The organism is Streptomyces sp. NPDC031274 (genome assembly GCF_055570235.1).
In genome coordinates, this window is sequence record NZ_JBVIHP010000030.1 from 1 (window position 1) to 57,671 (window position 57,671).

Genomic DNA, 57,671 nt, shown 5'->3' on the forward strand with positions numbered 1-57,671 from the left:
CCATCGAAGCCGCCTGCCGCATCGTCATCCTCGAAGACCAACTCCAAGAAGCCCAGCGCATCAACACCGAACACCACCACACCACCCAATCAGCGAACCCGACGCACCCGACGCCTGCCCCCTGAACGAGAGGGCTGAGAGCTGTTTGATCGCCTCGCACGCGTCACCCTGGACCCTCCGGGGATTTCGCGACCGACAGTCGACACTCACCCTTCGCGCCCGCTGCGGCCACTGGTCAAGGATGCGCCGGCCGGCAAATATAATCTTCCCCATGTCCAAGACTGACGAACTGCTCGTTGACGTCGCTGCCCTGGTGGAGTCCGGGCAGAGTAACCAGATGCCCTTGACGGTGGTCACCGGTGGGGCCGTCATCACCGGTCGGCTGGCTCCCGAAGCAGTGTGGCGGCAGAGGGTGTCGGACGTGCTGAAGGACTCTGCCCGCCTGGGTGAGTTCTCCGCCGTCTTCGATGCCCCCGCGAAGAACGGCGGGCGGCCCACACATCTGCACTTCCATGTCGCCCGGATCCTGCAGGGCACAGTGGGAATCCCGGAGACTGGCGGGATGTACCGCGTTGCGATCGATGACGTCAGCGCCTGGACCATGGGCGACTTCAGCTATTCCGACCACTGAGCATCCACTGCGGCAGTAACCCGTTGCAAGCACTGTGGGCCCGACCGGCGTGTACCGGTCGGGCCCACAGTGTTGTCCAGGTGTCGGTTGTGCCCGTTTCCCGATGAGCGGAAACGGCTACCGCGCCTTCCTGTGTCGGCACCGCCATTCCGGGCGCGGGAAGACACGGTCGTTCGTACCTTCCTCGACGCGGCACATATCAAGGAATTTCCGCAAGTGATGAGCAGACGGAATGACAAGTATGGATCGATGTCAAAGAACATCCGGTCGACGGGAATCCGCGGCGCGCAAACGCTGAAATAGGTGATGCGGCGGAGGACATGACGTCCCGGGCATCGAAGTGCGGTGCGGCTCTCAGGATGCGCTGCATCCTGAAGGAGTGAAGGAGGACCCGCGCGCGACTGCGGATAGCTCCGACGCGTCCCGCAGGTGAAAGCACTGCGGGAAACGCAAGCAGCTGGGGCCCGCACCCCGAGGGATGCGGGCCCCAGCTGCAAGATGCGTCAGGCCGGAACGATGTTCTCGGCCGTCGGGCCCTTCTGGCCCTGCGCGATGTCGAAGGTGACCTTCTGGCCTTCGAGCAGCTCACGGAAGCCCTGGGCGGCGATGTTCGAGTAGTGGGCGAACACGTCAGCGCCGCCACCGTCCTGCTCGATGAAGCCGAATCCCTTTTCCGAGTTGAACCACTTCACGGTACCAGCAGCCATGTCATATCTCCTTTGGGGCAGTGCATCGGCGTCCGCACCGTGCGAACACCGTGTCGCCGCAATGATTACCCCGTCCGGAAAATGACCGGAAATGCAAAATGCTCCCACCCGACAGAAACGGAGTGGGGGCACTTGGAGCTTTGGGAACCACAACTGCAACTGAGATCGACAGTAGCACGCCGCAACGGCCCGCGTCGGTTAGCCAATTCCGCTCCGCTCATTGCGGCGCAAACTCTCACTGCACCGCTCGGCAAACCCTCACCTCCCGAGCACAGATATTGATGCGCTCTCAGTGCAACGTTCCGAAATTGCGGCGAAGTCGTCAGCCGCTATCAGGGCCCGCGGCGGGAACCAGATCAGCACAGGTCCGCCTTGTGTCGTCGGCCGCACCCAGGCACGGATGCCGCACACGTCCGGAGCCCCTCCGGAGTCTGTACATGCCTCGATTACGCGGCGCATACCGGGGAAAGGGGGGAACCGTACAAGCGGGCGAGGCCACCGGCTTCGGTCATCACGAGTGAGGAGACAGGTCTGTGAGCAATATGTGGATGTACACACAGGACAGTTGCTACACGTCCCAGCAGTCGCTGGTGGGCTTCACCGTGGAGGCCGCTGACGGGGTCATCGGGCACGTGGACCGCCAGCAGGATCAGCCCGGCATGCAGCACCTGGTCGTCGACACCGGCGTGTGGAAATTCGGCAGAAGCGTACTGATCCCGGCCGGCGCCGTCACGGCCATCGACACCGAAGCGCGGACGGTGAAGGTCACACCGCTCCGGGAGGAGATCAAGTCCGCTCCTCGTTTCACCACCGACAGCGAGACAGCCGACCACGACTACCTGTCCGCAGTCGGCGACTACTACCTCTCCCTCCGCTTCACACCCCTTCCCTGAGCCGACCCAGCGCTTGGCGCCGGGCCTCCGTCACCTGGGTGGCGGGGGAGCACGCCTCGCGGAACGCGCAACCGAGTCGGTCCGACCCAAGGCAGGCATGTGTTCCGCATGCCGCTCCCGCCGCGGCGCTTTGGCTCTGTATGCCGTCTCGGCCGCCCGCGCCCGCAGTGTGCCAGCAGCACCAGCCACCGCCGACTGCACCACTGATACCACTACCCGCGCAGTAGGGAGACTGCCGTCTCGGCTCAGCGCGCCCTGATCGCGTTCCGGGAGGAATGCGGAGCCGCAATTGTGGACGACTACCGCCACCACGTCGGCCTCGCCCGTGATGGCGGCTTGACCACCCTGCGCTCGTACCTTGATTTCTGTGACGAAGTGGGCCTGCCCGTCCGGGAGGTGGCCGGGTTGCGTCCGCCGAAGCGCGGTCGGAGCGGGACCTTCTCGTCCTCGGCGGCGAACGCGGTCCAGTCGTGGGGACCAGCGGTGGACGGCTCTCGCCAGATGGGTCATGGGTCGGACATAGCGCGAGGCCCGGCAGGCGCCGGGCTCAGACCTGCGGCAGGGAGAAGGGGACGTGTCCGACGGCGCGGCCGGTGGCGTCGAGGAGTCGGCCCATCCGTTTGCGGGAGTGGAGGAAAACGGTGCGGTCGCTGACCTTCAGGTGCGGGAAGCGTTCCGCGAGGTGCGCTTCGAAGGGGTCGATGGCGTGCAGGCCGCGCAGCCAGACCATGACGAGGAGATTGTCGGAGCCGCTGACGGACACGGCCAGGCGCACCTCTTCCCTTCGGGCCAGCGCGTTGCCCGTGGCCTTGAGGTGGGTGTGCGGGACCGCGGTGCGGTAGAGCACGACCGTCGAGAGCCCGGCGAGGGGATGGGCGAGGTCGCAGCGGAAGGTGATGTCCCGGTCCCGGGTCATCCGCTGGAGCCTGCGCCGGGCGGTGTGTTCGCTCATGCCGGTCAGGGCGCCCAGGTCGGTATAGCCGAGACGCCCGTCCCGGCCGAGGGCGTCCAGGAGGGCCTGGTCATCGGGCGGCGGCCGGTGGTGCATGTGGGCGCTGTAGGGAGTCGGGTGTGAGGTGCGCGGGGCGGAGAGTTCCGCGTCGCCGGACGGTTCCATGGCCCGCATGCGCCAGTCGCCGCCCTCGCTGTACAGGGTGATGCCGAGGTGCGTGCGGGTGGACCGCACGCCTTTCAGGCCGCCGATCAGACCGTGCACGGAGCGGCCGAGGGCGGGCAGGTCGGCCGCGACGACCGAGGCCAGGAGGTCGAAGTCGCCGGCCGTCTCGTCGACGCTGAACACCCAGGGCATGTCGGCCAGGGCGTCGCCGACGGATTCCACGGCCCGGGGCCGACACCGGACCTCGACGTAGGCGACGGTCGCCGCCTTCGCGGAGTCGTACGCGCTGACCCAGGCCAGACCGCCCGCGCGCAGTCGTTCCCAGCGGCGGGCCGCCGTGGTCGCGTCCACGCCGAGTGCCCGGCCGATCCGGGACCACGGCGCCCGGGGGACTGCCTGGAGCGCGTCGACGAGGGCCAGGTCCAGCTCGGAGAAGTGGGCGCCCTCGTCCATGCTGCGGGAATCGGGGGACGTAGCTCCTCCTGAGATGTTTTCCTGCAATTCTCCAGGGGTTCCTGTCACAGACCGGATCGTAGGGGCACTTCCGGCCGATGCCCAGTCCCGGCTTCGGCCGCCCGGAGTCGAAGGAGTGCCGCGTGTCTGCCCCGCCCGCGAAGTCCACCCGCAGAACCGTCCGGATCACGATCGTGCTGCTGTTCACCGCCTGGCTGGTCGACTACGCCGACCGGCTCGTCATCAACCTGGCCCTGCCCTCCATCGGGGACGAGTTCGACGTGGGCCGAGGGGAACAGGGCCTGATCGTCTCGGCGTTCTTCCTCGCCTACGCCCTGTGCCAGATACCCGGCGGCCTGCTCGCCGACCGGCACGGTGCTCAGCGGGTCATGCTCTGGGCCCTGCTGTCCTGGTCCGTGTTCACCGCGCTGACCGGCTTCGCCTGGTCGTTCGCCGTCCTGCTGCTGATGCGGTTCGCGTTCGGCGCCGCCGAAGGAATCTTCCCGCCCGCCTCGATGAAGGTCCTCGTCGAGCGGACCACGTCGGCCGAGCGCATGGGCGCCAACGGCGTGATCATGAGCTCGAACGCCCTCGCCGGGGTCCTCACCCCGCTCCTCGTCGCGCCTCTGATCGCCGCTTTCGGCTGGCGCTCGGCGTTCTTCTCGACGGCGGCCCTCGGCGTCTTCGTCCTGGTGGCGATACGGGTGTGGCTCCCCGCGCCCCTGCCGCTGGCGCAGCAGCCGGAGCCCCGCGTCGACCGGGGGCGCGCCGGGGGCGTCCTGCGCAAGGGCGTGATCTGGCGCTTCAGCGCGATGATGTTCGGCTACAGCGTGATCGTCTGGGGTCTCAGTACCTGGATCCCGACCTATGTCAGCGAGGAGTACGACGTCTCGCTCGCCTCGACCGGGGCCCTTGTGGCGATTCCCGGCCTTGCCGCGACCGGCGCGATCGTCGTCGGCGGGCGGCTCGCGGACCGTCTCGGCGGCCACCACCGCAGGGTGATCGTGCCCGGCATGGCGGTGGCCGCAGTCACGCTGCTGTTCATGGTCTTCTCGCCGTCGCTCATAGGTTTCATCGTCTTCGGCACGCTCGCCACGACCGCCGTCTCCCTCTGCTACATGCCGATCCTCGCCGTGCCGCTGGGCGGCCTCGCGCCCGAGGACGTCGGCGTGGGCAGTGGAGCGATCATCTTCGGCGGCCAGGTGGCCGGCATGGTCGCCCCGCCCGTCATCGGCGTGCTCGCTGACGCCTTCTCCTTCAAGGTGGCCTTCGCCTCCCTGGTGCTCGGCGCGGCCGTCGCCGCCGTGATGGCACTCCTCACCCCGCAGGACGCCGCCTCTTTCCGGGCCGCCACCCGCGCGCCCGAACTCCCCACGCCCGCAAAGGAGCACTCATGACCGCCGCCCCCGTCGCGCGCCTGCTGTCCGGCTTCCCGGAGCGGCTGCCCGGCCTGCTCGCCCTCTACGAAGACCTCCACGCCCACCCGGAGTTGTCCTTCCAGGAGTTCCGTACGGCCGCGGTCGTGGCCGAACGGCTGCGCGAGCAGGGCTGGGAGACCACCGAGGGCGTCGGTGGGACCGGCGTCGTCGGGGTCCTGGCCAACGGCGAGGGGCCGGTGGTCCTGCTCCGCGCCGACATGGACGGGCTCCCGGTCGAGGAGCGGACGGGACTGCCGTATGCCTCCCGGGAGACGGCCGTCGACGGCGAGGGCACAAGGGTCCCCGTCATGCACGCGTGCGGCCACGACATGCACGTCACCTGTCTGCTCGGCGCGACCGCCCAACTCGCCGCCGCCCGTGGGAAATGGCGCGGCACCGTCGTCGCCGTGTTCCAGCCCGCGGAGGAGGTCGGCGGGGCACCAGCCATGATCGAGGACGGCTTCCTGGAGCGCTTCCCGCGCGCCGACGTCTGCCTCGGTCAGCATGTGTCCCCGGCTCCCGTCGGCCTGGTCGGCACCCGCCCCGGGCCGGTGATGGCGGCCTCCGACAGCCTGCGTGTCCGCCTCTTCGGCCGCGGCGGACACGGGTCCACGCCCGAGTCCACCGTCGATCCGATCGTCATGGCCGCCGCGGTCGTCATGCGGCTGCAGACGGTCGTCTCCCGGGAGGTGGGGGCGGCGCAGACCGCTGTGGTGACCGTCGGTTCGCTGCACGCGGGCACCAAGGAGAACATCATTCCCGACACCGCGGACCTGCGGATCAACATCCGCTCCACGACACCCGCCGTACGGGACCAGGTCCTGGCGGCCGTCGAACGGATCATCCGCGCTGAGGCCGCCGCCTCCGGCGCCCCCAAGGAACCCGAGATCACCGGTCTCAACTCCTTCCCCGTCACGGTCAACGACACCGCGGCCACCGGAACCGTACTGACGGCGATTGCCGAAGTCATCGGCGAGGAACGGGTGTTCACCCTGCCCCAGCCCCTCACCGGCAGCGAGGACTTCGGCATCTTCGGCACGGCCCTCGACGTCCCCTCGGTCTTCTGGCACTTCGGGGGCGGCGACCCGGCCCTCTTTCAGGACGTCGACCCCGACACCCTGCTGACGGACGGCCTGCCCGAGACGATCCCGGCCAACCACTCCCCGCACTTCGCCCCGGTACCCGAACCCACGATCCACACCGGTGTGACGGCGCTGCTCGCGGCGGCCGCCCACTGGCTGTGCCCCGAGGGCGAGCGTGCCCGCGACCGGCAGGAGGATTGACATGCCCCTGGATTCGGACATCGCGGCCTTCCTGCGAAGCCTCCAGCAACTCGACGCCCCTGAACCGGGGGAAAACGCTGTTGCGCGAGCCAGAGCCCGGCTGCGGGCGCTGACCGTCGACCAACTGGATCAGGCCACAAAGCCCGAGGTCGCAGCGGTGGCTTCCATGGCGCTGGCGGGCTCCGTCCCGGCCCGCGTCTACCGGCCGCACACCGCGACGCCCGTGCCGACGGTGATCTACCTGCACGGCGGCGGCTGGGTGGCCGGCGACATCGACACCCACGACGTGCACGCCCGGACGCTCTGCCGCGACCTCGACGCCGTCGTGGTGAGCGTCGACTACCGGCTCGCGCCCGAGCACCGCTTCCCCGCCGCGGTCGACGACGCGTACACCGCCCTGACCTGGGTCGCACGCTACGTGGACGTGTTCGGCGGCGACCCTTCCCGGCTGGTCGTCGGAGGCGACAGCGCGGGGGCGACGCTGTCCGCCGTGTGCGCACAACAGGCCCACGCCGACGGGCTGTCGCTGGCCGCCCAACTGCTGGTCTACCCGAGCACGGACATGTCCGGCGCGTACGCGTCGCGGGCCGAGAACGGTGAAGGCTACTTCCTCACCACCACGGAGCTGTACTGGTTCTTCGAGCAGTACCTCGGTGTCAGCGGCTCCGATCCCGCCTCCGTCACATTCGGCGCCGACCCGCGGGTCGCACCCCTTCGGGCGAAGGATCTTGCCGGGCTCGCTCCGGCCGTCGTGGCCACCGCGGAGTACGACCCGTTGCGCGACGAAGGGGACGCATACGCCGAAGCGCTGCGGGGCGCCGGCGTACGCGTCGAACACCGGCGGTTCGACGCCCTCGTCCACGGCTTCTACGGCATGAATCACATCAGCCCCGCCGCAGGGGAGGCGACGGCCTGGATCAACACCGCGCTCAGACGGCTGATCGGCTGACACCCCCCTTACCACTCTCATCCGTAAAGGACGTCCGCATGAACTCGAACACCCCCAGCACCGATCTTGATCTCGTCTACCTCAGTGCCACCGAGGCGCGACGGCTCTTCGACGCCCGCGAACTCTCCCCGGTGGAGCTGATGCGTGCCGTCATCGACCGCGCGGACCAGACCGAACCGGTGATCAACGCCTTCACCGAGCAGCTCTTCGACGAGGCACTCGACCAGGCCAGGCACGCCGAGGACCGTTTCCTCGGCAAGGGCGGCCTGACACCGCGCCCGCTGGAAGGCATCCCGGTCGCCACCAAGGAGAAGCACGCCATCGCCGGGCGCTCCCTCACCGAGGGCTCCCTCGTCAACGTCGGCAACACCGCGACCGAGAACGCCCCGGTGATCGACCGGATCCTGGACGCCGGCGGCATCATCCACGCCCGCACCACCACCCCCGAGTTCTCCATCGCCACCTTCACCCACAGCCGCCTGTGGGGCGTCACCCGCAATCCGTGGAACCCCGACTTCACCCCCGGCGGCTCCTCAGGCGGCGCGGGCGCCTCCCTCGCGGCCGGTACGGCGCTGCTCGCCTCCGCGTCCGACATCGGCGGCTCGACCCGTATCCCCGCCGCCTTCACCGGCACCGTCGGCTACAAGGCCCCCTACGGCCGGATCCCCGGCGTGGCACCGTTGTCCGCCGACCACTATCGCGGCGACGGCCCCATGGCGCGCACCGTCGACGACTGCGTCACCTTCGCCAACGTCCTGTCAGGACCCGACCCGCGCGACCACGTGTCGCTGCGCCCCAAACTCGTCCTGCCGACCGAGTACGACGCGGTCGCGGGGATGCGCATCGCCCTGTGCCTGCGCCTGGGCGCCTACGACGTCCACCCGGAGATCGAGGCCAACACCCGCGCCGTCGCCCGCGCCCTCACCGACGCGGGCGCGATCGTCGAGGAGATCGAACTCCCGTGGACCAAGGACGACCTCCTCATCAGCGGCGCGGGACACTTCTCGACCATCTTCGGCGCCCTGGTCCGCGAGATCGAAGCCGAGCACCGCGGCCGGATGTCGCCGTACGCGGCAGTCTTCGCCGACACCATGGCCGTCGCCCGTGAGCAGGTGACCTACCTCGACGGCCTGCGCGTCGAGACCCGGCTGCAGCGAGAACTGGCGGAGGCGATGGCCCCCTTCGACGCCCTGATCTGCCCGACCACGGCCGTCCCGGGACTGCCCGCCGGGGACGATCTCCTGGGCCGCCTGGTGGTGAACGGTGAGGATCATGGCGAGCCGCTGTGGGCGGCCATGACGCTGCCCTTCAACATCAGCAACCGCTGTCCCGTCCTCAACGTGCCCAGCGGTACATCCAGTTGGGGCCTGCCGACGGGCGTCCAGATCGTCGGCCACACCTACGACGACCCGAGCGTCTTCCGGGTCGGCAAGGCCTTGGAGCAACTCCGCCCCTGGGCCTACACCCCGAACCACCGGCCAACCGTCCAGCCCACGCCTCTCGTACAGTCAGCCGCCGGTTGATCGTCGCCCTGACCAGGCGCTTGGTGGTGGCCATGAAGGATGTGGAACCACCCGGCAGCCCGACGGCGCGGTGCCGCTGCCGACGGGGCAGTAGGGCTGGGCTCTGTCCACCCACACGGGCCGGTTGACGATGGCTCCCGTCAACTCGTGCGAATGTCAGTGGTGTTGGCTACTATGTACGCGGTGGAAAAGACCCTTGAAAGGCAAGGTGCATCGGTGCGGATTGCCGACTATCACGGCGCGGCGGCAGAGTTCCTATAGGGGCGCCTGGCCGGCGCTCTCCTATGGCGACGCCCATTGGGCGGCGACGTCGTACCTCAGATCCGGCGGCGGGTTGACTCCTGTCCTGGTTCCGTGACGGCGCTCTCACGATGCCTGGGAGGGTCTTTCTTGTCCGCAACCACTTCTACCTGCGACCACCGCGTGTACCACGTAGTCGTTGTCGCCTTGATCTCCCTGGTTGTTGGGTTTACCACCGGGATCGGCTTTGCCGCTCTCGGCCAGTCACCCCTCGCCGCAGTTGCTTCCGGCGGGGCTGTCGTGCCGTTCGTCTTCTCTGGCGGCATGACCGCAGTCGCGTATGTGAAGCGGCAGGATCAGTAGGCGACCCCGTGGGGGTGGCTCCATCATGTGCCTCACTGCGGTTCGGCTCGACGGCCAGCTCGTTGGAGCCCTGCCCCGTGGCGCCCACGGCCGTGCAGAGGCCGAACCGGTCGTGACGCGGACTGAATGAAGATGTCGGGCCTGTGCGCCGGGTAACGATCAGCCGGAGCCGGAGCCGGAGCCGGAGCCGGAGCCGGAGCCGGAGCCGGAGTGCCCGGGACCTGGGACTGGGCATGCTCGGTATTTTGGATGGGGGGGGCTGTGACGGACGGGAGCGTGGGTGAGTGCTGTCCCGGGCCCGGGGAGTGCTGTCCCGGGCCCGGGGCCTGACTCACGACTCGCATGACCGAAGTGCCCATTCACACAGTGCCGACCGTTGGGCGGGGACGGTGCGTTGCTTGGCGCCGACCAGTGCCCGGCAATCGCGGCGGGATTCCGCGATCTGCTGAAGTGAGCCAGGAAGTGTTGAGCCGTGAGGCGGTCCGAGAGGTCGTCCACCTGGCCGTACAGTTACGGCCAGGACCCCGCTCATAGGGGCTGTTGTACCGGATGAGCTGGCCGCGCTGGACGGACTCTTCACCTATCCGAGGTCAAGCAGCGGTACTGCGCCGTCGAGGCCGCCGTCCTCCTGGGGTAAGGCGATGCTCGCCTCGCCACCGCCGCTGAGGAAGCCGTTCGGGGGTTCAGCAATTCCTCCGACCCGAGCCGGGCCTTCGGAGACCAGGCCGGAGCCCGGTGCAACCTTGCTCTCGTACGCCTCTACGGAGACGACCTGGACGAGCTCTGCGCCCGCAGCGTCGGCCTGACCCTGATGCGGTAACACCCGCAGGGAATCCACGCGGTGGTCATCGACGGCGTGGCGCTGCTTGCAGGCCTCCCGGTCGAGCCGGCAGGAACGCCCTCTCAGGGGTGGAGGGCCTTGCGCAGGGTGCGTACCTGGTCGGTGAGGTTGTGTTCGCTGATGAGGGCCTGGGGGAAGAGGAGGTCGAAGCCGTGGACGGCGCCGGGAACCTGGACGAGTTCGGTGGTGACGCCGGCGGCGGACAGGCGTGCGGCGTAGTCGCGGCCCTCGTCGCGCAGCGGGTCGATCTCGGCCACGGCGATGTAGGTGGGCGGCAGGCCGCTGAGATCGGTGGCGCGGATCGGGAAGGCGTAGGGGTCGGCGTGGCCGTCCTTCGCGTAGTACTGCACGGCCAGTTCCAGCGCGCCCCGGTTGAAGACCGGGGTATCGGTGAATTCCCGTGCCGAGGCGGTGGTGAGACTGCCGTCCACGCTGGGGTAGGTCAGGGACTGGAAGAGCAGGTGGGGGCCCGCCTGGTCGCGGGCGCGGAGCACGGTGGAGGCGGCGATGTTCCCGCCGGCGCTGCCGCCGGCCACCGCGATGCGTGTGCGGTCTCCGCCGAGTTCGGCGGGGTTGTCGGCGATCCAGGTCAGGGCGGCGTATGCGTCGTCGGCTGCGGCCGGGTAGGGGTGTTCGGGGGCGAGGCGGTAGTCGACGGAGACGACGACGGCGTGGGCGTCGCGGGCGTAGCGCAGGGAGCGTCCCTCTTCGGCCTCGGGGGATCCGTAGGTGAAGGCGCCGCCGTGGATGTAGAGGATCATCGGCAGGTCTTCGGTGGTGTCGGGGCGGTAGACGCGCAGTCGCAGTTGTCCTGCGGGGCCGGGGATGTACAGGTCTCGCACCTTGACCTGGTCGTCGACGGGGGTGTCGGGGTGTGCGCGCAGCAGTGCGTAGCGCTGGGGGTCGGCGAGGACGGCGTCCAGGCCGTGGACGGGGAAGACGCCGGTGTCGGCGGTGTCGAGCAGGGTCTGGATCTCGGGATCGACAGGGGGAACAGTCATGGCTGGATGGGCACCTTCCGGGTGTTCGACCGAGTGCTGCCCGGTCTGTTGTGCGGAACTGATCTCAGTCTGTGCCGATCACGAGCGGCACAGAAGTGGCTCAAGAGCCACTATGTGCAACTATTGGGCCATGACTGTTGCGACACCGCACCATGTGGCCGTCCTGGCCCTCGCACCGGTGGTGGCCTTCGACCTGAGCATCCCGGCCCAGATGCTCGCCTCGGTCGAAACCAGCGCGGGTACCGCGGCCTACGAGGTACGCACTCTCACCCCGGACGGCTCCCCGGTACCGACGGTGAACGGGTATGGCGTCACGCCGCAGGGCGACCTGTCCCTGCTGGAGCACGCCGACACGGTGATCGTCGCCGGCACCCGCTGCCCGGAGGTACTGGACGCCGGTGCGGTGGACGCCTCCGTCGCCGAAGCGCTGCGCCGTGCGGCCCGGCGCCGCGCCCGGGTGGTGTCCCTGTGCACCGGCTCGTTCGTACTCGCGGCCGCCGGCCTGCTGGAAAGCCGCCGGGCCGCGACCCATTGGCGCTACGCGCAGCAGTTCAGGCGGCTCTTTCCCGCAGTCGACCTCGACACCGACCCGCTCTACATCGCCGATCGCGGGATCCTGACGTCAGCCGGCGGCGCGGCCGCCATCGACCTGTGCCTGCACCTGGTCCGGGAGGACCACGGCAGTTCCGTGGCGAACCGGGTGGCGCGGTACAACGTCGTCGCGCCCATGAGAGACGGAGGGCAGGCACAGTACATCGAGCACCCGGTCCGGGAGGACGCGGGCACCTCGACGGCCGGGGCGCGGACGCTGATGACGGAACACTTGGATCGGCGGCTGTCCCTCATAGACCTCGCGGCCCACTGCCACATGAGCGTACGGACCTTCACCAGGCGCTTCCGACAGGAGACGGGACTCTCCCCGGCCGAATGGCTCGCCTCGGCCCGCTTGGCACACGTACGCCATCTGCTGGAGTCGACCGAACTGCCTGTTGACGACATCGCCGCCAGGGCAGGCCTGGGCAGCGGCACCAACCTGCGGCAGCATATGCGCACCGCCCTGGACATCACCCCGTCCGCCTACCGGAGGGCATTCCGCTCGGCCACCACTGCCTTCGCACCGCCCCTCTCCGAGGACCAGCAGGTCCGGTCGTCCGCAGGCACGTGACGCCGTTCGGCGCGGGTTGCGCCGGGAACACGACCGCTTGCACGGGGAGTCGGCCGCGCCGAGAGGCCGCGGGGCACGGGCGGTGCGCCGGCGTTCCGGTCAGCGCGCGTGGCGCAGCGACGCTATCTTGGTAGTGAGGTGGGATCAGTCAGTCGTTGGTCTGGGTGTGCCGTTGACTGATGCGCAGTGGGCGCGGACCGAGCCGTTGCTCCCGGACCGGACGCCGAAGCGAGGTGGTCGTCGGTGGGATCACCGCGAGGTGACCGACGCGATCGCCTACAAGTTCCAGACCGGGACCCAGTGGGTGCACCTGCCGGAGAAGTACGGCAACTGGCGGGGCGTCTGCAACCGGTTGCGGATCTGGGCCGTTGACGGCACCTGGGAGCGGGTGTTCACCACCCTGGTGGCACAAGCCGCTGCGGACGAGGACCTGGCGTGGTCCGTCTCGGTGGACTCCACGATCGTGCGGCGACCGGACTTCAGCGAGGGCGGCATAGGACCGCCGCCCAACATCTTGTGCTGAATGCTGGATCGAACCGCCTGACGACGTGATCGCAGTGGCATCCACCTCCGAAGGAGCAGCCCCATGGCTCTCACCCGTGAAGAGCGCGAGCAATTCCTCGCCGAGCCGCACATCGCGGCCCTGGCCGTCGACGCAGGCGAAGGGAGGGCGCCGCTGACCGTGCCGATCTGGTATCAGTACGCGCCCGGCGGCGACATCTGGATCCACACCGCCAAGGGCTCACGCAAGCATGAACTCATCGAGAAGGCGGGCCGGTTCACGCTCATGGCGGACTGCCTCGAGCCGACCGTCCGTTACGTGTCCGTCGAGGGCCCGGTGATCTCCACGGTCCCCGGCACACGCACGCACCTGACCGAGATGACCTCGCGCTACCTTCCGCCCGAGAAGGTCGACGGCTACATCGAGTTCGCCGAGGCGAACCACGGCGAAGCAGTCGTCATCACGATCCGCCCTGAGCACTGGATCTCCTCCGACCTCGGCAACGTCTGACGGGCCGCGGCCGCCTGAGCGGGTTGTCCGGGGATGAGCAAAACCCCCGGACATCCCGACGTCAGGCTCTAGATGAACCCAAGTTTCTTCGGGCTGTTAGAAACAACAAAGTCCGTTGCTCTCCTTGCCAGTCGTGCTCGTCATCGCACCTGCTCAGGATCTTGGTGCGGCGCTTGCGGTGGTGGTCGGCAAACCCCTGCGATTGACGATTTGTCAGGCGATGGTGTGTGGCAGCGGCTTATGCCTCCGGGTGAGGCGGACATCGCTCCGGGAGAGAGCGCCGCTGGCTCGTTCGTGGACGGGAGCGGGTGCCTGGAGGTCCTAGAGTGGGGGCGGTCTTGAAACAGCAAGGAAATGGGGATCAAGTGGTCGACATGGCAGCCGCGGCGCGGAAGGTCTTCGAGCGGTACGACGTCGACGGGGACGGGCAGTTGACTGCCGAGGAGTACCGGCAGGTCGTCGTGGAGCTCGGCGACACGGGTATCACCGCGGAGGCCGCGCAAGACCTCATCGACACCATCGACAGCGACGGTGACCGGAAGGTCTCGTTCGACGAGTTCCGGGCCTCCATGGGGCTCTGAACACGACGCCGTCCCCTGTGCCCCCGGATCCGCTGATCCGGGGGCACAGGCATGTGTGTCTCAGCGGGCGCCGGGCACCTGCTCGACGGCGTCGATTCAGTAGCGGCCTTCGGTACCCAGCTCGATCCATGGCTGCTGGGCCGGCGCGGAGGCGACGTGGCTACGTGAGCATGTCTCCGCAGCGCCTTCCAGCCAAGATCGTTGAATGGGCGGCGATTTCGGGCAATTGCGGTCCACCGGCGGTCCGTTGCGCTGTCTCCTCGCCTCCTGGGAAGTGATGCGTGCGTATGGGCCGCATGCGAACGAGATGTCGAAGGTGGTGTCCACCACGCGCGAGATCGAGATCAAGCCTGTGCCCGTCCAGCGGGAAGAGCGCCGCACCGGTGCTTTCCTTCACAAGTGACCCGGGGGAAGGGGCGAGCTGGCGCGGTATCTGCCGGTGCCGGCCCGCGCCCTTGGGTAGGCCAGGGTTCAGTCTCGTGAGCAGGGGAGTGGATGTGCGGCTGTGGCTGCGGCGGCTGAGAGGCGTGACGCGCTACTGGCACCGGGGGGACTTCGTCGCCCATGCCTACCGGGGGCACGCGGCCGGTCGCTCTGCACCCCACCCCCAACGTGCCCGCGAACACAGCCTGGAGCTGCTGCGCGAAGGCTTCATCCACACCGAAGCACGCCCTGCGCGGACAGCAGCACCAGCTGGGCCCGACGCCATGTCACCACCGACCCGCTGCCCCGGCGGATGATCCGCAGCAGGCGCTGCCCCTCGTCATCATCGATCTCGCGGACGCGTACTCGCTCAGCCACCAGCACAGCTTCCCTGCCGCGCGCTGCCAGCGAGTGTCATTCCGTCGGCGTGCCGATCCGAAGCCGGTTGCCGTCAGGGTCGCACAGCTCAATCTCACGCGCCCACGGAGCGTCCTTCGCCTGCACACCGAACTCGGAGGCGATGGCCTCGACATCACGAATACGGAGGTAGACCAACGTGTCGGGGCGGGCGTCGCCCTTGTGCTCCGACAAGAACAACCGCACCCCGCCTCGGGCGACCTCTACGAACGCGGGAAATCCCGGTTCAAAGCGGTGTTCCCACTGCTTGGCAAAGCCCAGTCGCTCGTACCACGCGACTGACGCCGCAGCGTCTTCGACGCGAAGAATGGGAATGACTTCCTCGTCCATGGAGCCATCGTCTCAGACCGCCCAGGGCGAACGTTGCCTGAGCGCGGCACTAGCACTGCGCTCAGGTGCTGGGCACGGTGGTGGTCATCCAGTGGGTGAAGGCGGCGTAGCGTTCGGCGGATTCGGCGGCCCCGTTGGCGTGCTCGACCGCGGCGGAGTGCTCGCGCACCTGCTCGAACCGGGAGCGGCGGGCGCTCTCGTAGCGGGCGAGGGCAGCGGCTGTGTCGGACTCGCTCGCCAGTTCGGCGCGCAGCACTCCGGCGTCCTCGATGCCCAGGGTGCCGCCCGCCGCGATGTGCGGGGACAGGCCATGCGCGGCGTCCCCGATCAGCGCGACCCGGTCGGTGGTCCAGCGTGGCAGCTCGGGGACGAGCATGATCTGATTCTCCAGGATGGACTCCTCCGGCGTCGCGGCGATCATCTCCAGAAGCTCGTCATGCCAACCGGACTCGGCCACGTTGCGGGCCCGCCGCAGGGCCCGGTCCCTCTTGTCGCCGACTAGTTCACCGGCGTCGAACTGGCCGACCCACCACATGGTCTGGCCCTGCGCGACCCGCGTGTAGCCGCCTCGGGTCCGCGCGGGGCCGATCGTGACGAACGTGCCCTCCGGTCGTTCGTCCCCGGAGGGCACCACGGCTCGCCAGGCGTAGTTGCCGGCATGCGCGACCGCCGCGCTGCCGGGAACCAGGGTGGCGCGCACGTCGGAGTACACACCGTCCGCTCCGATCAGCAGATCCGCCCGCAGTGGCGCACCGTCGGCGATGTGCACTTCTACGTGTGTGTCGTGTTCGGTGAAGCCGGTGACGTGTGTTCCCAGGCGGACCCTGTCCCTGCCGAAGGTGTCGACGAGGAGGTTGTTCAGGTCCGGCCTCGGCACCATCAGGAACTGGTGGGCGGCCGGATCGTAGCCGGCCGCGCGCATCGGGTGTCCGGCGGCGTCAAAGAACCAGGCGTCGACGGTCTTGCCCATGCGTCGGACGTCGTCACCGACGCCGAGGGTGTCCAACTCCCGCAGCGCGTTGGGCCACAGACCGATCCCGGCCCCGGCAGCCCGCACTTGCGGCGCGTGTTCCAGCACGATGACCTCATGCCCGATCTGCCGCAGCGAAGCCGCGGCGGTGAGCCCCACCAGACCCGCTCCCACGATCACAGTGCGCATCGTTCCTCCTCTTGCCGTCCGGTGTGGTGGTGGGACCAGCCGACGACGGGAGACGGCGAACCCGGCGCCGGACCGTCGGACTCGGCGAGCCTCGCCCTCTTCATGCGGGAACCGTAACACTAACGGTTAGTGTTTAATAACGGGTATGTTTTCCTATCGGTTAGGGCTGCGCTCGGTGCAGTTCGAGCGTGAGGAGCGACCCAAGGTTCTCCAGCCATGTCTGGGTCATGAGCACATGCGCTGTCCGCGCGTCCGGCGTTCCCCGGGCAGTGATTCGTGCGTGGTCGCGTACGTCCGTTCAGGACATGCGGTCGCGTTGACTGTGGTGCGGGATAAGGCCGAGGAAGGCGTGCAGCCAGCGCCCGCGTCGGCGCCTGCCCCACCTGCCACCGCGACGTACCCACCCCGATACGAACCTGACCAGGCCCTACTAGGGCCGGAGCGATGCGAGGGGTCGACCATTGTCCTGATGGTGTTGACCGCCCCGGCAGGCAGTGCTGGAGTCGGCACGTGGACAGCATCCCCGCCAACCGGCGGCTCTGGAACCAGATCAGCAGCGCCTACCAGCACGAGCACGATCCGCAAATCGGCGCCACACCCCGGCTGTGGGGCATGTACTCCATCCCCGACGCGCACCTGCACGCCCTGGGCGACGTCACCGGCAAGCGCGTCCTCGAACTCGGCTGCGGCGCCGGCCAGTGGTCCAGGGCGCTCGCCGCCGAGGGCGCCACCGTGGTCGGGCTCGACCTGTCCGAAGCCCAACTCGCCGCAGCGGCCCGCGCGATGGGAGCGGACCGCTACCCGCTAGTGCAAGGCGCCGCCGAACAACTCCCCTTCGCCGCCGACAGCTTCGACCTGGTGTTCTGCGACTTCGGTGGGCTTAGCTGGGCGCCCCCGCACCTGGCCGTCCCGCAGGCCGCACGCGTCTTGGACCGAGGCGGGCGCCTGGTGTTCAACGTCGCCAGCCCATGGTTCGAAGCTTGCTACGACGAAGCCGCCAGCCGCGTGACCACGACGCTGCGGCAGGACTACTTCGGGCTGAACACCATCGCCGAAGGCGACGGCGCGATCAGCTATCAACTCACCTACGGCGACTGGGTCAAGATCCTGCGCGGCGCGGGTCTCATCATCGACGACCTCATCGAGCCGCGGCCCGAACTCGGAACACCCAACGGCTACAACGAAACCGACCCACCCGACTGGGCACACCGCTGGCCGGCGGAACTGCTCTGGGTAACCCACAAACCGTAAGTTCCGCCGCGCCGAGACGTGAAGGCATCACCTCGCGGGACAGGCCCTGGATGCCGCGTTCGCCAAGCGGCGCGAGGCTAGGTTCCCCAAGGGCCGTCAAGAAGATCGTCGATACGAGACCGAGCCGCTGGTGTTCTACGACTTACCGGTCGGGCGCTGGATCCACCTGCGGACCACGAATCCGATCGAGTCGGCCTTCGCGGCCTTCGCGACCGTCCGACTGCGGACCAAGGCCACCCAATGAAATGGGTCGGCTCCCGCGCAGCCGCCCTGGCGATGGTGTTCAAGCTCGTCGAGTCCGCCCAGGCCCGCTGGCGAGCCGTGAACGTACCCCACCTCGTCGCCCTCGTCCGTGCCGGAGCCCGCTTCGCGCGCGGCCATCTCGTCGAACGTCCCGAGAGACGTGCAGCCTGAACGACCTGGATTCATGGATTCATCCACAGATGTTGTCTGCGACACCTCCGCCCGCGCCGCCCTGGACAGCAGGCCGATGCGTCGGGCCGATGAGTTTGCAGGTTGCCTCAAGTCTTCCTCGTGACATGACCGCCCCGCCGGCGGGTCAGGAAGCGGCGGGCCCGGTGTCATGGAGGAGAGAGGGAGGCCAAGATGCACAATCCGATTCGGCTGTACATGTCGATGTCGCTCGACGGCTACATCGCCGGGCCGGACGATCGGCCGGGTCAGGAGCTCGGACGCGACGGCGGACGGCTTTTCAACTGGCTCGACGATCGGGAGTCCGACGGCCCGAGCGGCCAGGTCTACCGTGAAGCGCTGGCGACCGGCGCGGTTATTTCCGGCCGACGGACCTTCGAACTCGCCGGGCGCTGGCAGGGTGACCACCACGACGGCGTGCCGATCCTCGTCCTCACCCACCAGGTGGATGACGGGGACGTGCCACCCGGCCACGCGCGTTTCGTCACCGACGTCGAAGAATGCGCCCGTCAGGCTCGCGCCGCCGCCGGGGACCGGCCGGTCATGGTCCATGGGGCGGGGGCGGCCCAAGCGCTTCTCCGGGCCGGGCAGATGGACGAGATGGAGATCCACCTGGTGCAGGTCCTCCTCGGGGACGGCCGACGGCTGTTCGACCACCTCGGTGGTGATCACATCGAACTCGACCTCGTCCGACGGCTCGAGGATCGAGACGTCACGCACCTCCGCTACCAGGTGCGCTGACCCGGGGAGGCCGCATGAGAACGCTCTTCGTCTCCTACCGCGTCACCGACCTGGACCGCTCGCTCTTTTTCTACACTGCCTTGGGCTACGTCGAGCCGGGCAGGTTCGAGGCGGGCATGGGTCAAGAGTGTGTGGCGATCCCGAAGACACGGCGGAGCTGTGCCATGTCGTGGCGATCGCGTTCCGATGGTTCGTATCCCTGGTGGAAGTGGAGCGGCTGCTGGGCGGACAAGCACGGGGCAGGCGCCCCCTGGACGGTGCCTGTCACGAAGCACGCGGAGGGGGAGACGAAAGGACGCTGCGGATCGGGCTACGCCTGCACTGCTGAACCGTCGTCGGAGAAGATCAGCGGATGAAGGTCCATCTCTTGCCCGTCCGGAGCCGTCAGAACGCATCGGGTGGACCTCCGGTCCAGGCTCTCCGCAGAGTGACCCAACTCAGCGCAGGGCGCCGCACTCCCGGTGTCGACGGGGCGGTCGTGGTCGATGAACGGCAACGAGGTCCTCTTCCGCCACTACGCCAAGTTCCTGGACGGCGTTCGGGACCAGGCCAACCGCCTCATCGAGCAGTTCATGGAGGAACGGGACCGCGTCAGCCAGGGCGGGGGCCTGCGGGGTGAGCCGCGGCTTGCGTCTGCTGCTGGGCCGAGTTGGTCCGCACCTGGTCCGGATCTCGGGGCGTGGTTTGGGGCGCTGAGGTGCGAGTCCTGTGGTGCGACGTGGCACAGGTAGGCGGAGCCGTCTTTTGGCGTCCACGTGGTCCGAAACGATATCGTTTGCCGTAGGCGGATTCTTGTGGTCCTGGAGCGTCTACGGGGTTGGTGTCACGCCGGTGACACCTGAGGCGCTTCTGGCGGCTTGGGTCGGCCGGGCGGCGGGCAAATGTGGGGGCGGCGGGGGAGGCCTGTCGCTCCGGGCGTGATCGGACCATCCCGGCGCCGCCGTGGCCAGGTCAGTCCATCGCGTCGGGCGTCGTGAACCTGGACTTTGAACGCGCCGATTGTTGCGCGCGCTGTTGCGGTCGTCCTGTCTCTCGGCCGCGTTGCGGTCAAGGCATGGAGATCTCCGAGCAGGTCGTCATCCCCGCCGATTCCGATCGCACCTGGCGCTTGGTCATCGACCCGCAGCATGTCCGGCAGTGCTACGCATTCGGGGGCGCTGAGATCGAGCGTGAGTGGACATTGTGCATGGAGGAGAGCGGTGCTATCGGTTCGTCGGGCGGACCACTCACGGAGCTGTCCCGGGGACGCAGAGACGTACGCGTACAGCGTGATGTCCACTGATGGCATCGAGTTCTTTCAGTACGGGCGTGACGGCGCGTGCCGCGAGAACTTTGGACCCGGCGTGGAGTAGTACACCCGGCCTGAACTCACCACACCTTGGTGGAACCGGCTTGATGCGGCGCCGCCGCGTGCGACGGCGAGGGCGCTGGGATGGCATCCGCGTTGGCCGCCCTGTTCGACAGCATCGGCATCACCCTGGATGACGCCACCTTCGTCAGGTCCCGGCCGGGCTTGACGCTCACCGAGGACGACACGCAACCGGTGCCACTGGGCGCCATCTGCGTGGGCGAGGGACCAGTTCATGAGGCCAGCGGATCCGTCCCGTTGGGGGGATCACCCCACCCCGTGGGTGTAGGTGGCTCCCTGGGGGATCGGGGTGCGGGCTGTAGTGAGTAGGGGCGGCTCTGACTCTAGCGTCTGACGGTGTGACACATACACACCTCAGAGCAGAGAAATCCCCCATCAGAACAGCCCGGCCGAACCGGTACGCGGTGGCTTTGGCCGCGGCATCGGCTGTGTTGGCGGTCGCCGTTCCCAGCGCGAACGCCTCGAACGCTTCTATCGCCTCGGCTGCGGCGCCCGGGCCCAGCGAGCCCGCCGGGTGCGACGTGGCGGCGCGTGGAGCGCTCACCGCGTCCCTGGACACCCTCGTCACCCGGCACGGGATCGCGGGTGCGGCCGCCGAGGTGGCCGACCCCGAGTGCGGCCGCTGGAAGGCCGCGCGGGGCGTCGCCGACCGGGACACAGGGCGCCCGATGAACGCCGACGACCGGCTGCGCATCGGCAGTGTCACCAAGACGTTCACCGTGACGGTGGTGGTGCAACTGGCCGCCGAGGGCCGGATCGAGCTGGACGCTCCGGTCGAGCGGTATCTGCCGGGGCTGATCCGGGGCAACGGCTACGACGGGCGGAAGATCACCGTACGGCAGCTGCTCCAGCACACCAGTGGCCTTCCCGACTACGTCGAGGCCATCGCCGACAGACCCGTGAACGAGTGGCGCTACCGCCACTTCGAGCCGCGTGAGCTGATCGCGACCGCGCTCACGATGGAGCGCCCTGCCAAGAAGTGGCACTACGCGACCACCAACACCCTCGTCGCCGGGCTCATCGTCGAGAAGGTGAGCGGGCGCGGCATCGAGGCGGAGGTCTCGCGGCGGATCCTGGGGCCGCTGGGCCTGCGCGACACGTACTGGCCGGGCGATGCCACTCGCGTCCGGGGCGCGCACTCGCGCAGCTACTTCCCCGACCCGGGCGGCTCGGGCCGGCAGGTCGACGGTACCGAGTGGAACGTGACCTTCGGCGGTGCGGGCGGTGCCCTGGTCTCCACGCCTGCCGATGTGAACCGGTTCTACCAGGGGCTGTTCGGCGGGAAGCTGGTGCCCGCGCGCTGGCTCGCCGAGATGAAGCGCACCGTGCCCGCCGACCCCGACCGGCTGTGGCCCGGCGCCCGCTACGGTCTCGGCCTGGTCTCGTCGCCACTGAAGTGCGGCGGCACGTGGTGGGGACACGGCGGGACTGTGCCCGGCGGACACCGTGCGCTCGGTGCGAGCGGCCCCGGCGGCCGCAGCATCGCCATCGCCCTCAACCAGGTCCCCGACACCGACAAGGCCGAGGCCGACTTCCGCGCCGTCGTGGACGGCGCCTTCTGCCCCACCAACCGCACCCACTCGTTCCAGGAGAAGACCGCGTGACCATGTTCACCACCACCACCGCACGCCGCGCTTCGGCCGCGGGCCTCGCCCTCACCGCCGCCCTCACCGCGACTCCCGCCCTGGCCACGGCCACGAGCACGGCCTCGAGTACCAGCACGGCCACGACCACGGCCAAGAGCAGCACCGGGACCGGCCTCGACCGCTACTACAACCAGCTCCCGGGCTGGGGCAGTTGTGCCGAGGGCCCCGACGACGCGATGGGCCGCGACCTGGACAAGGCCGGCGTGCAGTGCGCCGACGTACTCGTACCGCTGGACTACGCCGACCCCCGGGGCCGTACGATCACCGTCGCGATATCCCGGCTCAAGGCCACCGACACCCGCCACCGCATCGGCTCGATCCTGCTCAACAACGGCGGCCCTGGCGGCCCCGCCGTCCAGTCCCCGCCGGACGTGCGCAAAATGATGAAGAAGACCGGGCCGCGCTACGACATCATCGGCTTCGACCCGCGCTTCGTGGGCCGCAGCACCCCACTGGACTGCGGCTGGCCCGTCGACACCGACATCCGCTCGGCCGGTCTCAGCCGGGCGAGTTTCGAGCGCCAGGTCGCCTTCAAGAAGGGCCTGGCCGACAAGTGCCGCGCCACCAGCGGCTCCGTCCTTCCGCACGTCAGCACCCGCAACACGGCCCGCGACATGGACGTCATCAGGGGCGCGCTCGGCGAACGCAAGATCTCCTACCTGGGCTACTCGTACGGCAGTTACCTCGGCACCGTCTACACCCAGATGTTCCCCGGCAAGTACGACCGCTTCGTCCTCGACGGGGCGATCGCCCCGGCCGACTACGGCCCCCGGCTCCTGAAGGGCTCCGAGCGCGAGAACGAGCGGGCCCTCTCCGACTGGGCAGCCTGGGCCGCGAAGCGCCACGCCACCTACGGCCTCGGCAGCACCCGCGCCGCGGTGCTCGCCACCCTCGACCGCATCGTCGCGGCGTCCGCGCGCGGCCCGCTGACCGTCGGCACGGGCGCCAGCACCTTCCAACTCGACGACACCCAGGTGCCGTTCCTCTTCATCGCGGGGAACTCGGACGACACCCCCGAAGCGCGGGCCTCGTTCGCCGAGCAGGTCTCCGTACTTGCCAAGGCGGCGAAGGGACAGCCCACCGAACTGTCGCCCGAGTTCGCCGCCGCACTGAAGTCCGCCCTGACCGGCGGATCGCCGAACTCCGGCGTGCAGGCCACGATCATCTGCGGCGACAAGCCGGCGCCTCGCGATCCCGAAACGTACTGGAAGGACATCCAGCGCAGCCGTGCCGAGCACCCGATCATGGGTCCGGTGGCCAACAACATCAGCACCTGCGCCTTCCTGGATGCGCCCCGTGAGCAGCCCACCCAGGTGCGCCGCGACGCCAAGACGCTGATCGTCGCCGCCACCGGCGACACCCGCACCACCTACCGCAGCAGCCTCGACCTGCACAAGCAGCTGCCGAGCTCCAAACTGCTCACCCTCAAGGGCGCCAACCGGCACGCCCTCTACGGGCTCTACGGCAACGACTGCGTGGACAACAAGGTCAACACCTACCTGGCCACCGGCAAGCTGCCGAAGAAGGACGAGACCTGCGTCAAGCAGGCCGACTAGCCAACCGGCAGGCCAGAAGAAGGGCGCGGCTGGGAGTCCTCCTCCGGCCGCGCCCCCTCGCCCGCGTCCTACCGGAACGCCGCCACGGCGAGACCGAAAGAGACAACACCCACCATCGGCGTAGCCAACGAGTACAGCATCCCCCCCCCGCAAGGGCAGCTACGCGCTCATCAGCCAGGACAGCGCGGAAGCATTCAGCGGGAAAATCCGCATGTGGACCGGCTGTGACCCGTACGAGCCGTTCGGATCCTGGGAAGTCCACGATGAGGTGTACCGGATGCCCGAACCAGGACCGTACGGAGACTGCGTCGCCGGCCAAGAAGACGGCCGGTGCTTCTCATACAACGCCCACGCCCACCCATCGCTAGCGACCGGAGACCGCTGGACGTTGTCCTACAACGTGAACAACTTCGACAACCGCGTCACCTCCGATGGCGCCCACTACCGCGACCCCACCATCTACAGACCTCGGTTCACGTCCTTCAAGCTGGTATCTAGCAGCGTCAAGAGAGCAGACGCTAGTGTCCTGCGCCGGAGATCCGTCGGCAGAAGCGGGCGGGGGAGTCGAGGATCTCTTCGGCTGTCTTGGTCCAGATGAATGGAGCGTTCGAAGTCCTGCGGGGCGCCGCGTGAGGCGCCCCGCTCGGGAGCGGAGAAGCTGATGGGACTGCCGACGTTGTCGGCCGGGCCTCGACAGCCCCGGGGCTCGCAGGTCAGGGACGGGTCATCCGTTCGGGAACGCCTCGGCTATCAGCTTGGCCCGCAGGACCGACCACTGAGCCAGCATGTCGTTCACGAGGTAGAGGTCACGGCGGCGGGTCCAGAGCTGGCCCGATTCCGGATCGTACGTGTGCGGCATGCTGAATCCCCGAGGGGCGTACGCCTTCAAGCCATGGTCCAAGGTGGTCTGGACGCACCGCTTGTGGTGGTCACGGAAGCCGATGACGCAAGCGGTGCCGGCGCCACCGGGCACCCTCTTCCGGGCCTCCGCCACCTGCGCCGCGACCCCGTCCGTACTCAGGTAGGTGATCGTGCCGTCCGGCGCGACCACCGGCTCGATCGACGTCACGTCCGGCATCCCGTACTTGGAAACCAGGAAGTGCGCGATCTCCCACTGGGCGTAGACTGGAACATCGCGTCGGGCCCGGACCCTCGCCACCGTGTCCGCCAGTTCCTCGTTCACCGGGCCCGGCTCGTAGCGGACCTTGGCCGGGTCGCCGCCGCCGGCCGGGGGCCGGTTGCCGAAGCCGAACGCCAGGATGAAGTCGCAGTCAGCCGCTGGCGCCGTCTCTGGATGCCAGTCGAATCCCACGTCATGGAGAAGGGGAGTCAGGGCTTTGGCCGCATCCCTGTCCGCGAGTTCCGCGGTCAGGACGGCACGCATGTGCTGAGGCAGGCCAGTCGCGTTACGGTCGGCCGCGTGCGCGGGGGACGCGCCCAGCAGTGCGGGAGCGGACACGCCGGCGGTCAGGGCGGCGGCGAAGTCACGTCGCTTCATACGGTGTTGGTCCCTTCTTGAGGTCAGTCGACAAGGAGCCCACACACCGGCGGGCACGACCCGGGCTTGATCGGCCGAGTTGGGGCCTCCGGCGGTGGACGGCAACGGAAGGCGGCTCAGTCCAGCGAGCGCTCCGCGCCGTGGATCTCACCGAAGATGATCTCCATGTCGCGATGCTCTTGCTCTCAGGAGACCGGGCGATGAACAGGACCTGGCATGCTGCCGCCGATCAGTTGTCACACCGACGGTGGCCACCGTCGGCATCAGGGGATGGCGGGCGCCTCCTCCGAAGCGTTCCTGGGGCAGGAGCCCTGTCAGTGGCCGTCTGGAAGGCCGGTGGCCGGTGACTCCGGTACGCCAAGGCGCTGAGCGTCCCTTTCCGGGCGCATGAAGGGGGTAGCCAGGAGGCCGGTGACCAGCAACAGCACCGCTGTGACGAGCCAGCCGTTCTGATAGTCGATCGCGGCTGTCGCCGCGCTGTCCACGCTCCAGCCGAGGACCAGGGGCCCAGCAGTAGCCAGGTGGTGGTCCAAGTCTGTCGGCCAACAGGCGACAGGGACACCGGGCTCGGGTGCCCTACCGCTCCGCCGCATTCCCTGCCTCCACGGTCACACCCCTTGTGGTGTGCTGCAGCCGCAGCTGTCGTCGTTGACGACGCCCACGCTGATGGCTCCAGCAGCCCGTCGCCGTCCCTCGTCACTGCGCGTCAGTTCGGTGGCGACGTCCGTGCCCGCCGCCACGGCGGCGGATTCCGCGGCGGCCCAGGTGAAGACGCCGCGCGCCATCGTCGAGGTCTCGCGCTCTGCCCGGCGGGCAAAGACCTCGGCCCGGACCCGGGCGACTTCGCGGTCGGCCGGCGCAGCCAGCGCGGCGGTCTCGGCCAGGTGCGCCGCCAGGCGCAGTTCCCCGTGGCCGAGCAACTGCTCCGCCCGGTCCGCCAGCGCCCGCGCACCACCCGCAGCCTCGGCGAGTTCGGTGGCCAGCGCGGTTTCGGGGGCGGGCTTGAGGTTCGCCGGGTTCTGGTCGTACCAGCCGCCCCACAGCCGCCACAGGTTCCGTACGACGAACTCCGGCTCGTCGTACGCCGGGTGAAGATACGGCTTCTCCAGGAGACCAGGGGGAACCTTCACACCGTGCAGCACCTCGTCGAGGCGCGCGCCCGCGTTCATCAGGTCGCGCGTCTGGTCGCACAGGGACTCCAGGAGCTCCGCCGTGTCGCCGAGGGCCTGACGGATCCGGCCGTTGCCCAGGATCGGCACGCCGTGCCCGGGGAGCAGCACCTCCGCTCCGAGGTCCTGCATGTCGCGCAGCGCCTGCGCCCACTCCACCGGGTAGCGCTGCACTTTCTGCGGGTTGCCGGCGTTGGGCGAGTTCCAGATGAACAGATCGCCCGTGCACAGGGTCCGTAGCTCCGGGATCCACACATAGGTGTGGTCGTCAGTCTCCCCGCGGGCGTGCACCAGCTCGAAGGTCAGCTCACCCCGGCGCACGGTCAACCGGTCGTGGTAGGTCGTGTCCGGGTAGCGGTACTCCGTCGGCCACTCCAGGGAGGGCACGCCGAACTGCCGCCGGTTGATCCAGGTGTTGTAGCCGGCGGTCTCCCGGTAGCGGTCGAAGCGCGCGGCCACCGCCTTGTGCGCGATGACCTCGGGGCGCCCTGTTCCGGCGCCGGCGGCCTCCCTGTCGAAGGGCCCCACGCCGAAGACGTGGTCCACATGGCCATGGGTGTACACAATCGCGCTCACCGGAGCCGACGAGTAGCCGCGCACCGACTCGTGCAGTTGGGACGCGGTACGGAAGTCGCCCGAGTCGACCAGCACCAAGCCGTCCCCGGTGTCGAACACCGCCACATTCGCGAAAGCCGGGAAGAACCCGGTCCGATCACCGACGTGTACAAGACCGCCGTCGGCGAACTGCCCGGCGAAATGGGCCAACAGCGACTCCTCGCCGGACCAGACCCGGTCCGCGTACCCCATGTAACCGCTGGAATTGTCTTCCGCCATAACGTCCGGCTCCTCGTGCGTCACGCTGGGGACCACCCCGCTGCCCGCTGCGGTGGCCCGCTGATGTCCGTACAGTCTGGGTCGGAACCCGACCGGGAGACACCCTCCACCCTCACAGTCGAAGCCGACGCACTCTGTGATGTGTCACAACCTCAAGGAGGGGGCCGCCCGGTGTCGAACAAAACCTGCCGCCCGAACGCCACAGCGCGCATCCGGCACTGTCACCGGCCGCTCAGGCTGGCCGTGAAATACACGACCAGCAGCAAGGGCCTCCCGGGACCGGCCTTGCCGGGACCGGCGGGGTCGCCGATGAGCTACTCGAAGAGGTCGGGCTCTTCCCTGACGATCTCGTCCCACAGGGGACGCAGCTGGAACCACCCGGAAAGCGGGGTGCCGGTCTGTTCCCGGACCACGACCGCACTGTCGTGGTCGATGTGCTTGGGGGTGCCGGCGGCCATCGCGAGAAGTTGCGCCTGGCAGGAACGCTCCATGGTGATGAACCACCAGGCGGCTTCCGGCACGGTCTGCCCCACGGTGAGGTTTCCGTGGTTCTGCAGGATGACGGCCTTGTGCGGGCCCAGCGCCCGCCCGATGCGCCGGCCCTCCTCGGTGTCGTCGACGACACCCTGGTAGTCCGCGTAGAGGCCGTGGTCCTCGTAGAAGGCGCAGGCGTCCTGGGTCAGCGGGTCGAGGGGGACGCCCAGGCTGGAGAATGCTTTGCCGTACGTCGAGTGGGCGTGGGCGGCGGCGACGACGTCGGGGCGGGCGCGGTGCACCTCGGAGTGGATGCAGAACGCCGCTCGGTTCACCGGGCGGGAACCCTCCACGACATGGCCCGCGCCGTCGACCAGAAGCAGGTCTGAGGCTCGGATGTGCCGGAAGCTCATGCCGAACGGGTTGACCCAGAAGCGGTCCGGGTCGCCGGGGTCGCGTGCGGTGATGTGCCCGGCGACTCCCTCGCCGAAGCCGAGTTTGCCGAACAGCCGGAACGATGCGGCGAGTTCCTGCTTGCGCAGCTGCCGCTCGTCCTCGACCGACAGCCCAGCCGGACGCAGGTTCAGAGCCGCGATCTGTTCTTCGGTGCCGAGGGCCGCCTGCTTTTCGGCTGCGAGTGTCGTCATGGAGCCCTCCATAAAATACGTGTCTGTTCATTTATGACTGGCCGGTACTCTGGCACGCGCCGCAGGCACCGTCAATGGATCGGGGAGGATGGCCATGGCGAAGGGTGCGCAGACTCGCGCGCGGAGCGTGTCGAGACTGCAGGCAGCGGCACTCGAGGTGTTCGCGGAGCGCGGCTTCCACGGCGCGTCGATCGAGGAGATCTGCACGCGAGCCGGGTTGTCGCGAGGGGCGTTCTACTCGAACTTCGAGGACAAGGAGGCCCTGTTCTTCGCCCTGTTCGACGAACATGCCGACCGTGAGGTGGCTCGACTGGACGCGGCGATCTCGGATGCCTCAACGGTCGAGGAGGCCCTCGACGGCCTGACAGGCGCCTGGAGCAGCGACGAGGAACGCCTGTGGTTCCTCGCATCCACGGAGTTCACCCTTCATGCGATCCGGCACCCGCTGGCCGCTGAACGGCTTGCCGAGCGCGATCGTCGACTGCGGGCTCGGCTCACCGAACTCCTCACGGCGTTCTCCGCCCGCATCGGCCGTCACGGAAACCAGGACCTCGACCCGCTCGCCCGACTGCTCATCGCCCTCCATGAAGGCGCGCTGATGCAGACCCTCGTCGAACCCGACCGGTTGCCACCCGGTGCACTGCAGCGCCGGTTCCTGCCGGCGATCCTGAGGGCCGAAGGCTACTGAACGGCCAGGGCTACGCATCCACGGCGGCGAGTTCCGTGGCGATGGCCTGGAGCAGGTCGCGGGGGACGAGGCCGACCGCGAACGCGGCGACCTGGAGCAGGGACAACTCCGCGGCCATGCGCGCGAACGGGCCGTCCAGGAGTGCCGCCAAGTGCGCACGCAGGATGCGCTCGCCCTCGGCGTGCGCGAGCAGGTCGCGCAGCGGGACGTGGACGCTGAGCGGGCCGGTGGGGAAGTCATCCGGGTGGGGCGGGGGTGCGGTGGACGCCTCCACCTGGGGGCGCTGCGCCCGGGCGAGCAGATGCTCCTCGGTGAGCGGGCCCGACTCCGGCAGGCCAAGCCGGACGTACTGCTCCTGCGGGGCGTCCGAGGTCCTCAGCAGGTCGGTGAGCAGCGTCGCCATGTGCAGCTCCAACGCGTCGTCGATGAGCGGTTGTTGCTGTTCGGGGTCGGTTTCCAGGTCGTAGAGCAGGGTCCCGAAGGCGTACGGGTTGGACATGGCGTGGCCCGGCACCTTCACCAGCGGCACTTCCTTGGTGAAGGAGAACGGCGGTACCAGTTCGGCGCCCTTGAGCTCGGCGGGGGCGAAGCGGCCGCGCATGTGGGTGGGCATGAGGGTGTGCTCGTGCAGGGGCTGGTTGGCCCGCTCCGCGCTCGCGCGCATGTAGACGTGGCGGCCGTCGGTGACGCTGACGTGGCCGCCGAAGGCGCCGAACAGGCCCGCCTCGCGTACAGGGGTGTCGTCGGCGACGGTCTGGAGCAGGGGGCGGCCCTGCATGTCGGGGGTGGGGGCGAGGCCGAAGTACTCCAGGAGCGTGGGCGCCAGGTCGATGGTCTGCACGAGGGATGCGCGGCGTTCGCCCTGGACGCGGCTGCGCGGGTCCCAGACGAAGAGGGGGGTGTGGATGGTCTCGTCGTACCAGGGCTGGACGTTCTTGCCCCACCAGCCGTGCTCTCCGAGCAGCAGGCCGTGGTCGGTGCAGACGATCAGCAACGTGTCGTCCCACAGCGTGAGTTCGTCCATGGCGTCCAGGACCCGGCCGAGGGAGGCGTCGCACATGGAGAGCAGGGCCGCGTACTCGCGGCGGGCGTGGTCGATCTGTTCGTCGCTCTCGCTGACCTGTTTGTAGTCGGGCCAGTCGAAGTGCGGGCCGTCGTAGGCGTGCGCGTAGTGCTGTTTGTGGCGGGCGTAGCTGAAGAAGGGCTCGTGCGGGTCGAACGTCTCGATCTGCAGGAACCAGCCGTCCTCGGCGTGGTTGGTGTGCAGGAACTCCAGGCTCGCGTCGAAGGTGCGGGTCTGTGGGTGGTCGGCTTCGTCGTCGAGGTACTGGCGGTTGATCCAGTCCTGCCGCCAGGCCTCGCCGCGGCGCACGCGCAGTGCTTCTGGGATGTCGGGGTCGGCGACGTGGCCCTTCCAGGCGTCGCCCTCCTGGCCGCGGAAGAACTCGAAGGTGCGGTAGCGGCCGTGGTAGGTCGCGCCGCCGTCTTCCCAGTAATGCTGATGGTCCGTCACCAGATGCGTGTGGACGCCGTGTTCGCCGAGAATCTGGGGCATCGAGTCGTCGAAGGGTTCGAGCGGGCCCCAGCCGCGGTGCAGGAAGTTGTGGCGGCCGCTGTGCAGTTCGCGGCGGGCCGGCATGCACGGCATGGAGCCCGCGTAGCAGGTGTCGAAGGTGGCCGTGCGTTCGGCGAGGCGCGTGAAGTTCGGGGCATGTGTCCCCTTCGCCCCGTAGGGCGGCAGGAAGCGCCGGTTGAGCGTGTCGAACATGACCATGATCGCCTTCATGGGCCCCTTTCTTGTTGTGAATCACCGTGGATATGTTCGGACGAACATAGGTGGGGTGGTCGATGAAGACAACCCCGACGACCGGGAGGATCAGAGCCGAGATGAGCGATTCCCGCGGCCCCGCGCGCTGCTGCATGCCGACCGGCGGAGGACCGGCGGCCGTCTCCGTGGCCGTACCCCTGACCGCGGCACCGGGCCGGGTACGCGATGAGCAGGCGATGGTGTCGCTACCGGGCGGCGAGTTCCTGATGGGCGCCGACGACGCCGAGGGCTTCGCCGGGGACGGCGAGGGGCCGGTGCGGGCCGTGCGGCTCGACCCGTTCCGCATCGACGCGTGCGCGGTGACCAACGACCGGTATGCGGCCTTCGTCGCGGCCACCGGGTATCGCACCGACGCCGAGCGCATCGGCTGGTCGTACGTGTTCGCAGGCTTCCTGCCCGCGGCCCTGCGGCGCGGTGCTCCCCGACCGGAGCGCACCCCCTGGTGGTGCGGAGTACGGGGCGCCGCCTGGAACCGGCCGGAGGGGCCGGGCAGCACGCCGGAGGGGCGCGGTGACCACCCGGTCGTGCACGTGTCCTGGAACGACGCCGCCGCGTACGCCGCGTGGGCGGGCAAGCGGCTGCCGACCGAGGCCGAGTGGGAGTACGCCGCCCGCGGAGGTCTTGAGCAGCGGCGCTACCCCTGGGGCGACGAGCTCGACCCCGACGGCAGCCACCGCTGCAACATCTGGCGCGGCACCTTCCCCACGAAGAACACCGCCGCCGACGGGTACCGCGGCACGGCCCCCGTCGACGCCTTCGAGCCCAATGGCTTCGGCCTGTACAACACCTCCGGCAACGTCTGGGAGTGGTGCGCCGACTGGTGGACCACGGACCACGGGCCCGCCCGGCCGGTGGTCAATCCGCAAGGCCCCCGCGACGGTTCGGACAAGGCGATCCGCGGCGGCTCGCACATGTGCCACGTCTCGTACTGCAACCGCTACCGCGTCGCGGCCCGGACCGCCAACAGCCCGGACAGCTCCAGCGGGCACGCGGGTTTCCGCTGCGTTGCGCCCGCGTGAAGACTCTTGACACCGTCCGGGCGGCGGGTGAATCTGAGCCTAGCTAGGTTACTGCGAACATATGAGGTCCGGATGCAGCTCGACTACGTGATCCTCGGTGCGCTGGCTCTTCGCCGACTGTCCGGCTACGACCTGCGTCGCTGGATGGAAGGCCCCGGCCGGTACATCGGCTACGGCGTCAAGCTGCCGCAGATCTACCGCCGGCTCGGCACCCTGGTGGAGCGCGGCTGGGTGGCCTTCGACGTCGACCCGCGCGAAGGGCGGCCCGACGCCAAGGTCTACCGGCTCACCGAGGAGGGCGAGGAGGCGCTGCTCGCCTGGGCGCGTTCGCCGTACGAGCCGTCGCTGCGCCCCATGGACCCGGAGTTCAAGTTGCGCTTCATCTTCGCCGGGCAGCTCGACCCCGAGATCGCCCTGGACGTCGTCCGCACCGAGCTGGCATACCGGCTCAAGCACGACGCGCTCAGTGCCACGCTGTACCTCCCCGACCCGTACGAGCCGCAGATCGACGGTGTCGACGGGGACTGGGCCCGCGAAGTGCACACCATGGCCCACGAACACGGCTACGCCTTCGCGGCCTCCTACATCGCCTGGCTCCAGCTGACCGAGGCCCGCCTGGAGGCGCGGCTCGGCCGCTGACCCCCGCCCCTTCCCCGACCTTCCCCTACCGCTTCCGCAGCACGTGGCGAGCCGCACCGCCACGTGGCGGTCGCCCCTTGCCCGATCCCCTCCCGGGAGCCGCACATGCGCATCATCTACGTCGACGTGGACACCCTCCGCGCCGACCACACCACCCCGTACGGATATCACCGGCCCACCACCCCCAACCTGCAGAGGCTCGCCGACAAGTCCGTCACCTTCGACCGCTACTACTGCTCCGACTCGCCGTGCCTGCCGTCCCGCACCGCGCTGACCAGCGGCCAGTTCGGCATCACGAACGGGGTGATCGGACACTTCGGCCCGGCCGCCCAGTTTCGGCTCGACGCCGGACACGGCCCCGAGCCCGACCGGCCGCTCCTCGGTCAGCACCTCGGCTTCGGCGGCTACTACACCGCCGCCGTGTCGGTCTTCGCCGAACGCCACCGCGCGTACTTCTTCCACGCCAACTTCCGCGAGTCGATCCGCGCCACCGACCGGATGGGCGACGAGGAGGCGCACGACGTCAACCGCGCCGCGATCGACTGGCTGCGCCGGCACGCCGACGACGACAACTGGTATCTGCACCTGACCTATTGGGACCCGCACACCAACTACACGCAGCCCGCCGAGTGGACAAAGGAGATGGCCGCCTCCGGGCCCGTGCAGTCCTGGCCGGACGAGGAGACGATCGCCGCGCACGCCGAGGTGTACGGCCCGCGCAGCGCCCTCGACCTGCACTACTCGATCCACGGCGCCGGCACATCGCCCGTCCCGCACAACATGCCCGACGCGATCCGCTCCCGCGCCGACTTCGAGCACCTGATCAACGGATTCGACGGCGCCATCGCCTACTGGGACCACCACTTCGGCCACCTCATGGACACCCTGGAAGAGCTCGGTATCGCCGACGAGACCGCGGTGATCGTCAGCGCCGACCACGGGGAGTCCTTCGGCGAGCTGGGCTCGTACGCCGAACACGGGCACGCCAGCGAGCCCGTCCAGCGTGTCCCGCTGATCGTGCACTGGCCGGGGCTCACCGACCGACTGTCCGACGAGGCCCGCCGCAACGACGCCCTGCTCTACAACATCGACCTCGCACCCACCCTGTGCGAGCTGCTCGGCCTGGACGTCCCGGCCGGCTGGCAGGGGGAGTCGTTCGCGCCCGCGATCCGCGGCGAGCGCATCGACTCGCGCGAGTACGTCGTCCTCGGTCATGGCGCCCACACCTACCAGCGTGCCGTCCGTACCCGCGACCACCTCTACATCCGCACCTACCACCCCGGCAGCTTCCGCACCGAATGGGAGCAGCTCTTCGACACCGCCAAGGACCCTTACCTGACACGGGACTTGATGGCCGAGGAGCCCGACATCGCCGCCCGGATGCGGTCACGTCTCGCCGAGTGGTGGCACGAGTACGCGGGCCGCCCCGGCGCCCTGCCCGACCCCATGCAGGCCACCCTGCAGACCGGGCCCACGTACTACAACGACCCCGCCCGCTACGCCGCGCACCTGCGCGACACCGGCCGCGCCCATCTCGCCGACGACCTGGAGCAGCGCCTCGCCACGCTGAACATCCCCGTGTCCTGGCACGCCCCCGACCGCCCGCGCACCGCCGAGCTCATGGCCCGTTGGGTCCATCTGCTGCAGACCCGTGACCAGCGCACTTCCGCCCAGCAGGGCAGCTGAGCCTCCTCATCCGCGCACGTATCCGCACCGGCAAAGGAGCCGCGGTGCCGACCGATGCCGTACCACCCGTACCAGCGAAATCCATCCCGCCGCTCACGAAGGCGCCACCACCCGCAGCCCCCCGTCGATGGCGTCAACTCGCCCTCCTGGGCGGGCTGTTGAGCGTCGACAACAGCGAGTCCAGCGTCCTGTCCGTCCTCTTCCCCGCGTTGCGTGCCGCCCTCGGTCTTCCGCTCGCCGCGCTCGGCCAGCTGGTCGCCGCGAGCAAGCTGATCACTGTCGTCGCCGGGCCCCTGTGGGTCGCTCTGGCCCGCCGCTGGCCGCGCAAGAACGTTCTCGCCGTCTGCTGCGGCTTCTGGGGCGTGTGGACCGCGGCCATGGGCCTGGCCCAGAGCTTCGTTCAGCTCATCGTCCTGGCCACCATCGCCGCCGCCGGGATCGCGGGCGGCGGCCCACTCGTCAACGGCCTGGTGGCCGACCTCTTCGACGACGCCAACCGCGGCCGGGCGTCCGGCGTGCTGTACGGCATCGCCGCACTGGGCATCGGCATCGCGGGCCCGGCCCTCGGCCTGCTCGCGGACGTGGAGAACGGCTGGCGGTACGGATTCTTCGCCTCCGGCGCCGTCCAGGTGGTCTTCGGTGTGCTGATCCTCGCCTTCCTGCACGACCCCGGCGTCGGCGCCACGGAAGGCGGCAGGCTCGGACCGACCGCCGCGCCCCGGCTGACCCGGGCGCAGCTCCGCGGCCTGCTGCGCAACCGCACCCTGTTCCTGATCTGCGTACAGCGCCTGACCACCGGGCAGTTCATCCTGATCAGCTTCGGGGTCACCTTCCTGGTGGACGAGCGCGGCTTCAGCAACGCCACCGCCTCCCTGGTGACACCGGCCGTCACCCTCATGTACCTGCTGGGCACGTTCCTCGGCGGTTTCGTCGCCGACCGGGTCCACCGGCGGCACCCGCGCACCGGCCGGATCGCGGCGATGCAGACGGGGATCTTCACCTATGCCGTGCTCGCCTACGTCGCCACCCAGATCGACTGGGGCCCGCTGTGGGTGTACATGGTGCTGTTCAGCCTGCTCGGCGCCGCGCAGAGCGTCAATCCCGGCATCAACCGGCCGGTGGTGATGGCCGTGGTGGTACCCGAACTGCGCAGTGCGGCCTTCGCGTTGATGCTCTCCGCCGAGGCCGCCGGATGGGCCCTCAGCTCCCTCCTCGTCGGCTACCTCGGCGACGCGTTCGGCCTGCAGACGGCCTTCCTGTGGCTGACCGTCGTCCTCATGCTGGCCAACGGCGCCCTGATCACACTGCTCTACCGGCCCTACGCGCGCGACGCAGCGGCGCTCCAGGCGGAACTGGCCCGCCGCGCCGCTGCCGGCGGACGAACGGACCGCGTATGACCGCCATCGCCGAGCCCGCCCCGCCGGCTCCCTCTCGGGGCCGGACCCGTGGCACGCCGTCAGTGCTGCAGTGTCAGCAGACCCGGACGGTAGGGCAGGAGGCCGTAGTCGCCGCCGGAGTTGGGGCTGCGTCCTTGGTAGAGCAACTTCAGATTGCAGGGATCGACGGTCATGGTCTGATCGGCGCTGGTGCGGAGCAGTTCGCCGTGGCTGATGTCGTTGGTCCAGGTGGCGCCGCTGTTGGCCTTGCCGGCGAAGGGGTTGCTCTCGGTCGCGGCCTGGGGTGTCCACGAGCCGTTCAGGCTGGTGGCGGTGAACGAGCGGAAGTAGCGGCCCTGCGAGCCGATCGCCTCGACCATCATGAGGTAGCGGTTCTGGCCCTGGAGCTTGTAGACCTGCGGGGCTTCGAACAGGTTGTTCGTCGTATCGCTCATGACCACTGTCGAGTTCGCGCCGAAGCTGCTCGGGAAGTTCCCGATCGGCATGCTGGCCCGGTAGATCTTGCCGTTGTCACCGGCGAAGAACAGGTACATGTTCGTCCCGTCACCGATGAGCGTCTGGTCGATGGGTCCTGTTCCGGAGCCGGTGATGCTTCCGGAGAAGAGCACCTGCGGTGATGACCAGCCGTTCGGGTTGGTGGGGTCGCTCGACGTCCGGTAGGAGAAGGCGGTCCCGCCCCACTGGTAGGTGAGCACCCAGATGTTCTTCGGCGCGAAGTAGAAGAGCGTGGGCGCGACGGTGGCGGAAGACATCGTGTTCTGGCTGGCCGATGACATGTCCGACCAGTTGGTGAACAGGCCGAAGTTCATCGAACCCCAACTCGTCCCCGTGTCGTGCGTCGTCGCGTAGACGAGCTGTTTGCCGTTGTACGGGACGACGGTGAAGTCCTTGAGCGAGGCCCAACCCGGCTTGGGCTGCGCCAGCGCGCCCGTGGACGACCATCGGTACGTCGACGGAAGATCGCAGGTGCCGGGGGTGTCCCCGCCGACCTTGACGAGCTTCCACTGCTGGTTGGTGCCGCCCCAGTCGTCGTACTGGACGATGTTCGCGCCGTCGGCGGTGGAGGCGCCTTGCACTTCGAGGGCCTTGTTGCTGTGGCGCGAGATGAGTCTGACGTAGCCGTCCGAGCTGTCGGCCAGCCGCCACTGCTGATTTGTGGCGTTCAGGTCGGTCCACTGGACGAGCGCGCCGCCGTTCGCGGTGGACCAGTTGTGGACGTCGAGCACCTTGCCCGAGTGGCGGGACTTGATGCGGTAGTAGCCGTCCCCGGAATCGACGAACTGCCACTGCTGCTGGGGCTGATCGTTCCTGGCCCACTGAGTGATGCGGGCGCCGTCGTCGGTCGCCGAGTTGTAGACATCCAGGGCCTTGCCGCTGTTGCGGTTGACCAGCACGTACGAGGTGTCGGGGGCTACGGTCGCCGCGCCGGCGGGATGGGCACCGAGGAAGGTGGCCACGAGCAGCAAGGGGGTGAAGACGGCGAGTAAGCGTCTCAGGCGGACCGGGGACGGATGGCGGAACCACATCAGAGGGACTCCTTGAGGGGCGGGGGCGAGGTGGCCCCGATGAACCGCGGAGCGGCCACGGGTAGGGAGGGCAAGGGCGAGCCCGAAAATGTTTCGGAAAGTTCCCGGATTCATTGACGCCACAAGCTAGGAATGCGAGGCCCTCCGGTCAAGGCCTGGCGCCGATCTGTCTACAAACGGCCCCTCCCGCCTTGGGCTCGTCAGGCTGTCGCGCCGACCGGAAATACCGCACACAATGCCCCGTCCCGGGCCCTACGGCGTCCATCGGCAGTGGCGTCAGGAGTTCGCCGCCGACTCGTTGGGCTTCCGGAAAGTGTCGGGAGAGAAACGGAAACTTCTTCTGCGGGGAGTATTGACGAGCCATCGTCAATACCTCAATCATCTCCGTCTGAGGCATCAGTCATAGTCCGGCATTTCGAACCACGTTGGCCTTGGACGTCCTGTGTTGCACAGCAGATCCACGTCCCCGCACAGCTGCACGGCAGATCCGCGCACCACAGCACCTGCGCCGCCCCGTTTCGTTCCGGTGAGGTTCGCACCCACGCATCCCGGCTCTTCGCGCAGTTGGAGAGGTACGCGACGCCGCGTGGCGGTCCCCCGGCTGAGCCGCGATGGAGTCCTTCCGTGCCGGTCGACCCCTGCGCGTCAGTCCTTCCGTGATTTCTACCTTGGAGGCACAGTCATGGGCTCGTACGCCCTTTCCAGACCCGATATCCGCCGGAAGACCCGCTGTCTGCTGTTGGCGCTGCTCGTCGGCGTCTTGGTTGCGGTCGGCGCGCTGGCCGCCCCACCGAGAGCACACGCTGCCGAGAGCACGCTCGGTGCCGCGGCGGCGCAGAGCGGCCGTTACTTCGGCACCGCCATCGCTTCGGGCAGGCTGGGCGACTCGGCGTACACGTCGATCGCGGGCCGTGAGTTCAACATGGTGACGCCCGAGAACGAGATGAAGATCGACGCCACCGAACCGCAGCGGGGGCAGTTCAACTTCACCGGCGGTGACCGCGTCTACAACTGGGCGGTCCAGAACGGCAAGCAGGTCCGCGGTCACACCCTGGCCTGGCACTCCCAGCAGCCCGGCTGGATGCAGAGCCTCAGCGGCAGCGCCCTGCGCCAGGCGATGATCGACCACATCAATGGCGTGATGGGCCACTACAAGGGCAAGATCGCCCAGTGGGACGTCGTGAACGAGGCCTTCGCCGACGGCAGTTCGGGCGCCCGGCGCGACTCCAACCTGCAGCGCACCGGCAACGACTGGATCGAGGTCGCCTTCCGCGCCGCGCGCGCCGCCGACCCGGCCGCCAAACTCTGCTACAACGACTACAACGTCGAGAACTGGACCTGGGCCAAGACCCAGGCCATGTACGCCATGGTCAAGGACTTCAAGCAGCGCGGCGTGCCGATCGACTGCGTCGGCTTCCAGTCGCACTTCAACAGCGGCAGCCCCTACAACAGCAACTTCCGCACCACCCTGCAGAACTTCGCCGCCCTCGGCGTCGACGTGGCCATCACCGAACTCGACATCCAGGGCGCCTCGTCCACGACCTACGCCAACGTGACCAACGACTGCCTGGCCGTCTCGCGCTGCCTCGGCATCACCGTCTGGGGTGTGCGCGACACCGACTCCTGGCGCCCGCAGGACACGCCGCTGCTGTTCAACGGCGACGGCAGCAAGAAGCCCGCCTACAGCGCGGTCCTCAACGCACTCAACGGCGGCTCCACCACGCCCCCTTCGGGCTCCGGACAGATCAAGGGCGTCGGGTCGGGCCGCTGCCTGGACGTGCCCAGCAGCAGCACCACCGACGGCACCCAGCTCCAACTCTGGGACTGCAACAACGGCACCAACCAGCAGTGGACGTACACCGACGCCGGTGAGCTCAAGGTCTCCGGCAACAAGTGCCTGGACGCCGGTGGCACCGGCAACGGCACCAAAGTCCAGATCTACAGCTGCTGGGGCGCCGACAACCAGAAATGGCGCCTCAACGCCGACGGATCCATCGTCGGCGTCCAGTCCGGCCTCTGCCTCGACGCCGTCTCGGCCGGAACCGCCAACGGCACCCTGATCCAGCTCTACACCTGCTCGAACGGCAGCAATCAGCGCTGGACCCGCACCTGATGAAGACCTACGGTGCGGCTCCCGCCCCTCCACGAAGACATCGCTGATGGTCCCGGGTCGCCGCCATGGTGGTGGCGGCCCTCGGGACAGGCCTGCGGGGCGCTCGGCGTCGCGTTGACGTCGCCGAGGGCGATCGCCCGTTCGTGCCGGGCCACCTCGGCGGCGGGTACGGGAACCTGCGCCGACTTCGTGGTGCATCATCGGCGCCGCCGACAGGATCGCCTGCCCGAAGCCACCCGGACTCCACGGCCAGTCCCCGCAACGCCCTCAACTGCGCGGCACTGAAACGTACGTGACGTGGTAGGTCAGCCCGTAGGAGCGCTTGAGACGGCCTACGGCAACAAGTGTCTGGACGCCTCCAGAAGGGGACCGGCAACGGCATCGCGGCGGTGATCTGGGACTGCAACGGGCAGACGAACCAGCAGTGGAGTCTGCAGAGCTGACAGGAGCTGCGGAGCCAGGCGCCACGGCCCTCCCACCCGGTGCTCAACACGCCGAGTGGGAGGGGCTTGGTGTCAGCCGGTCGGCGCCACCGCACGTCCGGTCTGCGGGGAGATCATGCCGGCGCACAGCCCCTTGGTCGCCAGACCCTGCGCGATGCGTGGGATCGCGGCGCGCGTGTTGGCGGCCCAGTCGTGCATGAGGATGATCTGGCCACTCGTGAGCCGGGCCGCCGCTTGCACGATCGCATCGGTGCTGGCGCCGTTCCAGTCCTGCGAGTCGACATCCCAAATGATTTCGGTCAGGCCGTACTTGGCCTCGACGTTCCTCACTGTCGCGTTGGTCTCGCCGTACGGAGGGCGGAACAGTCGGGGCGTGCCACCGCCCGCGTTGCCGATGGCCTGCTGGGTCCGGGAGAGCTCGGAGTCGATCTGCGCCTGGCCGAGCTGGGTCAGGTGGGGGTGGGTGTAGCTGTGGTTGCCGACCCACATGCCGGCGGCGACCTGTGCACGCACCAGGGACGGATTGGCGGCGGCGTACTGCCCCTCGTTGAACATCGTGGCGCGCAGCCCGTTCTGCCGGAGCGTGTCGAGCAGCGCCGGTGTGCTGCTGGACGGGCCGTCGTCGAAGGTCAGCCCGACGTAGCCGGTGCAGGTGGCGGCGGCCTGTGCCGAGGTGCTGGTGTCGACGGCGAGGGTGCATGCGCCAAGTGTCGCGACGACGGCCAGTTTCGCTATGAGGGAAGGTGGCGACCGGCGGGGTCGCGTGGTTCCTGGTCGGGTTCTCATGCGGGTGCTCCTGCGGCCTGAGGTGGGGACAGGGACGGGGCTTGTCGACGTCGACAGGTTGGTGCCGGGCTCGTAGGCTGTCAACTATTTCGGCGCAAAGGGCGAAACTTTTGATCCATGAGATCCCCCTGCCGTGCAGCAACTTCCCTGGATGCAGGCCTGTTTGGCGTACGCGTCAAGGGTGGTGCGGGGGAGTGGTCAGATTGAGACAGCATGGCAATGCGTCAGCTGGAAGGGTCGTCTGAAACTCTTTCGAAGGCGAATTTCTGCCGAGTCGAACCGGCAACTCCACGTCCATGTGCACTAGTTGACGACTGTTGTGCGCGTCGTTACTGTCCACCTCGGTTCTTCGGTCTATCGATCAATGCTCGGGATATCGGCCATGGGGAGCGCTCCCAGACCTGGCGCCGAGCCCGGCCACGACCGCCATCGCCTGAGCACGCCCGACATCGGCGCGGACCTCTGACCATCCAGCGCTACAGCTCCTACACGTCCGGCGCCGGAGAGACGACTACCTCCGCCTGCCGTGCCCAACGGGCCTGCTCACCCAGCTCAAGTCCCCCTGCTGACCAGCATCGACACAGGAGCCGCTCATGACCGCCGTTCCGTCGTTACCCCGCCCCAGACGCCTCGCCGCCACCTTGCTGACGAGTTCCCTCCTCGTCGGCGGCCTCCTCACCACGCCCGCCGCGGCAGCCGTCGTCTCCGATGCGGCGGCGACCACGGCTGTACGCGTCAACCAGGTCGGCTATCTGCCGGACGGCCCCAAGCGCGCCACGGTGGTCACCACGGCGACGCAGCCGCTCACCTGGCAGTTGCGCGACGCGTCAGGGACGGCGGTCGCCTCCGGTGCGACTGTCCCGCGCGGCGCGGACGCCCCTTCCGGGCAGTCCGTCCACGTGGCCGACTTCTCCTCGTTCAAGGGGTCCGGCTCGGGATACGTCCTGAGGGTGGACGGCAGCAGCAGCGTGCCCTTCGACCTCCGCGCGAACCTGTACGACTCTCTGCGCTCCGACGCGATGGCGTTCTTCTACCACCAGCGCAGCGGCATACCCATCGACGCCTCCCTGGTGGGCTCCGCCTACGCGCGCCCGGCCGGACACCTCGGTGCCGCACCCAACAAGGGCGACACCTCCGTCCCGTGCCAAGCCGCCGTGTGCGACTACACCCAGGACGTCAGGGGCGGTTGGTACGACGCGGGCGACCACGGCAAGTACGTGGTGAACGGCGGCATTTCGACATGGCTGATGGTCAATTCCTTCGAGAGGGCCGAGCGGGCGGGCAAGGACGCGGCGCTGGGTGACTCCTCCCTGCAAGTCCCCGAGCGCGGCAACGGCATACCCGACGTGCTGGACGAGGCGCGCTGGGAGCTCGACTTCCTGATGCGGATGCAGGTGCCCGAGGGCAAGCCGTACGCGGGCATGGCGTTCCACAAGATCCATGACGCGGCCTGGACCGGCATGCCGCTGCGCCCCGACCAGGACCCCCAGCCCCGCGAGCTGCACCGTCCGTCGACGGCGGCGACCCTCAACCTCGCAGCGACTGCGGCCCAGTGCGCCCGGGTCTACAGGGCCTACGACGCCGCGTTCGCCGACCGCTGTCTGTCGGCCGCGCGCCGGGCCTGGGCGGCGGCCCGCGCCAACCCGGCCCTGTACGCGCCGGATTCGGACAGCACCGGCGGCGGCGCCTACGGCGACACCACGGTCAGCGACGAGTTCTACTGGGCGGCGGCCGAGCTGTACGCCACGACCGGCGAGGGCGGCTACCGGGACGCGGTCACCGAATCGTCCTGGCACACTTCCCCAACTGCCTTCTCCGCCTACGGGTTCGGCTGGGCGGACACGGCCGCGCTCGGACGGCTCACCCTGGCCACCGTCCCCAACGGCCTGCCCGCAGCAGACCGGGAGCGCGTACGGGCCTCGGTGACGGCGGCCGCCGACGGCTACCTGTCCCGGATGGCCGCCCAGGGCTACGCGGTGCCCGTACCGGCGGACGGCTACTTCTGGGGTTCCAACGGCGAGGTCGCCAACGACGCGATCGTCCTGGCGGTCGCCGGAGAGCTGACCGGAAACGAGCGCTACCGCACCGGCGCGCTGGAGGCGATGGACTACCTCCTCGGCCGCAACGCCCTCGGCCGTTCCTACGTGACCGGCTATGGCGAGACGTCCTCGCAGAACCAGCATCATCGCTTCTGGGCCCACCAGTTGGACGCCTCGTTGCCCCATCCTCCGGCGGGGTCGCTGGCGGGCGGGCCCAACAGCGGCCTCCAGGACCCGGTGGCGGAGGAGAAGCTGGCAGGCTGCGCGCCCGCCGCCTGCTACATCGACGACATCGGCTCGTACTCCACCAACGAGGTGGCGGTCAACTGGAACGCCCCGCTGGCCTGGCTCGCCGTCTACGCCGCCGAGCGGACCTCCACCGGCGAACCGACCCCCGGTGCCTGCGCGGTGACGTACAAGACCGACAGCGTGTGGAGCGCGGGCTTCACCGCGACGGTCACCGTCAAGAACACGGGCCCGACCGCCGTGGACGGGTGGCAGCTGAGCTGGGCCTATGCGGCCGGGCAGCGCGTCACGAGCGCCTGGAACGCGACCGTCACCCAGAACGGCACCGCCGTCGTCGCCCGCAACGCCGACTGGAACCGGACGATCGCACCCGGTGCGACAGCGAGCTTCGGAGTCCAGGGGACATACAGCGGGACCAATCCCGCGCCCACGGCCTTCACCCTCCACGGGAAGACCTGCACCTGACTCACGGTCGGTCCGGCCCGCGGCGCGCAATCCCGCCCCGGGCCGGGTCGCATGGCCGTGCGCGCCCCGTTCCGGAACCCTCCAGCAGCGCTCTCTTTTCCCCTGCGGTCACCCCAACGTCATCAACGTCACCCCGGGCACGCCCAAGTGACCCCGACGGCCTCCGCTGTCGCCCGGGTCCTCGAAGTGCGGCGCGGCGACGGGACGTACGTCACCCGTCACGTGCAGGCCCTGGAGCGCACGCTAGCCGAACACGAGGCCATCTACGCGGCGTTGGCCACGCGCGACGCGTCCGTCAGTCAAGCCGCCGCACTGCTGCACATCAGCACGACCGAGCGGTGGCTGAAGGAACACGTCGACAGCAGCGAGTCGTAGTCCGCGATTCCCTCATGTCGATTTCAATACATGACGGGAAGGCGTGGTCCGGGGCTTCGCATGTTGGCGGAGTGTCGACATCCGCAAAGCCCCGAGCCGTCGACAATGCCGCCAGATCACCCGCAAGTTTCGACTCACCTCTTGACAGGTGCACCCCGTTACAGCAATTTGGGAGCGCTCCCACGACTTCAAGGCTTGCAGTATCTCCCACCAGAGCCGCGGGGGAGGAGACGGTGCGCCGTGACCGGTGGGACCCCGGTCGCAGGGCTTCGGTGACGCCCGAGCGTCGCCCTCCCGCATTCGGAGAGAGGAACCAGCATGACGCTGGCGCCCGTACCCCCCGCCCGAAGACGGGCGTCTCGGAGCACCGCCGCCCTGATCGCCACCCTCGCCCTCGCGGCGGCCGCGATCGGGTTCACATCGTCGCCGGCGTCCGCGGCCGAGCCGCCTACGCTGCATCAGCTCGCCGACGCCAAGGGCAGGTACTTCGGCTCGGCGACCGACAACGGGGAGCTGTCCGACGCCCCGTACACCCAGATCCTGGGTTCCCAGTTCGGGCCGATCACCCCCGGCAACTCCATGAAGTGGGACAGCACCGAGCGCACCCAGGGGCAGTTCAGCTTCACGGGCGGCGACCAGATCGTGAACTTCGCCCAGGCGCACGGCCAGAGCGTTCGCGGCCACACGCTGGTGTGGCACAGCCAGTTGCCCGGCTGGGTGGGGCAGCTGCCCGCCTCGCAGGTGCGCCCCGCCATGGAGAACCACATCGCCAATGTCGCCGGCCACTACCGCGGCAAGGTGTTCGCCTGGGACGTCGTCAACGAGCCCTTCAACGAGGACGGCAGCTTCCGCGACTCGCCGTTCTACACCGCCATGGGCAAGGACTTCATCGCCCACGCCCTGCGTGCCGCCCGGGCCGCCGACCCCGACGCCAAGCTGTACATCAACGACTACAACGTCGAGGGTCTCGGCGCGAAGAGCGACGCCCTCTACGCCCTCGCCCGCGATCTGGTGGCCGCCGGCGTGCCGCTCGACGGCGTCGGACTGCAGGCGCACCTGGCGATCCAGTACGGGTTCCCGAACCAGATGCAGCAGAACATGCAGCGCTTCGCCGACCTCGGCCTCGACGTGGCCGTCACCGAGCTCGACGTGCGGATGCAGTTGCCGAAGGACACGGCGAAGGAGGCCACCCAGGCCGACTACTACCGCCGGGTCACCGAGGCCTGCCTGGCCGTCACCCGGTGCGTCGGGATCACGGTCTGGGACTACACCGACAAGTACTCCTGGATTCCCGGCGTCTTCAACGGCGAGGGCTCGGCCCTCCCGTGGGACGGGAACCTGCAGCCCAAGCCCGTCGCCATGGACGCGATCCGCAAGGCCCTCGGCGAGACCGGCCCGGTCGACACCCAGGCCCCGAGCGCGCCGTCGGGGCTGCGGGTGACCGGCACCACCTCGGCCTCCGTCTCCCTGGCGTGGAACGCCGCCACCGACGACACCGGCGTCACCGGGTACGACGTCTTCCGCGGCGGTACGAAGGTGGGGACGGCCTCCGGTGCGTCCTTCACCGACAGCGGGCTCGCCGCTTCCACCACGTACGCCTACACGGTGCGGGCCCGCGACGCCGCCGGGAACGTCTCGGCGCAGTCCGCTCCGGTGAGTGCCACGACGCAGTCGGCGGGCACGGGCGGCGGCGCCCTGAAGGTCCAGTACAAGAACAACGACCAGTCCGCCGGTGACAACTCGATCAAGTCCGGGCTGCAGTTGGTCAACACCGGCGACTCGGCCGTCGATCTCTCCGAGGTGACCGTCCGCTACTACTTCAGCGGCGAGTCCGGCGCCACGACGTACAGCACCTGGTGCGACTGGGCGGTGCTCGGCTGCGGGAAGCTCACACACCGGGTCGTCGCGATGAGCAGTCCGACGGCCGGCGCCGACCACTACCTGGAGGTGGGCTTCGCCGCCACGGCGGGCAGCCTCGCCCCCGGGGTCTCGAGCGGTGAGGCGCAACTGCGGTTCAACAAGAGCGACTGGTCGAACTTCAGCGAGGCCGACGACTACAGCCGCGGTACGAACACGTCCTTCGCGGACGCGCCGAAGATCACCGTCCACCTCGACGGTCAGAGGGTCTACGGCACCGCCCCCTGAAGCACGGTCCGGACGACATCCCCCGCCCGCCCGGACCGTGCACCTCCACCACTCCCACCCGGACCCCCTCTTGGAGGACCAGTGTCCGCACACCCTGAGATGCCCGAAAGATCCGAAAGATCCGCGTTACTCTCCCGGCGATCCTTCGTCGGCGTGGCAGGCGGTGCGCTCGTCGCCCTCGGTGCCGGGCAGCAGCTCGCCCGGGCCGCCGAGGCCCCGGCCGGGGCCGCCGCACAGGCGGCCGTCGCCGCCAACGGCCCCTACACGGAGGCCTTCCTCACCCAGTACAACAAGATCAAGAACCCGGCCAGCGGCTACTTCAGCCCGGACGGCATCCCCTACCACTGCGCCGAGACCCTGATCGTCGAGGCCCCCGACCACGGCCATCAGACGACCTCCGAGGCGTTCAGCTTCTGGATCTGGCTGGAAGCGGCGTACGGCCGGGTGACCGGCGACTGGGCCCCGTTCAACAAGTCCTGGGAGGTCGCCGAGGCCTCGATCATCCCGCCGCACATCGACCAGCCCACCAACGACTCGTACACCCCCTCCAAGCCGGCCACCTACGCGCCCGAGCATCCGCAGGTCTCCAGCTACCCGTCCCAGCTGGACTCGTCCGTCTCCGCCGGCTCCGACCCCATCGCCACCGAACTCGCTTCCGCGTACGGGACGATGGACGTCTACGGCATGCACTGGCTGATGGACCTCGACAACGTCTACGGCTTCGGCAACAAGCCCGGCACCGGCGACGAGCTCGGCCCCGGCAAGATGGCGTCGTTCGTCAACAGCTACCAGCGCGGCGCGCAGGAGTCCGTCTGGGAGACCATCCCTCAGCCCAGCACCGACCTCTTCAAGTACGGCGGCCCCAACGGCTACCTCGACCTCTTCGTCAAGGACGCCTCGTACGCGAAGCAGTGGAAGTACACCAACGCCCCCGACGCCGACGCGCGCGCCGTGCAGGCCGCGTACTGGGCGCTGACGTGGGCGACGGCGCAGGGCAAGGCGGGCCAGGTATCCGCCTCCGTGGCCAAGGCCGCGAAGATGGGCGACTACCTGCGCTACTCGATGTTCGACAAGTACTTCAAGAAGATAGGCAACTGCACCAGCCCCACAGGCTGCCAGGCCGCCTCCGGCCGCGACGCGCAGCACTACCTGCTGTCCTGGTACTACGCCTGGGGCGGCTCCTCCGGCACCGGTGGCGGCTGGGCCTGGCGCATCGGCGACGGCATCGCCCACCAGGGCTACCAGAACCCCCTCGCCGCCTGGGCGCTGTCCACCATCCCCGCCCTCACCCCCAAGTCGCCGACCGCGAAGGGAGATTGGCAGAAGTCGCTCACCCGGCAGCTGGAGTTCCTGCGCTGGCTGCAGTCCGCCGAGGGCGCGCTCGCAGGCGGCTGCTCCAACAGCTGGGACGGCCAGTACGGCACCCCGCCGGCCGGCACACCGACCTTCTACGGCATGGCGTACGACTGGCAGCCCGTCTACCACGACCCGCCGAGCAACAACTGGTTCGGCTTCCAGGTGTGGTGCATGGAGCGCGTCGCCCAGTACTACTACGTCACCAACAACGCCACCGCCAAGGCGGTCCTCGACAAGTGGGTGGCCTGGGCATCCGAGCAGACCACCGTCGGCTCCGACGGCAGCTACCGCTTCCCCTCCACCCTGGGCTGGACCGGCGCCCCCGACACCTGGAACGCCGCGAGCCCGGGCGCCAACACCGGCCTGCACGTGTCGGTCGTCGACTACAGCGACGACGTCGGCGTGGGCGCGGCGTTGGCCATGACGCTGATCTACTACTCCGCGAAGTCCAAGGACGCCGACGCCGCCGGACTCGCCAAGTCCCTCCTCGACGCCATGGCCGGGCACGCGGACACCAAGGGCATCGCCGTCCCCGAGACCCGCCGCGACTACGACCGCTTCGACGACCCGGTGTACTTCCCTGCGGGCTGGTCCGGTACCTCCCCGCAGGGCGTGAAGCTGGGCTCCGGCACGACCTTCATCGGGATGCGGCCGTGGCTCAAGCAGGAGCCGGGCTGGTCGAAGGTGCAGACGTACCTCGACGGCGGCGCCCCGCCCGTCTTCACGTACCACCGCTTCTGGGCGCAGGCGGCCCTTGCGCTCTCCTTCGCCTCGTACGCCGAGCTCCTCGGCGACGAGGGCGGCCCCGGCGGCGACACCACCGCGCCGACCGTCCCGACCGGCCTGACGGTGACGGCGACGACCGGCACCAGCGTGTCGCTGAGCTGGACGGCGTCGACCGACGACACGGGCGTCGCGGCGTACGACGTCTACCGCGACGGCACCCCGGTCGGCACCCCGACCGCGACCACCTACACCGATACCGGGCTCTCCGCCGCCACCGCCTACCACTACCGGGTCGCCGCCCGCGACGCGGCGGGCAACGCCTCCGCACTGTCCGCCGAGGTCACCGGCACCACCAAGGCCGGCGGCGGTACGGGCGGGGCCAAGGTCCAGTACAAGAGCACCGACTCCAACGCCACCGACAACGCCCTGCGCATGTCCCTGAAGGTCGGCAACACCGGCGGCGGCGCGCTCAGCCTCTCCACGGTGACCGTCCGCTACTACTTCACCGGCGACGGCGGCCCGTCCACGTACACCACCTGGTGCGACTGGGCGATGCTCGGCGCCGCCAACATCACCCACCGGGTGGTCGCGATGAGCAGCCCCAAGGCGGGCGCGGACCACTACCTGGAGGTCGGCTTCAGCGCCGGCGCGGGCAGCGTCGCAGCGGGCGGCGACTCCGGCGAGATACAGCTGCGCGTGCACAAGAGCGACTGGTCGAACTTCAACGAGGCCGACGACTACAGCCGCGGCACCAACTCGTCCTTCGCGGACGCCTCCAAGATCACCGCGTATGTCGGCGGCGAGCTCGTCTGGGGGACGGCGCCGTGACGGGACGACACCTGCGCGGCGCCCTCGCCGCCACCGCCGCGGGCATCCTGCTCGCCGGGCTCGCGCTGTTCACCGGCGCGGGCCCGGCGGCGGCCGCGCCGGTCACCGACTGCACCCAGTGGGGCACCACCGAGATGCAGGGCGGCGCGTACGCGTACCAGCAGAACGAGTGGAACTCCTCGGCCCGCCAGTGCGTCAGCGTGGACACCGCGACCGGCGCCTGGAAGGTGACCGAGGCGAACTTCTCGCTCACCACGGCGGGGCCGCCCGCCACCTACCCGTCCAGCTACAAGGGCTGCCACTGGGGTGCGTGCACCGCGAACAGCGGCCTGCCGATCCGGGTGAGCGAACTGGGCAGCGCCCGCTCGACGTTCGACACCACGCAGGTCGCCTCCGGTGCCTGGAACGCCTCGTACGACCTGTGGTTCAACTCCACGCCCACCACCGACGACCAGCCGGACGGCACCGAGGTGATGATCTGGATCAACCACCGCGGAGGCGTCCAGCCCATCGGGTCCCGCACGGCGACGTTCACCGCGGACGGCCGGACGTGGGACGTGTGGACCGGCCCCGGCGCCTCCGGGTGGAAGGTCATCTCGTACGTGCTGCAGGGCGGCGCCACCTCGGTGACCGACCTCAACGTGAAGCGCATCGTCGACGACGCCACCGCACGCGGCCAGATCAACCCCGCGCACTACCTGATCGACGCCGAGGCCGGCTTCGAGATCTGGCAGGGCGGCCAGGGTCTTGGCGTGAACTCCTTCTCGTTCGACGCCAGTAAGGGCTCGGGCGGCGGCGGGGACACCACGCCGCCGACCGTGCCCCGCAACATGCGGTCCACCGGGGCGAGTTCGTCGTCCGCCTCGCTGGCCTGGGATCCCGCCACGGACGACGTCGGCGTCACGTCGTACGACGTCTACCGCGGCAGCACGCGCGTCGGCTCCACCGGCGGCACGACGTACACCGACACGGGGCTGACGGCGTCCACCGCGTACAGCTACACCGTGCGCGCCCTGGACGCGGCCGGGAACGCCTCGCCGCCCGCCGGTCCGGTGAGCGTCACCACCGCGCCGGGCGGCGGCACCGGTGCCGGCGACGTGAAGGTGCAGTACAAGACGAGTGATACGAGTTTGACGGACAACGCCATCGGGATGAACGTGCAGTTGGTCAACACCGGGAGCAGTGCGCAGAGTCTGAAGGATGTCGAGATCCGTTACTGGTTCGACGATTCGGCGTCCTCGTACACGACGTGGTGTGACTGGGCGCAGATCGGCTGCTCGAACCTCACCCACTCGGTGTCGACGAATGGCACGACGACCGGGGCCAACCGCTACCTGAAGGTGAACGTCACCGGCGGCACGCTGGCCGCGGGTGCCTCGACGGGCGATATCCAGTTGCGGCTGCACCGCAGCGACTGGTCGAACTTCAACGAGGCCGACGACTACAGCCACGGCACCGCGAGTGCGTACACGGACGCACCGAAGATCGGCGTCTACTCCGGCGGCCAGCTCCTGTGGGGCACCGCGCCCTGATCCACCCCCAGACACCCGGTGGCGGGAATCCTTCCCGCTGCCTCCCGCCACCGGGGCCTCATCTGCACGCAGCCCGATCCGAGAGGAACACCAAGCCATGATGAACACCACCACGCACCTCAGACGCAGGAGCCGCTTCAGGAGGCTCGCGGCGCTGCTGCCCGCGCTCGCCATGGGCGCCGCGCTCAGCGTCGCACTGCCGTCCGCGCCTGCCGCGGCGGCCGCGGCAGCCCGCGTCGACAACCCGTACGTGGGCGCCAAGCCCTACGTCAACCCCGACTGGTCCGCCAAGGCGAAGGCCGAGCCCGGCGGCTCCGCCATCGCCGATCAGCCCAGCTTCGTCTGGATGGACCGGATCGCCGCGATCACCGGCACCTCCAACGGTCGCGGCCTGCGCGCCCACCTCGACACCGCGCTGACGCAGGGCGCCACGCTCTTCCAGGTCGTCATCTACGACCTGCCGGGCCGCGACTGCTCGGCGCTCTCCTCCAACGGCGAGCTGAAGGCGGAGGAGCTCGACCGGTACAAGACGGAGTACATCGACCCGATCGCGGCCATCCTCGCCGAGCCGAAGTACGCCGCACTGCGGATCTCCGCGCTGATCGAGCCGGACTCGCTGCCCAACATGGTCACCAACGCGGGCAGCGCGGCCGGCGCCACGGAGGCCTGCCGGCACGTGAAGGAGCTGGGTTCGTACGAGCACGGCGTGGGCTACGCGCTGAACAAGCTCGGCGACATCCCCAACGTCTACAACTACATCGACGCAGGACACCACGGCTGGCTCGGCTGGGACACCAACTTCGACCCGGCGGTGGACGAGTTCAAGAAGGCCGCCACCACCGAGGGCGCGACGGTCGACGATGTCGCCGGCTTCATCGTCAACACCGCCAACTACGGGGCGCTGCACGAGCCGAACTTCAAGGTCACCGACTCGGTGAACGGCACCACCGTGCGCCAGGCCAAGTGGGTCGACTGGAACTACTACGTCGACGAGCTGTCCTACGCCCAGGCGCTGCGCGACCGCCTGGTCAGCCGCGGCGGCTTCAACTCCGGCCTCGGCATGCTCATCGACACCGCCCGCAACGGCTGGGGCGGCACCGCACGGCCCACCGGACCCGGCCCGCAGACCTCCGTCGACTCCTACGTCGACGGCGGCAGGGTGGACCGCCGCATCCACACCGGCAACTGGTGCAACCAGCAGGGCGCCGGCGTCGGAGAGCGCCCGCAGACCGCGCCCGAGCCGGGCATCGACGCGTACGTGTGGGCCAAGCCCCCGGGCGAGTCGGACGGCAACAGCCAGCCCATAGACAACGACGAGGGCAAGGGCTTCGACCGGATGTGCGACCCGACGTACGAGGGCAACGCGCGCAACGGCAACAACCCGACGGGCGCCATGGCCAACGCTCCGCTGGCCGGCCGCTGGTACTCCGCACAGTTCCAGATGCTGCTCACCAACGCCTACCCGCCGCTGAACGGCGGCGGCGACCCGGGCACTGACACCCAGGCGCCGAGCGTCCCGGCGGGGCTGAAGACGACGGGCGCCACTTCGTCGTCGGTGTCGCTGTCCTGGACCGCCTCGACGGACAACGTGGGCGTCGCCTCGTACGACGTGTACCGCAACGGGACCCTCGTCGGCTCCACCGGCGGGACGACGTACACCGACAGCGGTCTTAGCGCCTCCACCACCTACCAGTACAAGGTGCGGGCGCGGGACGCGGCCGGGAACGCCTCGGCCCAGTCCGCCCAGGTCGCCGCCACGACGACCTCGGGGGGTGGGACCGGTACCGGCAACCTGAAGGTGCAGTACAAGACGAGTGATACGAGCCTGACGGACAACGCCATCGGGATGAACGTGCAGTTGGTCAACACCGGGAGCAGTGCGCAGAGTCTGAAGGATGTCGAGATCCGTTACTGGTTCGACGATTCGGCGTCCTCGTACACGACGTGGTGTGACTGGGCGCAGATCGGCTGCTCGAACCTCACCCACTCGGTGTCGACGAATGGCACGACGACCGGGGCCAACCGCTACCTGAAGGTGAACGTCACCGGCGGCACGCTGGCCGCGGGTGCCTCGACGGGCGATATCCAGTTGCGGCTGCACCGCAGCGACTGGTCGAACTTCAACGAGGCCGACGACTACAGCCACGGCACCGCGAGTGCGTACACGGACGCACCGAAGATCGGCGTCTACTCCGGCGGCCAGCTCCTGTGGGGCACCGCCCCGTAATCCGCAAGGCTTGACTCACGTACGGCGCGACGCGCCCCCGGAGCTTCTTCGCTCCGGGGGCGCGTGCCACAACTGGCGCTCAAGTGTGCGCCTGCCGAAAACTCCATCCGCGCGGTTCAAGCGGCATGTTGGTACTCGTGGAGGACTCCGCCGTGGAGGACTCTGCCGAGGCGGTCTCTCCGGCGTACCTTCAGCTTGGTGATCTGTGCGTGGGGGAGCGGTTCGGGGGCAGCGCAGAGGGCGGGGCACTTCGCGTCCCGGTCCCGGATCAGATACGCGTTGGTCGCTTTGGCGTCTGCCAGGTCCATGGCCAGGTTTAGGGCGGCCTGGGTCACCCGAGCTGCCGTGGGGTGGGCGGTGGTACCGAGGATCCGGACGCGGATGGTGGCGTGCTCGATGACCGCGAGGACGTACTGGCGCCTGCCGGTCAGGGCGACGGTCTCGATGAAGTCGCAGGCCAGGAGCGCATCGGCCTGCGAGCGCAGGAAAGCAGCCCAGGTGGTGGCCGTCCGGTCGGGTGCGGGGTCGATGCCCTCGGAGGTGAGGGTCTCCCAGACGGTGGAGGCGGCGACTTGGATGCCGCGGGTAGTGAGTTCGCCGTGCACCCTGCGGTAGCCCCACGACGGGTTTTCACGGACCAGGCGCAGGATCAGCGCGCGGATCGAGCGTACCGTGGGCGGCCGGCCCGGCCTCTTCTGCCGACAGGTACGGGCATGGTGCCGCTTCATCAGGTCGCGATGCCATCGCAGCACGGTGTAGGGCTGGACGAATAGCCGGAGCTGGCGCCGGAGCCAGGCGGGGCAGGGGGACCAGTAGGGCGGCAAGCAACGCCCGGTCCTGCGGGGGTGAGCCTCAGCCAGCCCGTACGGAACTGTTGCGCAAGGGCGGCGAGTTGGTGGCGCAGAGCGAGGATCTCCGCGTCCTTGTCGTGGTCGCTCATCCGCAGTAACCGCAATGCGGCGAACAGGTTGGTGACGGTCAGGTAGGTGAGGCGCGGCAGAACGAGTGCTTATCCTGCCGCACTGTCGAAGACGCTCCTGAGCTGAATGGACGACATTTTCGGCAGGCGCAGTGCCGCAGCTCGGCCTGGAGATCGCCACGAAACTCGTGGTCCGTGAGAGTGCGGCGCCGCCGAAGAGTTGAGCGCGGCTTCCGGTGCGCCACAGGTGCGCCTTGACGTGCCCTCCAAGCCGCCTGCTCACCACAGGTGTTGACACTTTCCCGCAACACTTTCGAGCGGATGGCTGAAACAATTGCGCGCGATGCGTTGACCCGACACCGTCAAGCGCCCATCATTCCTACGTCCGAAGATCCGGCCGTCGTTCGATATATCGACCAAGCGTCGGCCTGGTCCGGCCTGAGTCGTACGCATGCGCACTACCCCCCATGTTCCGGTGATGCCCCCACCGTGAGGCGGGTCCACCGGCCGAGCCGCAATGGAGTTGCCCATGCCCCTGACGCAACGTCCCCGCCTCCGTCACCGCACCAGCAGCCGCCGCCACGCCTACGTGGCTCTGCTCATCGCCCTGCTCGCGGCGTTCTTCGCCGTGCCCGCCGAGGGGGCGACACCGGCCAGCGCCTCCCAGCAGAAGGCAAGCACCTCCCAGCAGAACCTGCCGGGCAGCTTCCGGTGGTCGTCCACGGGACCGGTGATCTCTCCGCAGCAGGACGGCAGTAACTCCGTCGCCGTCAAGGACCCGTCGGTGGTCCAGGACAAGAACGGCAGATGGCACGTCTTCATGACCACCGCCGCGAGGACCTCCGGCGACTGGAGCCTGGCCCAGACCAGCTTCGACAACTGGTCCCAGGCCGCCGGTGCGAAGCAGACCCACCTGGAGACCGCCTCCCACATCGGCAGCGGCTACCGCGCCGCCCCGCACGCCTTCTACTTCGCCCCCAAGGACGAGTGGTACCTCGTCTACCAGACCGGCCTGCCGTCGTACTCCACCACCAAGAACATCAACGACCCGACCAGCTGGTCCGCGCCGAAAAACCTCATGAACAGCATGCCCGACGTCGTCCGGCAGAACATGGGCAACGGCAACTGGCTCGACTTCTACGTGATCTGCGACGACGCGAAGTGCTACCTGTTCTCCGCGGACGACAACGGCCACGTGTACCGGTCCGAGACCACCGTCGCCAACTTCCCGAACGGCTTCGGCAACACCCAGATCGTGCTCCAGGACTCCAAGTTCGCCCTGTTCGAAGGAGGCGCGGTCTACCGCGTCAAGGGCACGGACACCTACCTGCTGATGTGGGAGGCCGTCGGTTCCGACGGCAACCGCTACTACCGCTCCTTCACCTCCAAGGGCCTGACCGGCAAGTGGCAGCCTCTCGCCGCCACCGAAGCCAACCCCTTCGCCCGCTCCACCAACGTCACCTTCCCCGGCGGCGCCTGGACGAAGGACATCAGTCATGGCGAGCTGCTCCGCTCCACCAACGACCAGACCATGACCATCGATCCGTGCAAACTCCAGCTCCTCTACCAGGGCCGTGATCCCCAATCCGGCGGCGAGTACTCCCAGCTGCCCTACCGGCTCGGCCTGGCCACCCAGACCGGCTCCACCTGCTGAGACCTCCCTGCCCCCCCCACACACACGCCACCCCCCCCCACACCCCACCCCCCACACAAGGAGTCACGTATGTCGTTGAGTCGACGTACCTTCCTCGGCCTGACAGCGGCCGCGACAGGCGGCCTGAGCACCTCCCTGCTCGGCTCCGGGCTACACCGCGCCTCCGGCGCCGAACCGGCGGCGCCCACCGCGCAGTTCGCCATCGGAGTGCGCCAGTTCAACTGGAGCCGCGGTGCGCGCTCGCTGTTCACCAAGGTCTTCTATCCCACCCCCGGCACCCCCGGCGGCGCGCCCGTTCCCAACGCCCCTCTCGCCGACGGTGTGTTCCCCGTCGCCGAGTGGAGCCACGGCATGGGCGGCAACTCCGACTCGTACGCCTCGCAGACCCATGCGATAGCCTCCGCCGGCTTCATCTGCCCCGCCCCCTCGTTCTCCGACAACACCAACATCGGCTCCGTCTACGGAGGCGAATGGTCGAGGGACGTCTCCGAGGTCATCACCCGGACCCTGGCGCTCAACGACTCGCCGGGTGGCCCCTTCGCCGGGCACATCGACACCGCGGCCGGCGTCGGCGTCTCCGGCCACTCGATGGGCGGCATGACCACCCACGGCCTCGTGACCGCCTGGCCCGACGACCGTATCGTCGCCGCCGTCCCGGTCGCCTGTGTGGACATGGGCAACCCCGCCGCCTCGGTCGGTGCAGGCGTGCTGTTCATCCACGGCGACAAGGACCCGACCTGCGACTACGCCCTGGCCCGGCGGGCGTACGAGGAACTGCGCGCGCCCAAGGCGTTCCTCACCCACGTCGGCGCGGACCACGCCGCGTACCTGAATCCGGGGTTCCCCACCTTCGACAGGACCCAGAACACCCTCGTGGACTGGTTCCGCTGGCGCCTGTACGACGACACCGCAGCCCGCGACCGACTCCCCGCCGACGCCACCGGCGCCGGCACCCGCTGGGAAGCCGCCCTGGCCTGACGGCCCACGACCGCATGAGTTAAGCCCTTCACTGCCAACCCCCATAGGAAAGGGACACGCAATGACCAGCAGATCCCCCAGAAGGCGCACCTCACGACGCACCCGGTCCGCGATCACCGTCGCGGCGAGCGGCGTCCTGGCGGCAGCGGCCGTCCTGACGTTCTCGCCGACCGCCCATGCCGCCGAAACTCTCGGCGCCGCGGCCGCCCAGAGCGGCCGGTACTTCGGCGCCGCGGTCGCCCCGCACCTCGGTGAGGCGGACTACGAGGGCACCCTCAACCGCGAGTTCTCCAGCGTCGTCGCCGAGAACGCGATGAAGTGGGATGCCACCGAGCCCAGCCGGGGGCAGTTCAACTTCAGTGGTGGCGACGAACTCGTCAACTACGCCAAGCAGCGCGGCAAGTTCGTACGCGGCCACGCCCTGGTCTGGCACGCCCAGCAGCCCGGCTGGGTACAGGGACTGACCGGCGACAACCTGCGCCAAGCGATGCGGGGCCACATAGCCGGGGTCGCCGGTCACTACGCGGGCAAGATCGACTCCTGGGATGTGGTCAACGAGGCGTTCGAATGGGACGGCAGCCGACGCAAGTCCAACCTCCAGCAGCAGCTCGGTGACGGCTGGATCGAGGACGCCTTCCGCGCCGCGAAAGCAGCCGACCCCAAGGCCAAGCTCTGTTACAACGACTACGGCACCGACGGCATCAACGCCAAGAGCGACGCCATCTACCGGATGGTGAAGGACTTCCGCGCCCGCGGTGTACCGATCGACTGCGTCGGCTTCCAGAGCCACCTCGCCTCGAACGAGAACCTCAGCACCTACCGCCAGAACCTCCAGCGCTTCGCCGAACTCGGCGTGAACGTGCAGATCACCGAGCTCGACGTCGGCGGCTCCGGAGCGGCACAGGCCAACGTGTACCGGCAGGTCACTCAGGCGTGCGTGGCCGTCGCCAAGTGCAACGGCATCACCGTGTGGGGCATCACCGACAAGTACTCCTGGCGAGCCCAGGAGACCCCGCTGCTCTTCAACGGCAACTACCAGAAGAAGGAAGCGTACGGCGCGGTCCTCGCAGCGCTGAACAGCGCAGCGAGCTGAAGCCTGGCGGGGCCCGGCGGCCGTTCCGCCGGTGCCCCGCTCAAAAATTCGATTCGCGGCTGTGGCCTGCACGTTTGCTGATCCTGGCGACGCGGCGTCGACTGCCCTGCGACGATCTGCAGATGTCGCTGTCGGTCGGCGCCGCGGTGGGCCGAAGTCTGATCACCGTGCCCGCTGTCGTGCTGCGCAGCCGCATGGCCACAGACGCGGAAGTGTTGGCGCTACGGCAAGAGAACGCGGTGCTGCGCTGTCAGATCGCCCGGGTCTGCTACCAGGCGGCCGACAGGATCTGGCTTGCCGTACTCTCCCGGCTGAGCCCTCGCGGCCGTTGGCGCCAAGTCTTCGCGGTCACCACCACCGTGCTGCGCCGGCGCCTGTGCCCGCCGTGCGCGGCCTTCTCGACTCGTACGACCACCACTACCGGCGCCTGATCACGGACGGCGTCTGCGCGGTCGCCACGGCGCGCGCCCTGCCCGGCGTCGCCCCTCGTGGATCGCCGCCGTCGGCAACAGTCAGGGGTGGGGAGTGGCCCTCGCTGTCGCTGGACTCGTCCGGATCTCGCGATGGCTCTGGTCACGGCGTCGCTGCTGTGCTGCATCGGGCGCTCCCTCGGACTCACCGACACCGGTCCCTGCGGGGAGATCGCCGCCTGCCTCGCCGTGCAACGGGGCGCCGAGACGGCCGTGTTCCGGACGCTGTCCTACCCGGAGGGAGCCTCGTCCGCGCGCCGCACCCACGCCCGGCCCGGGAGATCCGCGCGTATCCGTACAACGGCCACGAAGGGGGCGACGCCGTGCACGTACGGCGCCAACTTGCCTGGCTGGAGCGGATCCTGGATGC

At 69.0% G+C, this 57,671-nt stretch carries 47 protein-coding genes and 3 pseudogenes; 34 read left to right on the forward strand and 16 right to left on the reverse strand.

What is annotated here, in order from left to right; genetic code table 11:
- Both ACZ5CR_RS35890 and ACZ5CR_RS35895 read left to right on the forward strand, forming a co-directional pair.
- Positions 1-125: pseudogene (locus ACZ5CR_RS35890) on the forward strand (MerR family transcriptional regulator); the annotation flags it as partial.
- 146 nt (positions 126-271) lie between these two features.
- Positions 272-631: a hypothetical protein gene (locus tag ACZ5CR_RS35895; protein ID WP_468865489.1), complete on the forward strand. Its 360-nt coding sequence runs from the start codon at positions 272-274 to the stop codon at positions 629-631.
- 503 nt (positions 632-1,134) lie between these two features.
- Here the strand turns inward: ACZ5CR_RS35895 and ACZ5CR_RS35900 are convergent.
- Positions 1,135-1,338: a cold-shock protein gene (locus ACZ5CR_RS35900; protein WP_228917866.1), complete on the reverse strand. Its 204-nt coding sequence runs from the start codon at positions 1,336-1,338 to the stop codon at positions 1,135-1,137.
- 542 nt (positions 1,339-1,880) lie between these two features.
- Between ACZ5CR_RS35900 and ACZ5CR_RS35905 the strand changes: the two genes are divergently transcribed.
- Positions 1,881-2,231, forward strand: a complete 351-nt coding sequence (locus ACZ5CR_RS35905) for a PRC-barrel domain-containing protein (RefSeq protein WP_468865692.1) — start codon at positions 1,881-1,883, stop codon at positions 2,229-2,231.
- Between the two features lie 547 nt (positions 2,232-2,778).
- On the opposite strand, the gene ACZ5CR_RS35910 is transcribed toward ACZ5CR_RS35905, so the two are convergent.
- Positions 2,779-3,801 (reverse strand): Lrp/AsnC family transcriptional regulator, encoded by a 1,023-nt coding sequence (locus ACZ5CR_RS35910; RefSeq protein WP_468865490.1) that lies wholly within the window; start codon positions 3,799-3,801, stop codon positions 2,779-2,781.
- 143 nt (positions 3,802-3,944) lie between these two features.
- Between ACZ5CR_RS35910 and ACZ5CR_RS35915 the strand changes: the two genes are divergently transcribed.
- Genes ACZ5CR_RS35915 through ACZ5CR_RS35930 form a run of 4 tightly spaced genes read left to right on the forward strand, consistent with a single transcriptional unit; the run spans position 3,945 to position 8,974 of the window.
- Positions 3,945-5,198 (forward strand): MFS transporter, encoded by a 1,254-nt coding sequence (locus ACZ5CR_RS35915; RefSeq protein ID WP_468865492.1) that lies wholly within the window; start codon positions 3,945-3,947, stop codon positions 5,196-5,198.
- Positions 5,195-6,502 carry an amidohydrolase gene (locus tag ACZ5CR_RS35920; RefSeq protein ID WP_468865495.1) on the forward strand — a complete coding sequence of 436 codons (1,308 nt, stop codon included), beginning with the start codon at positions 5,195-5,197 and terminating at the stop codon, positions 6,500-6,502. Before ACZ5CR_RS35915 ends, ACZ5CR_RS35920 begins: the two co-directional genes overlap by 4 nt.
- 1 nt (position 6,503) lies before the next feature.
- Positions 6,504-7,451 (forward strand): alpha/beta hydrolase, encoded by a 948-nt coding sequence (locus tag ACZ5CR_RS35925; RefSeq protein WP_468865498.1) that lies wholly within the window; start codon positions 6,504-6,506, stop codon positions 7,449-7,451.
- A gap of 38 nt (positions 7,452-7,489) precedes the next feature.
- Complete coding sequence (locus ACZ5CR_RS35930; protein ID WP_468865499.1) at positions 7,490-8,974, forward strand: amidase; 1,485 nt, start codon at positions 7,490-7,492, stop codon at positions 8,972-8,974.
- Between the two features lie 1,183 nt (positions 8,975-10,157).
- Here the strand turns inward: ACZ5CR_RS35930 and ACZ5CR_RS35935 are convergent.
- Positions 10,158-10,400, reverse strand: coding sequence for a hypothetical protein (locus ACZ5CR_RS35935; RefSeq protein WP_468865501.1), 243 nt, complete (start codon positions 10,398-10,400; stop codon positions 10,158-10,160).
- Positions 10,401-10,480: 80 nt separating this feature from the next.
- Entirely contained in the window at positions 10,481-11,419 is a 939-nt protein-coding gene (locus ACZ5CR_RS35940) for an alpha/beta hydrolase (protein WP_468865503.1), read from the reverse strand.
- Between the two features lie 130 nt (positions 11,420-11,549).
- Between ACZ5CR_RS35940 and ACZ5CR_RS35945 the strand changes: the two genes are divergently transcribed.
- From ACZ5CR_RS35945 to ACZ5CR_RS35965, 5 genes are all read left to right on the forward strand, one after another.
- On the forward strand, positions 11,550-12,584 hold the full coding sequence (locus tag ACZ5CR_RS35945; RefSeq protein ID WP_468865505.1) for a GlxA family transcriptional regulator: 1,035 nt from the start codon (positions 11,550-11,552) through the stop codon (positions 12,582-12,584).
- Positions 12,585-12,756: 172 nt separating this feature from the next.
- Positions 12,757-13,107, forward strand: coding sequence for a transposase (locus tag ACZ5CR_RS35950; RefSeq protein ID WP_468865507.1), 351 nt, complete (start codon positions 12,757-12,759; stop codon positions 13,105-13,107).
- Positions 13,108-13,170: 63 nt separating this feature from the next.
- On the forward strand, positions 13,171-13,596 hold the full coding sequence (locus tag ACZ5CR_RS35955) for a pyridoxamine 5'-phosphate oxidase family protein (RefSeq protein WP_468865509.1): 426 nt from the start codon (positions 13,171-13,173) through the stop codon (positions 13,594-13,596).
- 374 nt (positions 13,597-13,970) lie between these two features.
- Positions 13,971-14,177 (forward strand): EF-hand domain-containing protein, encoded by a 207-nt coding sequence (locus ACZ5CR_RS35960; protein ID WP_363199393.1) that lies wholly within the window; start codon positions 13,971-13,973, stop codon positions 14,175-14,177.
- A 205-nt stretch (positions 14,178-14,382) separates the two neighbouring features.
- A complete protein-coding gene (locus ACZ5CR_RS35965; RefSeq protein WP_468865511.1) occupies positions 14,383-14,580 on the forward strand; it encodes a hypothetical protein in 198 nt (65 codons plus the stop codon).
- Between the two features lie 263 nt (positions 14,581-14,843).
- Here the strand turns inward: ACZ5CR_RS35965 and ACZ5CR_RS35970 are convergent.
- From ACZ5CR_RS35970 to ACZ5CR_RS35980, 3 genes and pseudogenes are all read right to left on the reverse strand, one after another.
- Positions 14,844-14,978 (reverse strand): annotated as a pseudogene (locus tag ACZ5CR_RS35970) (IS630 family transposase); the annotation flags it as partial.
- Positions 14,979-15,014: 36 nt separating this feature from the next.
- Positions 15,015-15,347: a glyoxalase superfamily protein gene (locus ACZ5CR_RS35975; protein ID WP_468865512.1), complete on the reverse strand. Its 333-nt coding sequence runs from the start codon at positions 15,345-15,347 to the stop codon at positions 15,015-15,017.
- Between the two features lie 61 nt (positions 15,348-15,408).
- Positions 15,409-16,506: an FAD-dependent monooxygenase gene (locus ACZ5CR_RS35980; protein WP_468865515.1), complete on the reverse strand. Its 1,098-nt coding sequence runs from the start codon at positions 16,504-16,506 to the stop codon at positions 15,409-15,411.
- A gap of 510 nt (positions 16,507-17,016) precedes the next feature.
- On the opposite strand from ACZ5CR_RS35980, the gene ACZ5CR_RS35985 reads away from it, so the two are divergent.
- The 4 genes and pseudogenes from ACZ5CR_RS35985 to ACZ5CR_RS36000 all read left to right on the forward strand — a co-directional run bounded on the left by ACZ5CR_RS35985 (position 17,017) and on the right by ACZ5CR_RS36000 (position 19,286).
- Positions 17,017-17,757, forward strand: coding sequence for a class I SAM-dependent methyltransferase (locus ACZ5CR_RS35985; protein WP_468865517.1), 741 nt, complete (start codon positions 17,017-17,019; stop codon positions 17,755-17,757).
- A gap of 86 nt (positions 17,758-17,843) precedes the next feature.
- Positions 17,844-18,171 (forward strand): annotated as a pseudogene (locus ACZ5CR_RS35990) (IS256 family transposase); the annotation flags it as partial.
- Between the two features lie 192 nt (positions 18,172-18,363).
- Entirely contained in the window at positions 18,364-18,930 is a 567-nt protein-coding gene (locus ACZ5CR_RS35995; protein WP_468865519.1) for a dihydrofolate reductase family protein, read from the forward strand.
- Between the two features lie 14 nt (positions 18,931-18,944).
- The gene (locus ACZ5CR_RS36000; protein ID WP_468865521.1) at positions 18,945-19,286 is read left to right on the forward strand and encodes a hypothetical protein; all 342 of its coding nucleotides are present in this window, start codon (positions 18,945-18,947) and stop codon (positions 19,284-19,286) included.
- Here the strand turns inward: ACZ5CR_RS36000 and ACZ5CR_RS36005 are convergent.
- A complete protein-coding gene (locus ACZ5CR_RS36005; RefSeq protein ID WP_468865524.1) occupies positions 19,241-19,426 on the reverse strand; it encodes a nucleotidyltransferase domain-containing protein in 186 nt (61 codons plus the stop codon). The genes ACZ5CR_RS36000 and ACZ5CR_RS36005 overlap by 46 nt on opposite strands.
- Positions 19,427-20,820: 1,394 nt before the next feature.
- Here ACZ5CR_RS36005 and ACZ5CR_RS36010 point away from each other — a divergent pair.
- Both ACZ5CR_RS36010 and ACZ5CR_RS36015 read left to right on the forward strand, forming a co-directional pair.
- Complete coding sequence (locus tag ACZ5CR_RS36010; RefSeq protein ID WP_468865526.1) at positions 20,821-21,903, forward strand: serine hydrolase domain-containing protein; 1,083 nt, start codon at positions 20,821-20,823, stop codon at positions 21,901-21,903.
- Between the two features lie 2 nt (positions 21,904-21,905).
- Positions 21,906-23,501 carry an alpha/beta fold hydrolase gene (locus ACZ5CR_RS36015; RefSeq protein WP_468865694.1) on the forward strand — a complete coding sequence of 532 codons (1,596 nt, stop codon included), beginning with the start codon at positions 21,906-21,908 and terminating at the stop codon, positions 23,499-23,501.
- A gap of 724 nt (positions 23,502-24,225) precedes the next feature.
- On the opposite strand, the gene ACZ5CR_RS36020 is transcribed toward ACZ5CR_RS36015, so the two are convergent.
- From ACZ5CR_RS36020 to ACZ5CR_RS36035, 4 genes are all read right to left on the reverse strand, one after another.
- Positions 24,226-24,999: a hypothetical protein gene (locus ACZ5CR_RS36020; RefSeq protein WP_468865529.1), complete on the reverse strand. Its 774-nt coding sequence runs from the start codon at positions 24,997-24,999 to the stop codon at positions 24,226-24,228.
- A 314-nt stretch (positions 25,000-25,313) separates the two neighbouring features.
- A complete protein-coding gene (locus ACZ5CR_RS36025) occupies positions 25,314-25,532 on the reverse strand; it encodes a hypothetical protein (protein WP_468865531.1) in 219 nt (72 codons plus the stop codon).
- 75 nt (positions 25,533-25,607) lie between these two features.
- The gene (locus tag ACZ5CR_RS36030) at positions 25,608-27,002 is read right to left on the reverse strand and encodes an alkyl sulfatase dimerization domain-containing protein (protein WP_468865533.1); all 1,395 of its coding nucleotides are present in this window, start codon (positions 27,000-27,002) and stop codon (positions 25,608-25,610) included.
- 314 nt (positions 27,003-27,316) lie between these two features.
- A complete protein-coding gene (locus ACZ5CR_RS36035; RefSeq protein ID WP_468865535.1) occupies positions 27,317-28,123 on the reverse strand; it encodes a class II aldolase/adducin family protein in 807 nt (268 codons plus the stop codon).
- 94 nt (positions 28,124-28,217) lie between these two features.
- On the opposite strand from ACZ5CR_RS36035, the gene ACZ5CR_RS36040 reads away from it, so the two are divergent.
- A complete protein-coding gene (locus tag ACZ5CR_RS36040; RefSeq protein ID WP_468865536.1) occupies positions 28,218-28,811 on the forward strand; it encodes a TetR/AcrR family transcriptional regulator in 594 nt (197 codons plus the stop codon).
- A 10-nt stretch (positions 28,812-28,821) separates the two neighbouring features.
- Here ACZ5CR_RS36040 and ACZ5CR_RS36045 read toward each other — a convergent pair whose 3' ends face one another.
- Positions 28,822-30,597, reverse strand: coding sequence for a sulfatase (locus ACZ5CR_RS36045; protein ID WP_468865539.1), 1,776 nt, complete (start codon positions 30,595-30,597; stop codon positions 28,822-28,824).
- 101 nt (positions 30,598-30,698) lie between these two features.
- Between ACZ5CR_RS36045 and ACZ5CR_RS36050 the strand changes: the two genes are divergently transcribed.
- The 4 genes from ACZ5CR_RS36050 to ACZ5CR_RS36065 all read left to right on the forward strand — a co-directional run bounded on the left by ACZ5CR_RS36050 (position 30,699) and on the right by ACZ5CR_RS36065 (position 35,380).
- Positions 30,699-31,658 (forward strand): formylglycine-generating enzyme family protein, encoded by a 960-nt coding sequence (locus tag ACZ5CR_RS36050; protein ID WP_468865543.1) that lies wholly within the window; start codon positions 30,699-30,701, stop codon positions 31,656-31,658.
- 72 nt (positions 31,659-31,730) lie between these two features.
- Positions 31,731-32,297 carry a PadR family transcriptional regulator gene (locus tag ACZ5CR_RS36055; protein WP_468865545.1) on the forward strand — a complete coding sequence of 189 codons (567 nt, stop codon included), beginning with the start codon at positions 31,731-31,733 and terminating at the stop codon, positions 32,295-32,297.
- A 105-nt stretch (positions 32,298-32,402) separates the two neighbouring features.
- Positions 32,403-33,983, forward strand: a complete 1,581-nt coding sequence (locus ACZ5CR_RS36060; RefSeq protein ID WP_468865547.1) for a sulfatase family protein — start codon at positions 32,403-32,405, stop codon at positions 33,981-33,983.
- Positions 33,984-34,027: 44 nt separating this feature from the next.
- The gene (locus tag ACZ5CR_RS36065) at positions 34,028-35,380 is read left to right on the forward strand and encodes an MFS transporter (RefSeq protein WP_468865549.1); all 1,353 of its coding nucleotides are present in this window, start codon (positions 34,028-34,030) and stop codon (positions 35,378-35,380) included.
- 59 nt (positions 35,381-35,439) lie between these two features.
- On the opposite strand, the gene ACZ5CR_RS36070 is transcribed toward ACZ5CR_RS36065, so the two are convergent.
- On the reverse strand, positions 35,440-36,906 hold the full coding sequence (locus tag ACZ5CR_RS36070; RefSeq protein ID WP_468865552.1) for a non-reducing end alpha-L-arabinofuranosidase family hydrolase: 1,467 nt from the start codon (positions 36,904-36,906) through the stop codon (positions 35,440-35,442).
- Between the two features lie 682 nt (positions 36,907-37,588).
- Between ACZ5CR_RS36070 and ACZ5CR_RS36075 the strand changes: the two genes are divergently transcribed.
- A complete protein-coding gene (locus tag ACZ5CR_RS36075; RefSeq protein ID WP_468865554.1) occupies positions 37,589-39,019 on the forward strand; it encodes an endo-1,4-beta-xylanase in 1,431 nt (476 codons plus the stop codon).
- A gap of 515 nt (positions 39,020-39,534) precedes the next feature.
- On the opposite strand, the gene ACZ5CR_RS36080 is transcribed toward ACZ5CR_RS36075, so the two are convergent.
- A complete protein-coding gene (locus tag ACZ5CR_RS36080; protein ID WP_468865556.1) occupies positions 39,535-40,248 on the reverse strand; it encodes a polysaccharide deacetylase family protein in 714 nt (237 codons plus the stop codon).
- A gap of 593 nt (positions 40,249-40,841) precedes the next feature.
- Between ACZ5CR_RS36080 and ACZ5CR_RS36085 the strand changes: the two genes are divergently transcribed.
- The 6 genes from ACZ5CR_RS36085 (at position 40,842) to ACZ5CR_RS36110 (ending at position 52,187) form a co-directional block, all read left to right on the forward strand.
- Positions 40,842-42,998 (forward strand): glycoside hydrolase family 9 protein, encoded by a 2,157-nt coding sequence (locus tag ACZ5CR_RS36085; RefSeq protein WP_468865558.1) that lies wholly within the window; start codon positions 40,842-40,844, stop codon positions 42,996-42,998.
- Positions 42,999-43,145: 147 nt separating this feature from the next.
- On the forward strand, positions 43,146-43,373 hold the full coding sequence (locus tag ACZ5CR_RS36090) for a hypothetical protein (protein ID WP_468865560.1): 228 nt from the start codon (positions 43,146-43,148) through the stop codon (positions 43,371-43,373).
- Positions 43,374-43,691: 318 nt separating this feature from the next.
- Entirely contained in the window at positions 43,692-45,518 is a 1,827-nt protein-coding gene (locus ACZ5CR_RS36095) for an endo-1,4-beta-xylanase (RefSeq protein ID WP_468865562.1), read from the forward strand.
- Between the two features lie 99 nt (positions 45,519-45,617).
- Entirely contained in the window at positions 45,618-48,428 is a 2,811-nt protein-coding gene (locus ACZ5CR_RS36100) for a glycoside hydrolase family 48 protein (protein ID WP_468865563.1), read from the forward strand.
- A complete protein-coding gene (locus tag ACZ5CR_RS36105; RefSeq protein WP_468865565.1) occupies positions 48,425-49,960 on the forward strand; it encodes a GH12 family glycosyl hydrolase domain-containing protein in 1,536 nt (511 codons plus the stop codon). Before ACZ5CR_RS36100 ends, ACZ5CR_RS36105 begins: the two co-directional genes overlap by 4 nt.
- Before the next feature lie 172 nt (positions 49,961-50,132).
- Complete coding sequence (locus tag ACZ5CR_RS36110) at positions 50,133-52,187, forward strand: glycoside hydrolase family 6 protein (RefSeq protein WP_468865696.1); 2,055 nt, start codon at positions 50,133-50,135, stop codon at positions 52,185-52,187.
- Positions 52,188-52,303: 116 nt separating this feature from the next.
- On the opposite strand, the gene ACZ5CR_RS36115 is transcribed toward ACZ5CR_RS36110, so the two are convergent.
- Positions 52,304-52,915: a hypothetical protein gene (locus ACZ5CR_RS36115; RefSeq protein WP_468865568.1), complete on the reverse strand. Its 612-nt coding sequence runs from the start codon at positions 52,913-52,915 to the stop codon at positions 52,304-52,306.
- Between the two features lie 720 nt (positions 52,916-53,635).
- Between ACZ5CR_RS36115 and ACZ5CR_RS36120 the strand changes: the two genes are divergently transcribed.
- From ACZ5CR_RS36120 to ACZ5CR_RS36135, 4 genes are all read left to right on the forward strand, one after another.
- On the forward strand, positions 53,636-54,760 hold the full coding sequence (locus ACZ5CR_RS36120) for a glycoside hydrolase family 62 protein (RefSeq protein ID WP_468865570.1): 1,125 nt from the start codon (positions 53,636-53,638) through the stop codon (positions 54,758-54,760).
- A gap of 69 nt (positions 54,761-54,829) precedes the next feature.
- The gene (locus tag ACZ5CR_RS36125; RefSeq protein WP_468865572.1) at positions 54,830-55,738 is read left to right on the forward strand and encodes an alpha/beta hydrolase family protein; all 909 of its coding nucleotides are present in this window, start codon (positions 54,830-54,832) and stop codon (positions 55,736-55,738) included.
- 61 nt (positions 55,739-55,799) lie between these two features.
- Complete coding sequence (locus ACZ5CR_RS36130) at positions 55,800-56,831, forward strand: endo-1,4-beta-xylanase (protein ID WP_468865574.1); 1,032 nt, start codon at positions 55,800-55,802, stop codon at positions 56,829-56,831.
- Between the two features lie 74 nt (positions 56,832-56,905).
- Entirely contained in the window at positions 56,906-57,262 is a 357-nt protein-coding gene (locus ACZ5CR_RS36135; RefSeq protein ID WP_468865576.1) for a hypothetical protein, read from the forward strand.
- Positions 57,263-57,671: the final 409 nt, after the last annotated feature.

Bases quoted from the DNA above. Each gene is read 5' to 3' on its own strand.
- ACZ5CR_RS35975 (WP_468865512.1), bottom strand. From the start codon at position 15,347: ATGGACGAGGAAGTCATTCCCATTCTTCGCGTCGAAGACGCTGCGGCG.
- ACZ5CR_RS36000 (WP_468865521.1), top strand. From the start codon at position 18,945: ATGAGAACGCTCTTCGTCTCCTACCGCGTCACCGACCTGGACCGCTCG.
- ACZ5CR_RS35900 (WP_228917866.1), bottom strand. From the start codon at position 1,338: ATGGCTGCTGGTACCGTGAAGTGGTTCAACTCGGAAAAGGGATTCGGC.
- ACZ5CR_RS35965 (WP_468865511.1), top strand. From the start codon at position 14,383: ATGGGCGGCGATTTCGGGCAATTGCGGTCCACCGGCGGTCCGTTGCGC.
- ACZ5CR_RS36115 (WP_468865568.1), bottom strand. From the start codon at position 52,915: ATGAAGCGGCACCATGCCCGTACCTGTCGGCAGAAGAGGCCGGGCCGG.
- ACZ5CR_RS36080 (WP_468865556.1), bottom strand. From the start codon at position 40,248: ATGAGAACCCGACCAGGAACCACGCGACCCCGCCGGTCGCCACCTTCC.
- ACZ5CR_RS35995 (WP_468865519.1), top strand. From the start codon at position 18,364: ATGCACAATCCGATTCGGCTGTACATGTCGATGTCGCTCGACGGCTAC.
- ACZ5CR_RS35920 (WP_468865495.1), top strand. From the start codon at position 5,195: ATGACCGCCGCCCCCGTCGCGCGCCTGCTGTCCGGCTTCCCGGAGCGG.
- ACZ5CR_RS35960 (WP_363199393.1), top strand. From the start codon at position 13,971: ATGGCAGCCGCGGCGCGGAAGGTCTTCGAGCGGTACGACGTCGACGGG.
- ACZ5CR_RS36125 (WP_468865572.1), top strand. From the start codon at position 54,830: ATGTCGTTGAGTCGACGTACCTTCCTCGGCCTGACAGCGGCCGCGACA.
- ACZ5CR_RS35980 (WP_468865515.1), bottom strand. From the start codon at position 16,506: ATGCGCACTGTGATCGTGGGAGCGGGTCTGGTGGGGCTCACCGCCGCG.
- ACZ5CR_RS36050 (WP_468865543.1), top strand. From the start codon at position 30,699: ATGAGCGATTCCCGCGGCCCCGCGCGCTGCTGCATGCCGACCGGCGGA.
- ACZ5CR_RS36085 (WP_468865558.1), top strand. From the start codon at position 40,842: ATGACCGCCGTTCCGTCGTTACCCCGCCCCAGACGCCTCGCCGCCACC.
- ACZ5CR_RS36045 (WP_468865539.1), bottom strand. From the start codon at position 30,597: ATGAAGGCGATCATGGTCATGTTCGACACGCTCAACCGGCGCTTCCTG.
- ACZ5CR_RS36040 (WP_468865536.1), top strand. From the start codon at position 28,218: ATGGCGAAGGGTGCGCAGACTCGCGCGCGGAGCGTGTCGAGACTGCAG.
- ACZ5CR_RS36095 (WP_468865562.1), top strand. From the start codon at position 43,692: ATGACGCTGGCGCCCGTACCCCCCGCCCGAAGACGGGCGTCTCGGAGC.
- ACZ5CR_RS36070 (WP_468865552.1), bottom strand. From the start codon at position 36,906: ATGTGGTTCCGCCATCCGTCCCCGGTCCGCCTGAGACGCTTACTCGCC.
- ACZ5CR_RS36055 (WP_468865545.1), top strand. From the start codon at position 31,731: ATGCAGCTCGACTACGTGATCCTCGGTGCGCTGGCTCTTCGCCGACTG.
- ACZ5CR_RS36020 (WP_468865529.1), bottom strand. From the start codon at position 24,999: ATGAAGCGACGTGACTTCGCCGCCGCCCTGACCGCCGGCGTGTCCGCT.
- ACZ5CR_RS35955 (WP_468865509.1), top strand. From the start codon at position 13,171: ATGGCTCTCACCCGTGAAGAGCGCGAGCAATTCCTCGCCGAGCCGCAC.
- ACZ5CR_RS36035 (WP_468865535.1), bottom strand. From the start codon at position 28,123: ATGACGACACTCGCAGCCGAAAAGCAGGCGGCCCTCGGCACCGAAGAA.
- ACZ5CR_RS36100 (WP_468865563.1), top strand. From the start codon at position 45,618: ATGCCCGAAAGATCCGAAAGATCCGCGTTACTCTCCCGGCGATCCTTC.
- ACZ5CR_RS35940 (WP_468865503.1), bottom strand. From the start codon at position 11,419: ATGACTGTTCCCCCTGTCGATCCCGAGATCCAGACCCTGCTCGACACC.
- ACZ5CR_RS35905 (WP_468865692.1), top strand. From the start codon at position 1,881: ATGTGGATGTACACACAGGACAGTTGCTACACGTCCCAGCAGTCGCTG.
- ACZ5CR_RS36130 (WP_468865574.1), top strand. From the start codon at position 55,800: ATGACCAGCAGATCCCCCAGAAGGCGCACCTCACGACGCACCCGGTCC.
- ACZ5CR_RS36060 (WP_468865547.1), top strand. From the start codon at position 32,403: ATGCGCATCATCTACGTCGACGTGGACACCCTCCGCGCCGACCACACC.
- ACZ5CR_RS36120 (WP_468865570.1), top strand. From the start codon at position 53,636: ATGCCCCTGACGCAACGTCCCCGCCTCCGTCACCGCACCAGCAGCCGC.
- ACZ5CR_RS36030 (WP_468865533.1), bottom strand. From the start codon at position 27,002: ATGGCGGAAGACAATTCCAGCGGTTACATGGGGTACGCGGACCGGGTC.
- ACZ5CR_RS36015 (WP_468865694.1), top strand. From the start codon at position 21,906: ATGTTCACCACCACCACCGCACGCCGCGCTTCGGCCGCGGGCCTCGCC.
- ACZ5CR_RS35930 (WP_468865499.1), top strand. From the start codon at position 7,490: ATGAACTCGAACACCCCCAGCACCGATCTTGATCTCGTCTACCTCAGT.
- ACZ5CR_RS36075 (WP_468865554.1), top strand. From the start codon at position 37,589: ATGGGCTCGTACGCCCTTTCCAGACCCGATATCCGCCGGAAGACCCGC.
- ACZ5CR_RS36110 (WP_468865696.1), top strand. From the start codon at position 50,133: ATGGGCGCCGCGCTCAGCGTCGCACTGCCGTCCGCGCCTGCCGCGGCG.
- ACZ5CR_RS35925 (WP_468865498.1), top strand. From the start codon at position 6,504: ATGCCCCTGGATTCGGACATCGCGGCCTTCCTGCGAAGCCTCCAGCAA.
- ACZ5CR_RS35895 (WP_468865489.1), top strand. From the start codon at position 272: ATGTCCAAGACTGACGAACTGCTCGTTGACGTCGCTGCCCTGGTGGAG.
- ACZ5CR_RS35945 (WP_468865505.1), top strand. From the start codon at position 11,550: ATGACTGTTGCGACACCGCACCATGTGGCCGTCCTGGCCCTCGCACCG.
- ACZ5CR_RS35910 (WP_468865490.1), bottom strand. From the start codon at position 3,801: ATGGACGAGGGCGCCCACTTCTCCGAGCTGGACCTGGCCCTCGTCGAC.